This window comes from Streptomyces sp. NPDC055966, from assembly GCF_042269865.1.
Classification (GTDB): Bacteria; Actinomycetota; Actinomycetes; order Streptomycetales; family Streptomycetaceae; genus Streptomyces.
Genome location: NZ_JBHJYK010000009.1, coordinates 281,087 through 337,506, shown reverse-complemented (window position 1 = coordinate 337,506; position 56,420 = coordinate 281,087). Strand labels below are relative to the sequence as shown.

At 72.4% G+C, this 56,420-nt stretch carries 51 protein-coding genes and 1 pseudogene (1 of these 52 cut by a window edge); 29 read left to right on the top strand and 23 right to left on the bottom strand.

The genetic code is table 11. The features are described 5' to 3' along the window. Nucleotides 1-171 precede the first annotated feature (171 nt). The 6 genes from ACFC8N_RS21665 (at nt 172) to ACFC8N_RS21640 (ending at nt 5,510) form a co-directional block, all read left to right on the top strand. Nucleotides 172-1,305, top strand: a complete 1,134-nt coding sequence (locus ACFC8N_RS21665) for a ParA family protein (protein ID WP_356022633.1) — start codon at nt 172-174, stop codon at nt 1,303-1,305. Continuing rightward, a complete protein-coding gene (locus ACFC8N_RS21660) occupies nt 1,290-1,835 on the top strand; it encodes a hypothetical protein (RefSeq protein WP_356022631.1) in 546 nt (181 codons plus the stop codon). Before ACFC8N_RS21665 ends, ACFC8N_RS21660 begins: the two co-directional genes overlap by 16 nt. 18 nt (nt 1,836-1,853) lie before the next feature. After that, a complete protein-coding gene (locus ACFC8N_RS21655) occupies nt 1,854-2,882 on the top strand; it encodes a segregation/condensation protein A (protein WP_356022628.1) in 1,029 nt (342 codons plus the stop codon). Beyond that, entirely contained in the window at nt 2,879-3,529 is a 651-nt protein-coding gene (gene scpB / locus ACFC8N_RS21650) for an SMC-Scp complex subunit ScpB (RefSeq protein WP_356022626.1), read from the top strand. Before ACFC8N_RS21655 ends, scpB begins: the two co-directional genes overlap by 4 nt. Nucleotides 3,530-3,541: 12 nt before the next feature. Next, on the top strand, nt 3,542-4,615 hold the full coding sequence (locus ACFC8N_RS21645; RefSeq protein ID WP_356022623.1) for a pseudouridine synthase: 1,074 nt from the start codon (nt 3,542-3,544) through the stop codon (nt 4,613-4,615). Nucleotides 4,616-4,757: 142 nt separating this feature from the next. Continuing rightward, nucleotides 4,758-5,510 (top strand): DNA polymerase beta superfamily protein, encoded by a 753-nt coding sequence (locus ACFC8N_RS21640; RefSeq protein ID WP_356022620.1) that lies wholly within the window; start codon nt 4,758-4,760, stop codon nt 5,508-5,510. A gap of 9 nt (nt 5,511-5,519) precedes the next feature. Here ACFC8N_RS21640 and ACFC8N_RS21635 read toward each other — a convergent pair whose 3' ends face one another. Beyond that, a complete protein-coding gene (locus tag ACFC8N_RS21635; protein WP_376289110.1) occupies nt 5,520-6,212 on the bottom strand; it encodes a DNA polymerase beta superfamily protein in 693 nt (230 codons plus the stop codon). A gap of 22 nt (nt 6,213-6,234) precedes the next feature. Continuing rightward, on the bottom strand, nt 6,235-6,621 hold the full coding sequence (locus ACFC8N_RS21630) for a Rieske (2Fe-2S) protein (RefSeq protein ID WP_356022616.1): 387 nt from the start codon (nt 6,619-6,621) through the stop codon (nt 6,235-6,237). Nucleotides 6,622-6,766: 145 nt separating this feature from the next. On the opposite strand from ACFC8N_RS21630, the gene aroH reads away from it, so the two are divergent. The 5 genes from aroH (at nt 6,767) to der (ending at nt 11,234) form a co-directional block, all read left to right on the top strand. Next, entirely contained in the window at nt 6,767-7,135 is a 369-nt protein-coding gene (aroH, locus tag ACFC8N_RS21625; RefSeq protein ID WP_071375886.1) for a chorismate mutase, read from the top strand. Continuing rightward, nucleotides 7,132-8,217 (top strand): prephenate dehydrogenase, encoded by a 1,086-nt coding sequence (locus ACFC8N_RS21620; RefSeq protein WP_356022613.1) that lies wholly within the window; start codon nt 7,132-7,134, stop codon nt 8,215-8,217. The genes aroH and ACFC8N_RS21620 overlap by 4 nt, the downstream gene beginning before the upstream one ends. A 102-nt stretch (nt 8,218-8,319) precedes the next feature. Further along, nucleotides 8,320-9,015: a (d)CMP kinase gene (gene cmk, locus ACFC8N_RS21615; protein WP_356022611.1), complete on the top strand. Its 696-nt coding sequence runs from the start codon at nt 8,320-8,322 to the stop codon at nt 9,013-9,015. A 59-nt stretch (nt 9,016-9,074) separates the two neighbouring features. Then, nucleotides 9,075-9,662: a lysophospholipid acyltransferase family protein gene (locus tag ACFC8N_RS21610; RefSeq protein WP_376289138.1), complete on the top strand. Its 588-nt coding sequence runs from the start codon at nt 9,075-9,077 to the stop codon at nt 9,660-9,662. Between the two features lie 78 nt (nt 9,663-9,740). After that, entirely contained in the window at nt 9,741-11,234 is a 1,494-nt protein-coding gene (gene der / locus ACFC8N_RS21605; protein ID WP_356022608.1) for a ribosome biogenesis GTPase Der, read from the top strand. 61 nt (nt 11,235-11,295) lie between these two features. On the opposite strand, the gene ACFC8N_RS21600 is transcribed toward der, so the two are convergent. Both ACFC8N_RS21600 and ACFC8N_RS21595 read right to left on the bottom strand, forming a co-directional pair. Then, nucleotides 11,296-11,700: a hypothetical protein gene (locus ACFC8N_RS21600; protein ID WP_071382313.1), complete on the bottom strand. Its 405-nt coding sequence runs from the start codon at nt 11,698-11,700 to the stop codon at nt 11,296-11,298. Nucleotides 11,701-11,782: 82 nt separating this feature from the next. Beyond that, a complete protein-coding gene (locus ACFC8N_RS21595) occupies nt 11,783-12,568 on the bottom strand; it encodes a hypothetical protein (RefSeq protein WP_071375881.1) in 786 nt (261 codons plus the stop codon). Nucleotides 12,569-13,106: 538 nt separating this feature from the next. Here ACFC8N_RS21595 and ACFC8N_RS21590 point away from each other — a divergent pair. Together ACFC8N_RS21590 and ACFC8N_RS21585 are read left to right on the top strand one after the other, a co-directional pair. Further along, nucleotides 13,107-13,829 carry a transglycosylase family protein gene (locus tag ACFC8N_RS21590; protein WP_376289105.1) on the top strand — a complete coding sequence of 241 codons (723 nt, stop codon included), beginning with the start codon at nt 13,107-13,109 and terminating at the stop codon, nt 13,827-13,829. A 336-nt stretch (nt 13,830-14,165) separates the two neighbouring features. Further along, a complete protein-coding gene (locus ACFC8N_RS21585; protein WP_356022602.1) occupies nt 14,166-14,381 on the top strand; it encodes an I78 family peptidase inhibitor in 216 nt (71 codons plus the stop codon). Nucleotides 14,382-14,498: 117 nt separating this feature from the next. Here ACFC8N_RS21585 and ACFC8N_RS21580 read toward each other — a convergent pair whose 3' ends face one another. Continuing rightward, nucleotides 14,499-15,530 carry a phosphatase PAP2 family protein gene (locus ACFC8N_RS21580; protein ID WP_356022599.1) on the bottom strand — a complete coding sequence of 344 codons (1,032 nt, stop codon included), beginning with the start codon at nt 15,528-15,530 and terminating at the stop codon, nt 14,499-14,501. Nucleotides 15,531-15,767: 237 nt separating this feature from the next. Next, nucleotides 15,768-16,952, bottom strand: a complete 1,185-nt coding sequence (locus tag ACFC8N_RS21575; RefSeq protein ID WP_376289103.1) for a mannosyltransferase family protein — start codon at nt 16,950-16,952, stop codon at nt 15,768-15,770. A gap of 273 nt (nt 16,953-17,225) precedes the next feature. Between ACFC8N_RS21575 and ACFC8N_RS21570 the strand changes: the two genes are divergently transcribed. Then, nucleotides 17,226-18,836: an MFS transporter gene (locus ACFC8N_RS21570; protein ID WP_376289101.1), complete on the top strand. Its 1,611-nt coding sequence runs from the start codon at nt 17,226-17,228 to the stop codon at nt 18,834-18,836. 100 nt (nt 18,837-18,936) lie between these two features. Beyond that, the gene (locus ACFC8N_RS21565; protein WP_356022591.1) at nt 18,937-20,130 is read left to right on the top strand and encodes an acyl-CoA dehydrogenase family protein; all 1,194 of its coding nucleotides are present in this window, start codon (nt 18,937-18,939) and stop codon (nt 20,128-20,130) included. Between the two features lie 67 nt (nt 20,131-20,197). Here ACFC8N_RS21565 and ACFC8N_RS21560 read toward each other — a convergent pair whose 3' ends face one another. Next, nucleotides 20,198-20,635: a cell division protein SepF gene (locus ACFC8N_RS21560; protein WP_356022589.1), complete on the bottom strand. Its 438-nt coding sequence runs from the start codon at nt 20,633-20,635 to the stop codon at nt 20,198-20,200. A 268-nt stretch (nt 20,636-20,903) separates the two neighbouring features. On the opposite strand from ACFC8N_RS21560, the gene ACFC8N_RS21555 reads away from it, so the two are divergent. The 7 genes from ACFC8N_RS21555 to ACFC8N_RS21525 all read left to right on the top strand — a co-directional run bounded on the left by ACFC8N_RS21555 (nt 20,904) and on the right by ACFC8N_RS21525 (nt 32,236). Continuing rightward, nucleotides 20,904-22,016: a DUF5685 family protein gene (locus ACFC8N_RS21555; protein WP_356022586.1), complete on the top strand. Its 1,113-nt coding sequence runs from the start codon at nt 20,904-20,906 to the stop codon at nt 22,014-22,016. A 415-nt stretch (nt 22,017-22,431) separates the two neighbouring features. Continuing rightward, entirely contained in the window at nt 22,432-24,189 is a 1,758-nt protein-coding gene (locus tag ACFC8N_RS21550; protein ID WP_376289098.1) for an FAD/NAD(P)-binding protein, read from the top strand. Between the two features lie 53 nt (nt 24,190-24,242). Further along, the gene (locus tag ACFC8N_RS21545; RefSeq protein WP_376289096.1) at nt 24,243-25,187 is read left to right on the top strand and encodes an LLM class flavin-dependent oxidoreductase; all 945 of its coding nucleotides are present in this window, start codon (nt 24,243-24,245) and stop codon (nt 25,185-25,187) included. 154 nt (nt 25,188-25,341) lie between these two features. Further along, entirely contained in the window at nt 25,342-26,241 is a 900-nt protein-coding gene (locus tag ACFC8N_RS21540) for a S1 family peptidase (protein WP_376289094.1), read from the top strand. Nucleotides 26,242-26,551: 310 nt separating this feature from the next. Continuing rightward, on the top strand, nt 26,552-27,634 hold the full coding sequence (locus ACFC8N_RS21535; RefSeq protein ID WP_376289092.1) for a S1 family peptidase: 1,083 nt from the start codon (nt 26,552-26,554) through the stop codon (nt 27,632-27,634). 187 nt (nt 27,635-27,821) lie between these two features. Then, a complete protein-coding gene (locus ACFC8N_RS21530) occupies nt 27,822-31,265 on the top strand; it encodes a DNA polymerase III subunit alpha (RefSeq protein ID WP_376289136.1) in 3,444 nt (1,147 codons plus the stop codon). Then, nucleotides 31,262-32,236 (top strand): hypothetical protein, encoded by a 975-nt coding sequence (locus ACFC8N_RS21525; protein WP_356022575.1) that lies wholly within the window; start codon nt 31,262-31,264, stop codon nt 32,234-32,236. Before ACFC8N_RS21530 ends, ACFC8N_RS21525 begins: the two co-directional genes overlap by 4 nt. A 17-nt stretch (nt 32,237-32,253) precedes the next feature. Here ACFC8N_RS21525 and ACFC8N_RS21520 read toward each other — a convergent pair whose 3' ends face one another. Further along, nucleotides 32,254-32,628, bottom strand: coding sequence for a cupin domain-containing protein (locus ACFC8N_RS21520; protein WP_376289090.1), 375 nt, complete (start codon nt 32,626-32,628; stop codon nt 32,254-32,256). Nucleotides 32,629-32,718: 90 nt separating this feature from the next. Here ACFC8N_RS21520 and ACFC8N_RS21515 point away from each other — a divergent pair, with 90 nt between their 5' ends. Both ACFC8N_RS21515 and ACFC8N_RS21510 read left to right on the top strand, forming a co-directional pair. Continuing rightward, entirely contained in the window at nt 32,719-33,165 is a 447-nt protein-coding gene (locus tag ACFC8N_RS21515) for a MarR family transcriptional regulator (RefSeq protein WP_356022571.1), read from the top strand. A 168-nt stretch (nt 33,166-33,333) separates the two neighbouring features. Next, nucleotides 33,334-34,197: an alpha/beta fold hydrolase gene (locus tag ACFC8N_RS21510; protein WP_362819315.1), complete on the top strand. Its 864-nt coding sequence runs from the start codon at nt 33,334-33,336 to the stop codon at nt 34,195-34,197. A 50-nt stretch (nt 34,198-34,247) separates the two neighbouring features. Here ACFC8N_RS21510 and ACFC8N_RS21505 read toward each other — a convergent pair whose 3' ends face one another. Continuing rightward, nucleotides 34,248-35,195, bottom strand: a complete 948-nt coding sequence (locus ACFC8N_RS21505; RefSeq protein ID WP_376289087.1) for a lytic polysaccharide monooxygenase — start codon at nt 35,193-35,195, stop codon at nt 34,248-34,250. A 166-nt stretch (nt 35,196-35,361) separates the two neighbouring features. Between ACFC8N_RS21505 and ACFC8N_RS21500 the strand changes: the two genes are divergently transcribed. Then, nucleotides 35,362-35,811, top strand: coding sequence for a GNAT family N-acetyltransferase (locus tag ACFC8N_RS21500; RefSeq protein WP_376289086.1), 450 nt, complete (start codon nt 35,362-35,364; stop codon nt 35,809-35,811). Nucleotides 35,812-35,830: 19 nt separating this feature from the next. Here the strand turns inward: ACFC8N_RS21500 and ACFC8N_RS21495 are convergent, their stop codons facing one another. Then, entirely contained in the window at nt 35,831-35,965 is a 135-nt protein-coding gene (locus ACFC8N_RS21495) for a hypothetical protein (RefSeq protein WP_256464732.1), read from the bottom strand. Between the two features lie 111 nt (nt 35,966-36,076). On the opposite strand from ACFC8N_RS21495, the gene ACFC8N_RS21490 reads away from it, so the two are divergent. Beyond that, entirely contained in the window at nt 36,077-36,679 is a 603-nt protein-coding gene (locus tag ACFC8N_RS21490; protein ID WP_356022561.1) for a class I SAM-dependent methyltransferase, read from the top strand. Between the two features lie 50 nt (nt 36,680-36,729). Here the strand turns inward: ACFC8N_RS21490 and ACFC8N_RS21485 are convergent, their stop codons facing one another. Beyond that, the gene (locus ACFC8N_RS21485) at nt 36,730-37,230 is read right to left on the bottom strand and encodes a DUF402 domain-containing protein (RefSeq protein ID WP_376289083.1); all 501 of its coding nucleotides are present in this window, start codon (nt 37,228-37,230) and stop codon (nt 36,730-36,732) included. Beyond that, a complete protein-coding gene (locus tag ACFC8N_RS21480; RefSeq protein WP_356022556.1) occupies nt 37,211-38,140 on the bottom strand; it encodes a GNAT family N-acetyltransferase in 930 nt (309 codons plus the stop codon). Before ACFC8N_RS21480 ends, ACFC8N_RS21485 begins: the two co-directional genes overlap by 20 nt. Nucleotides 38,141-38,224: 84 nt before the next feature. Between ACFC8N_RS21480 and ACFC8N_RS21475 the strand changes: the two genes are divergently transcribed. Beyond that, nucleotides 38,225-38,593: a GntR family transcriptional regulator gene (locus tag ACFC8N_RS21475; protein WP_356022554.1), complete on the top strand. Its 369-nt coding sequence runs from the start codon at nt 38,225-38,227 to the stop codon at nt 38,591-38,593. A 17-nt stretch (nt 38,594-38,610) separates the two neighbouring features. On the opposite strand, the gene ACFC8N_RS21470 is transcribed toward ACFC8N_RS21475, so the two are convergent. Further along, nucleotides 38,611-39,381, bottom strand: coding sequence for a DUF72 domain-containing protein (locus ACFC8N_RS21470; RefSeq protein WP_376289080.1), 771 nt, complete (start codon nt 39,379-39,381; stop codon nt 38,611-38,613). A 15-nt stretch (nt 39,382-39,396) separates the two neighbouring features. Continuing rightward, on the bottom strand, nt 39,397-40,491 hold the full coding sequence (locus tag ACFC8N_RS21465; protein WP_362819310.1) for a DUF5925 domain-containing protein: 1,095 nt from the start codon (nt 40,489-40,491) through the stop codon (nt 39,397-39,399). Between the two features lie 132 nt (nt 40,492-40,623). On the opposite strand from ACFC8N_RS21465, the gene ACFC8N_RS21460 reads away from it, so the two are divergent. Further along, on the top strand, nt 40,624-42,042 hold the full coding sequence (locus tag ACFC8N_RS21460) for a xylan 1,4-beta-xylosidase (RefSeq protein WP_376289078.1): 1,419 nt from the start codon (nt 40,624-40,626) through the stop codon (nt 42,040-42,042). 15 nt (nt 42,043-42,057) lie between these two features. Here the strand turns inward: ACFC8N_RS21460 and ACFC8N_RS21455 are convergent, their stop codons facing one another. The 5 genes and pseudogenes from ACFC8N_RS21455 to ACFC8N_RS21435 all read right to left on the bottom strand — a co-directional run bounded on the left by ACFC8N_RS21455 (nt 42,058) and on the right by ACFC8N_RS21435 (nt 49,410). Next, nucleotides 42,058-45,744 carry a lipopolysaccharide biosynthesis protein gene (locus ACFC8N_RS21455; RefSeq protein ID WP_376289076.1) on the bottom strand — a complete coding sequence of 1,229 codons (3,687 nt, stop codon included), beginning with the start codon at nt 45,742-45,744 and terminating at the stop codon, nt 42,058-42,060. After that, nucleotides 45,737-46,546 (bottom strand): polysaccharide deacetylase family protein, encoded by an 810-nt coding sequence (locus tag ACFC8N_RS21450; protein WP_376289074.1) that lies wholly within the window; start codon nt 46,544-46,546, stop codon nt 45,737-45,739. Before ACFC8N_RS21450 ends, ACFC8N_RS21455 begins: the two co-directional genes overlap by 8 nt. Before the next feature lie 364 nt (nt 46,547-46,910). After that, a pseudogene (locus ACFC8N_RS21445) lies at nt 46,911-47,894 on the bottom strand (glycosyltransferase family 2 protein); the annotation flags it as partial. Then, nucleotides 47,891-48,712 (bottom strand): glycosyltransferase family 2 protein, encoded by an 822-nt coding sequence (locus ACFC8N_RS21440; RefSeq protein WP_071375857.1) that lies wholly within the window; start codon nt 48,710-48,712, stop codon nt 47,891-47,893. The pseudogene ACFC8N_RS21445 and the gene ACFC8N_RS21440, both read right to left, overlap by 4 nt. A gap of 386 nt (nt 48,713-49,098) precedes the next feature. Next, complete coding sequence (locus ACFC8N_RS21435; protein WP_376289072.1) at nt 49,099-49,410, bottom strand: hypothetical protein; 312 nt, start codon at nt 49,408-49,410, stop codon at nt 49,099-49,101. Nucleotides 49,411-49,774: 364 nt separating this feature from the next. On the opposite strand from ACFC8N_RS21435, the gene ACFC8N_RS21430 reads away from it, so the two are divergent. Next, entirely contained in the window at nt 49,775-50,578 is an 804-nt protein-coding gene (locus tag ACFC8N_RS21430) for an SGNH/GDSL hydrolase family protein (protein ID WP_356022539.1), read from the top strand. A gap of 59 nt (nt 50,579-50,637) precedes the next feature. On the opposite strand, the gene ACFC8N_RS21425 is transcribed toward ACFC8N_RS21430, so the two are convergent. The 4 genes from ACFC8N_RS21425 to ACFC8N_RS21410 all read right to left on the bottom strand — a co-directional run. Further along, nucleotides 50,638-52,272 carry a serine/threonine-protein kinase gene (locus ACFC8N_RS21425; protein ID WP_376289070.1) on the bottom strand — a complete coding sequence of 545 codons (1,635 nt, stop codon included), beginning with the start codon at nt 52,270-52,272 and terminating at the stop codon, nt 50,638-50,640. Nucleotides 52,273-52,315: 43 nt separating this feature from the next. Next, nucleotides 52,316-53,785 carry a nickel transporter gene (locus tag ACFC8N_RS21420; RefSeq protein WP_376289068.1) on the bottom strand — a complete coding sequence of 490 codons (1,470 nt, stop codon included), beginning with the start codon at nt 53,783-53,785 and terminating at the stop codon, nt 52,316-52,318. Then, entirely contained in the window at nt 53,782-55,161 is a 1,380-nt protein-coding gene (locus ACFC8N_RS21415) for a tetratricopeptide repeat protein (RefSeq protein ID WP_376289066.1), read from the bottom strand. Before ACFC8N_RS21415 ends, ACFC8N_RS21420 begins: the two co-directional genes overlap by 4 nt. 115 nt (nt 55,162-55,276) lie before the next feature. Further along, a protein-coding gene (locus tag ACFC8N_RS21410) for a DUF4331 domain-containing protein (RefSeq protein ID WP_376289064.1) crosses the window boundary here: on the bottom strand, nt 55,277-56,420 show its 3' portion. Its footprint extends 395 nt past the window's final position; 1,144 of the gene's 1,539 nt are visible here — the last part of the coding sequence; the start codon falls outside the window, past its right edge; its stop codon occupies nt 55,277-55,279.

Genomic DNA, 56,420 nt, shown 5'->3' with positions numbered 1-56,420 from the left:
CATCGTGCCGGGTCCGGCGGATTGTGTTGCTGCGGACCGCCGACACGCCATAGAGTCGCCAACCGTCGGCATGGTGCCACGCTGACCTTGTCTAGAAGTTCCCTGGTCACCAAGGAGGTAAGACGACTTGTGAATGAGTCGACATTTTCTCCCGGGGGTGGTCAACCAGGAATGCCGGCACAGGGCCAGGGGCCCACGGGATTCGAGGCTGTCGGCTCCGTCGCAGTGCGCACCTTCGCAGCCCACCAGAGTCCGGTTCCGCAGGTGACCCGGAGAGCACACCAGAGCATGGATGGCCATCACGTGAACGCCATGGCCGGCGACGGAAGTGGCGCGCCCCACAACCACCTCGCCGACTACGACGAAGTGCCCGAGGGGCACTTCTACGACCCCGACGCCGAGTACGAGCCCGATCCGGAGTACGCGGCCACGCTCGCGCCCGACGCGGCCCGCCAGCGCCGTGAGCGCGTCGGTCCGACCGGACGCCCGCTGCCGTACTTCCCGATCCCGGGCCCGCTGACCGACCACGGCCCCGCGAAGATCATCGCGATGTGCAACCAGAAGGGCGGCGTCGGCAAGACGACGTCGACCATCAACCTGGGTGCCGCGCTCGCGGAGTACGGCCGGCGCGTGCTGCTCGTGGACTTCGACCCGCAGGGCGCGCTGTCGGTGGGACTCGGCGTCAATCCGATGGAGCTGGACCTGACCGTCTACAACCTGCTCATGGAGCGGGGCATGTCGGCGGACGAGGTCCTGCTGAAGACGGCGGTCCCCAACATGGACCTGCTGCCCTCCAACATCGACCTGTCGGCCGCAGAGGTCCAGCTGGTCTCCGAGGTCGCCCGCGAGTCCACGCTCCAGCGCGCCCTGAAGCCGCTGATGGACGACTACGACTACATCGTGATCGACTGTCAGCCCTCGCTCGGCCTGCTCACCGTGAACGCCCTGACGGCCGCTCACAAGGTGATCGTGCCGCTGGAGTGCGAGTTCTTCGCCCTGCGCGGTGTGGCCCTGCTGACCGAGACCATCGAGAAGGTCCAGGAGCGGCTCAACCCCGACCTGGAGCTGGACGGCATCCTGGCCACGATGTACGACTCGCGCACGGTCCACAGCCGCGAGGTCCTGGCCCGGGTGGTCGAGGCGTTCGACGACCACGTCTACCACACGGTCATCGGCCGCACGGTCCGCTTCCCGGAGACCACGGTCGCCGGTGAGCCGATCACCACCTACGCCTCCAACTCCGTCGGTGCCGCCGCCTATCGCCAACTCGCCAGGGAGGTGCTCGCCCGGTGTCACGCCGAGTGAGTCTGCCCGGGGCCGACGAACTCTTCCGTACGACAGGGGGGACGGCGCTTCAGCCGTCGACTCCCCGCCGCCCAGCGAACGGTGAGGCCCGGGTGCCGTCCCCCGCGGCGGAGAGCGACGACGTCGCCGCCGAGGACGCACCGCAGTCGGTGCCGGTCCAGGGCGGTGACGGCGAGGGCGCGGAGCACGTCGCCGCGGAGGTCGAACGGGGCGAGTCCGGCGAGTCCCGCACCCGGCCGGCGCGACGGCAGGGCACGCAGGAAGGTTCTGCCGACGCCCAGCCGCGCAAGCGGGGGCGGGCGCCGAACCGGCGGCCCAGCGGACGCGAGCGGCACGACGAGAAGATCACGGTGTACGTGTCCGCCGAGGAACTGATGGACCTGGAGCACGCCCGCCTGGTGCTCCGCGGCGAGCACGGGCTGGCGGTGGACCGCGGGCGCATCGTCCGCGAGGCGGTGGCCGTGGTCCTGGCCGACCTGGAATCCCGCGGGGACGCGAGCATCCTCGTACGACGGCTGCGGGGACGGTAGGGGTAGCCTGCGGGGGCCATGACCTCGCCCGACGTTCCCGCCCCCGCGTCCGCCTCCGGCCCGGCCGCCGGACGGCGGCGTGTGCTGGGACGCGGGCCGGGTGCCGCACCGGCCGAGCACGCCGAGCCGATCGCGGCACCGCCGGAGGACCACCCGGACACTCACCCGGACGCGTCGGTGCAGGTCGCCCCGCCGCCGACCTCCCCGCCACCGGCGCCGGCACCCGAAGAAGCCCCTGACGGCGTCTTCAAGGTCCGCCTCGCCAACTTCGAGGGCCCCTTCGACCTCCTCCTCCAGCTCATCTCCAAGCACAAGCTGGACGTCACCGAGGTCGCCCTGTCGAAGGTCACCGACGAGTTCATGGCGCACATCCGCGCCATGGGGCCGGACTGGGACCTGGACCAGACGACCGAGTTCCTCGTCGTGGCGGCCACGCTGCTCGATCTGAAGGCGGCCCGGCTGCTGCCCGCCGCCGAGGTCGAGGACGAGGGCGACCTGGCGCTGCTGGAGGCCCGGGACCTGCTGTTCGCGCGGCTGCTCCAGTACCGCGCCTACAAGCGGATCGCGGACATCTTCAACGCGCGCCTCGACGAGGAGGCCCGCCGGTACCCCCGTACCGTCGGCCTGGAACCCCAGTACGCCGAGCTGCTGCCCGAGGTCGTCATCAGCATCGGCCCCGAGGGCTTCGCCAGGCTCGCGGTCAAGGCGATGCAGCCGAAGCCCAAGCCGCAGGTCTACGTCGACCACATCCACGCACCGCTGGTCAGCGTGCAGGAGCAGGCCCGGATCGTGGTCGCCCGGCTGCGGGAGCTGGGCGAGGCCGGCTTCCGGACCCTGGTCGAGGACACCGACGACACCCTCACCGTCGTCGCCCGCTTCCTCGCCCTGCTGGAGCTGTACCGCGAGAAGGCCGTCGCCCTGGAGCAGGAGACCGCGCTCGGGGAGCTGATCGTGCGCTGGACCGGCGGGGACACCGACACGGCGCCGATGGTCACCGACGAGTTCGACCGGCGGCCCGAGCCGCCCGAGGAGGAGAAGAAGGCATGAGCGAGGAGACCGCCGAGGTCCCGGCCGGGCTGCGGACCGTCGCCGACCTCGGCCTCAAACCCGCCCTGGAGGCCATGCTCATGGTCGTCGACGAGCCCGCGACCGAGGAGCACCTGGCGAAGCTGCTGGAGCGGCCGCGACGGCAGATCGCCGACGCGCTCCGGGAGCTGGCCGACGAGTACGACGTCCAGGGGCGCGGCTTCGAGCTGCGGTTCGTCGCGGGCGGCTGGCGCTTCTCCACGCGCGCGGAGTACGCGCCGGCCGTCGAGCGGCTCGTCCTGGACGGCCAGACCGCCCGGCTCACCCAGGCTGCGCTGGAGACCCTCGCGGTCGTCGCCTACCGCCAGCCGGTCAGCCGCAGCCGCGTCTCCGCCGTCCGCGGGGTCAACTGCGACGGTGTGATGCGCACCCTGCTCCAGCGCGGTCTGGTCGAGGAGGCGGGCGCGGAACCCGAAACAGGTGCGATCCTGTACAGGACGACGAACTACTTCCTGGAGCGGATGGGCCTGCGCGGCCTGGACGAGCTTCCGGAGCTCGCGCCCTTCCTCCCGGAGGCGGAGGCGATCGAGGCCGAGACCCAGGAGGGAGTCCCGTCGTTCGACCCGGACGCGCCCGACGCGCCCGGCGTAGAGGACGCAGACGACTAAGACGGAACTTTGATGCGAAGCAGCGGCAGCGGCAAGAGTGGCGGGCAGGGCGGGCGCGGTAACCACCGCGGCGCCGGCAACAACCGGGACGAGCGGCAGGGGCAGGGCCGTCCCCGCAAGCCCCGCCCCGAGGAGCGCCGCTACGACGTGGGCCCCGGCGCCTCCCAGGAGGGCCCCAAGTCCGGGCGCGGCGGCGCGGCCCGCGGCGGTGCCAAGGGCGGCCCGAAGAAGGCCCAGCCGCAGCGCGGCCGTACGGCGCCCGGCACCTCCCGTGAGTACGAGGCGCGGGCCGAGGAGCGCAACCGCGAGCGGTACGCGGGCAAGAAGGACGTCAAGCCGCCCAAGACCTTCCCGGGCGCCGAGCAGGAGGGCGAGCGGCTGCAGAAGGTCCTCGCGCGCGCGGGCTACGGCTCCCGGCGGGCCTGCGAGGAGCTGATCGAGCAGGCGCGCGTCGAGGTCAACGGCGAGATCGTGCTGGAGCAGGGCAAGCGGGTCGACCCCGAGAAGGACGAGGTCAGGGTCGACGGCCTGACGGTCGCGACGCAGTCGTACCAGTTCTTCTCGCTCAACAAGCCCGCCGGTGTCGTCTCCACCATGGAGGACCCGGAGGGACGCCAGTGCCTCGGCGACTACGTCACCAACCGTGAGACGCGGCTCTTCCACGTCGGCCGGCTGGACACCGAGACCGAGGGTGTCATCCTGCTCACCAACCACGGCGAGCTGGCGCACCGTCTCACGCACCCGAAGTACGGCGTGAAGAAGACCTACCTCGCCGCCATCGTGGGCCCGATCCCGCGCGACCTGGGCAAGCGCCTGAAGGACGGCATCCAGCTGGAGGATGGCTACGCGCGCGCGGACCACTTCCGGGTCGTGGAGCAGACCGGCAAGAACTACCTGGTCGAGGTCGTCCTGCACGAGGGCCGCAAGCACATCGTGCGCCGCATGCTGGCCGAGGCCGGCTTCCCGGTCGAGAAGCTCGTGCGCACCGCCTTCGGCCCGATCACCCTGGGCGACCAGAAGTCGGGCTGGCTGCGCCGGCTGTCCAACACCGAGGTCGGCATGCTGATGAAGGAAGTCGACCTCTAGGCCGACCCCGCAATCGCCCTGCCATGACCTGACCACCGCCCCCGTCCGCCGTCACAGTGACGGCGGACGGGGGCGGTGGTGGTCGTGGGTCCGAACCGAGGCGGCCTGTCGGAGCCGGGAGCGCTCTGGGACGCTTGAGTCCATGATCGAAGACCTCGACCTCGACCTCGCGCCCGTGGTCGCGGAACAGCCCGACCCGGTGCTGTTCGCGACCGTCTCCGGAGCCCATCTCTACGGCTTCCCCTCGCAGGACTCCGACGTGGACCTGCGCGGCGTCCATCTGCTCCCCGTCGCCGACCTCGTCGGCCTGCGCGAGCCGGCGGAGACCCGCTCGCGGGCCTGGGTGCGCTACGGCGTCGAGCTGGACCTCGTCACCCACGACCTGCGCAAGTTCGTACGGCTGATGCTCCGCCGCAACGGCTATGTGCTGGAGCAGCTGCTCTCGCCCCTGGTCGTGCACACCGGCGACCCGCACCGGGAGCTGGCCGCGCTGGCGCCCGCCGTCCTCACCAGCCACCACGCCCACCACTACCGGGGGTTCGCGGTGACCCAGTGGCGGCTGTTCGAGAAGACCGGCGAACTCAAGCCGCTGCTCTACACGTTCCGCGTGCTGCTCACCGGCATCCACCTCATGCGCAGCGGCCGGGTCCAGGCCCATCTGCCCACCCTGCTGGACGAGATCGACGCGCCCGGCTATCTGCCCGAGCTGATAGCCGCCAAGCGGGAACGGGAGCACGGGAAGGCCGAAGACATCGCGCACGCGCGCGTGGAGGCCGATGTGGAGCGGCTGCACGCCGTCCTCGACGAGGTCCAGGCCACCTCGGCCCTCCCCGACGCGCACGACGCCCACGACGCCCTGCACGACTTCGTGATCCGCGTGCGACTGGAGAGCTGACGGCACCCCCTAGGGCAGTCCGGTGAGTGCGGAGGCACGGCGGGTGCGGAAGAGGAAGTCGGACACCCGGGCGCCGTCCGGCTCCGCAGGCAGCGGCGTGCGGAGCAGGGCCTCTTCCGTCTCCGCCGCCAGCCGGGCCATCCGGGCCTCGACCTCCGGCCAGGGGACCTCGCCGCGCCTGACCGCGAGCAGCGCCTCGCGCCGCTCGCCGACGTCGATGCGCAGCTCGCCGGTGCGCAGCAGGTCCCGCGCGCTCGTCAGCAGCCGCAGCAGATGCATGGCGTGCTTCCAGCGCGGAGCGCCCGTCGTGCGCACGTCGGCGTCGAGCTTCCTGCGCTGGCCGAGGGCGTAGCGCGTGAAGGTGTCGTACGCCCGGCGGGAGAGGAAGGCGCCGCGCAGGGACAGCAGCTCCCGGCCGGTGTCGTCCACGTGCTCCACCAGCGGGGAGTGCAGGCACTCCAGGATGTTCGGGTTGCCGCGCAGCGCCAGCTCGCAGAACCGCTCCAGCTCCCAGGAGAACTGCTCCTCGCCCGGCCCCTCGACATGCGTCGGCGGCTTCTCGAACCGCCAGAACAGGGCAGTGGGGGCGAGGAACACCCCCCGCCGGTCGGTGTCGCTCGCGTCCGTGGCCAGGCCGAAGGCGCGGGAACCCATGACACAGGCGTAGATCGTGTGCTCGCGCACGAGGTCGGTCGGCCGCATGCCCGGAGCGTACGCGGGCCCCTCACGTCAGACGGATCGAATTTCCGCTCACCTTGATCGACTTCGGCGGCAGCGGCCTCTTCGCGGGGCCGTGGGCCACCGTGCCGTCGGCGATGTGGAACCTGCTGCCGTGGCACGGGCAGTCGATGGTGCCGTCGGCGACCCGGCTCACCGTGCAGCCCAGGTGCGTGCAGATCGCCGAGAAGGCCTTGAAGTCGCCCTTGGCCGGCTGTGTGACGACGACCTTCTGCTCCTTGAAGATCTTGCCGCCCCCCTCCGGGATCTCACCGGTGTCGCCCAGCGTCCGGCCACCGCTCCCGGAGCTCTTGCCGCCGCAGGCCACGAGGGGCACGGTCAGTACCGCCGCCCCCGTCACCAGAACCGTGCGCCGCTTCGCACCCTCGGCCATGCCGCCCTCCGTACCGACGTCGGAACCGGGATATCCCGGACGCTTCGCATCGTCTCAGTGATCGGGCGCCGCGCGCTGGGCCCGCACGGGCTGACTACGCTGGACGGACCAACAACAGATCCGCATGTCAGCAAGGAGCAGCGCCGTGGCGGTACGAGCGGTCCGTGGGGCCGTCCAACTGGAGCGGGACGAGGCCGCGCACATGGACGAGCAGGTCGCAGCCCTGCTCACCGCCATCCTGGAGCGCAACGAACTGACCGCCGACGACCTGATCAGCATCTGGTTCACGGCCACCCCCGACCTGCACAGCGACTTCCCGGCCGCCGCCGCCCGGGGGCTCGGCAGCCACTTCGCCGACGTACCCCTGATCTGCGCCCAGGAACTGGACGTCGCCGGTGCCATGCCCCGGGTCGTCCGGGTCCTCGCCCACGTCGAGTCCGACAAGCCGCGCGCCGCCATCGCGCACGTCTACCTCGGCGCCGCGGCCGCCCTGCGCAAGGACATCGCCCAGTGAGAAGCGCACTCGTCATCGGCACCGGCCTCATCGGCACCTCCGCCGCCCTGGCCCTCACCCAGCGCGGCGTCACCGTCCACCTCGCCGACCACGACCCCGGCCAGGCCCGCACGGCCGCCGCGCTGGGCGCCGGCACCGACGAGGCCCCCGACGGACCCGTCGACCTCGCGATCGTCGCCGCCCCGCCCGCCCACGTCGCCGCCGTGCTCGCCGACGCCATGCGCCGCGGCGTGGCCCGCGGCTACCTCGACGTGGCCAGCGTCAAGGGCGCCCCGCGCCGCGAGCTGGAGGCGCTCGGCCTGGACCTGTCGGCGTACATCGGCAGCCACCCCATGTCCGGCCGGGAGAAGTCGGGCCCGCTGGCCGCGACCCCCGACCTCTTCGAGGGCCGCCCCTGGGTGCTCACCCCGACCCGGGACACCGACACCGAGGTGCTGAACCTCGCCCTGGAACTGGTCTCGCACTGCCGGGCCGTGCCGGTCGTCATGGACGCCGTCGCCCACGACCGCGCCGTCGCCCTCGTCTCCCACATGCCCCAGCTGGTGTCCAGCATGGTCGCCGCCCGCCTGGAGCACGCCGAGGAGGCCGCCGTACGGCTGTGCGGGCAGGGCATCCGGGACGTGACCCGGATCGCGGCCTCCGACCCGGGCATGTGGATCGACATCCTGTCCGCCAACCCCGGACCGGTCGCCGACCTGCTCGCCGACGTCGCCGCCGACCTGGACGAGACCGTCGAGGCCCTGCGCGCCCTCCAGTCCTCCGACGACGCCAAGCGGCACGAGGGCACCGCCGGCATCGAGGACGTGCTGCGCCGCGGCAACGCCGGCCGGGTGCGGGTGCCCGGCAAGCACGGGTCCGCGCCGCGGGTCTACGAGGTCGTGGCGGTCCTGATCGACGACCAGCCGGGACAGCTGGCCCGGATCTTCGCGGACGCGGGAGCGGCCCGGGTCAACATCGAGGACGTCCGCATCGAGCACGCGACGGGACAGCAGGCCGGTCTGGTGCAGCTGATGGTGGAGCCCAAGGCGGTACCGGTGCTGAGCGCCGCGCTGCGGGAGCGCGGCTGGGCGCTGCGGCAGTAGCGGGCGCGCGCGTCCGGACGAGTGACCCGCACCCAGTAACCTTGTGCAGGGCGCACTCGCTCCCCGCACCCCGCCCGCACCGCACCAGGAAGGTGTCCCTCCGTGGAAAACGGCGCCGCCCCGACCGCCAAGCCCGTGATCGTCGCGATCGACGGCCCCTCCGGCACGGGCAAGTCGAGCACGTCGAAGGCCGTGGCCGCCCAGCTCGGCCTGAGCTACCTGGACACCGGCGCCCAGTACCGGGCGATCACCTGGTGGATGGTGACCAACGGCATCGACCTGGAGGACCCGACCGCCGTCGCCGCCGTGGCCGGCAAGCCGGAGATCGTCTCCGGCACCGACCCGGACAAGCCGACCATCACGGTCGACGGCGTGGACGTGGCCGGCCCGATCCGCACCCAGGAGGTCACCTCCAAGGTCAGCGCGGTCAGCGCGGTGCCCGAGGTGCGCACCCTGATCACCGAGCTCCAGCGCTCGATCGCCGGCGGCGCGGAGCGGGGCATCGTGGTCGAGGGCCGGGACATCGGTACGACCGTCCTGCCCGACGCCGACCTGAAGATCTTCCTCACCGCCTCCCCGGAGGCCCGCGCGGCCCGCCGCAGCGGCGAGCTGAAGGGCTCCGACGTCCACGCCACCCGTGAGGCGCTGATCAAGCGGGACGCGGCCGACTCCTCCCGCAAGACCTCGCCGCTCGCCAAGGCGGACGACGCGGTCGAGGTGGACACCACCGAGCTGACCCTCGCCCAGGTCGTCGAGTGCGTCGTCACCCTGGTCGAGGAGAAGCGGGCGGGGAAGTGAGCGAGCCGGTTCCCTCCGTAAGGGGCGCCGAGGTCGGGCGGCGCATCGGCGTCGGCCTGATGTACGGGCTGTGGAAGCCGCGAGTGCTCGGCGCCTGGAAGGTGCCGGCCACCGGCCCGGTGATCTTCGCGGTGAACCACTCCCACAACGTCGACGGCCCGATGGTCATGGGCGTGGCACCCAGGCCGACGCACTTCCTGATCAAGCAGGAGGCGTTCGTCGGCCCGCTGGGCTCCTTCCTGACCGGCATCGGCCAGCTGAAGGTGGACCGCACCACCGCCGACCGCACCGCCATCACCCGCGCGCTCGGCGTGCTGGAGGCCGGCGGCGTGCTGGGCATCTTCCCGGAGGGCACCCGGGGCGAGGGCGACTTCGCCTCGCTGCGCGCCGGGCTCGCCTACTTCGCCGTACGCAGCGGGGCGCCGATCGTGCCCATCGCCGTACTGGGAAGCGCAAAGACGCCCGGCCGGCTGATAAAGGCGCTGCCCCCGCTGCGCTCCCGTGTCGACGTCGTCTTCGGCGACCCGTTCGACGCGGGCGACGGCAGTGGGCGGCGCACGCGCAAGGCGCTGGACGAGGCGACCGAGCGCATCCAGAAGCAGCTCACCAGCCACCTGGAAAACGCCAGGCGCCTGACCGGGCGCTAGGTGACACTTGAGTAGTGGATCAGCCCAGGCTGGGCCGGTCCACCGATCACCACGAATGAACGACGAGGTACGGACTTCATGAACGACGACATCCAGCCCGACGGCTCGGCCGCGTACGAGGACGCGCACGAGTACGACCACGGGGCTCTCGGCGACGCCGAGTACGCGGAGTTCATGGAGCTCGCCGCGGAAGAGGGCTTCGACATCGAGGACGTCGAGGGCGCCATCGAGGCGGCGGGCCACGGCCCGCTGCCCGTGCTCGCCGTCGTCGGCCGCCCCAATGTCGGCAAGTCGACCCTGGTGAACCGGATCATCGGCCGCCGCGAGGCCGTCGTCGAGGACAAGCCCGGTGTCACCCGCGACCGCGTCACCTACGAGGCCGAGTGGGCCGGGCGCCGCTTCAAGGTCGTCGACACCGGCGGCTGGGAGCAGGACGTCCTCGGCATCGACGCCTCCGTCGCCGCCCAGGCCGAGTACGCGATCGAGGCGGCCGACGCGGTCGTCTTCGTCGTGGACGCCAAGGTCGGCGCGACCGACACCGACGAGGCGGTCGTCCGGCTGCTGCGCAAGGCCGGCAAGCCGGTCGTGCTGTGCGCCAACAAGGTCGACGGCCCGAGCGGCGAGGCCGACGCGGCCTACCTGTGGAACCTCGGCCTCGGCGAGCCGCACCCCGTCTCCGCGCTGCACGGCCGCGGCACCGGCGACATGCTGGACGCCGTCCTGGAGGCGCTGCCCGAGGCGCCCGCGCAGAGCTTCGGCACCGCGATCGGCGGCCCCCGACGCATCGCGCTCATCGGCCGCCCGAACGTCGGCAAGTCCTCCCTGCTGAACAAGGTCGCCGGCGAGGAGCGCGTCGTCGTCAACGAACTGGCGGGCACCACCCGCGACCCGGTCGACGAGCTGATCGAACTCGGCGGCGTCACCTGGAAGTTCGTGGACACCGCCGGCATCCGCAAGCGCGTCCACCTCCAGCAGGGCGCCGACTACTACGCCTCGCTGCGCACGGCGGCCGCCGTGGAGAAGGCCGAGGTCGCGGTCATCCTGATCGACGCCTCCGAGAACATCTCCGTGCAGGACCAGCGGATCGTCACCATGGCCGTCGAGGCGGGCCGCGCGGTCGTCCTCGCCTTCAACAAGTGGGACACCCTCGACGAGGAGCGCCGCTACTACCTGGAGCGCGAGATCGAGACCGAGCTGGGCCAGGTCGCCTGGGCCCCGCGGGTGAACGTCTCGGCGCGCACCGGCCGGCACATGGAGAAGCTGGTCCCGGCGATCGAGACCGCCCTCGCCGGCTGGGAGACCCGCGTCCCCACGGGCCGGCTGAACGCCTTCCTCGGCGAACTGGTCTCGGCCCACCCGCACCCGGTCCGCGGCGGCAAGCAGCCCCGCATCCTGTTCGGCACCCAGGCCGGCACCAAGCCCCCCCGCTTCGTCCTCTTCGCCTCCGGCTTCATCGAGGCGGGCTACCGCCGCTTCATCGAGCGCCGGCTGCGCGAGGAGTTCGGCTTCGAGGGCACCCCGATCCACATCTCGGTGCGGGTGCGCGAGAAGCGCGGCCAGAAGAAGAAGTAACCGCCGTACGGCAAGGGCGGCCCCCCGACCGAGAAGGCCGGGGGGCCGCCCTTGCCGTACCTCACGCGCCCTGGCGCGGTCCCGGCGGCAGGGCCGGGGCGACGTAGTGCATCCCGGTGTCGTGCGGGTGGGGCCGCCCGATCGTGCCGATCCGCTGCCACTGCGACTGCTGCCGCGCGCTGTAGGCCCCGGCGCTGTAGGCGCTGTACGAGCTGCTGAACGACCCCGCCCGTGGACCCCCGTACGAGCCTGTCACGCCTGGGAGTTCACCGAAGGGACTGAACCTCAGCCCCTCCTCCCCGCTGCGGTCCCCCGGCAGCGTGCGGAAGGACTTGACCCATTCCGCGTAGAGCATGTCGTAGATGGGCGTGGCCGAACCCCCCACGGCCCCGTCCTGCGCCAGCCGGGCTGACGGAACGGAGACGAAGGAGGTTCGGCGAGGGGGTGGAGTGTCGTATGCGTGCACGTATGTCCAAACGACCGGGACCCTGAAGAGATGCGGTTCTGTGATCTCCCGAGGTGCGCGGGGCTGCCCCCTGGGGAGAACGTCACGTACCGGCGAGAGGCAGAGCGGCAGCGACCAGCTTGCCCACCGCCGCCGCCTTGTCGAGGGACTCCCGCAGCAGGTCCTCCCGCGGCTGCCGCCCGATCGACCCCACCGGCGCCGCGAACATGAGCACCTGCTGGTGCTTGTTGGCCGCGGCCCGCCAGCTGTCGGTCACCTGGAGCGGCTGGTGCGCCTGCCACCAGGCCACCGGCTGCCCGCCGTTGGCCGAGGGCTGGAGCACCGCGTGCAGCTGGCCCATGGCGAGCAGCACCGACCAGCCGTGCAGCACCGGCGGCACGGACGTCAGCTCGGTCACCGGCGTGAACCCCTGCTCGATGAGCAGCGGGAGGAAGTCGTCGCCGGGCCCGGTGGTGCCCGGGCGCACGATCGGTGTCGTCGGCTCGACGACGAGCGCGGGGTGCAACTCGCCCTCGATCAGCACGAGTCCGCTGGTCACGCCGAGCACCGCCTGCTCGGGCACGGCCTTCGGCGGCTCGCCCGCGCCGGGGGCGACCCCGCCGATGGACCGGACGGCGCCCTGGAGCTGCTCCTCGGTGACCTGGACGACCTGCGAGGGCAGGCAGCTGGCGTGGGCGAAGGCGAGGACGGCGGTCTCGTCCCCGACGAACAGAACGGTGCTGGTGCGCTCCTGTCCGGAGTCGCCCGGGGTGCGGCAGGAGGTGCAGTCGTAACTGCCCGGGGTGTTCTCGTCGGCGAGCAGCCGGTCGGCTTCTTCGTCGCCGATCTCGGCGCGTACCTCGTCACTGACGTCGAGCATGCGCGGCACGGGGGCTCCCTCGGGATGCGTGCTGGGTCGGCCGGGTGGCTCCCGGCCGATGAGCCCCGGGGTTCCGGGCTCATGAAGAAGACAACGGGCGTCCTGTGGTGGGAGTCACGCCCCGGCAGGAACCGGTTCGCATCAACCACCGCACACGGTCACGAGACGTGCGGAATCGGCCACTCACCGTCAACTCCCCGCCCAGTCAAGGAGCTTGAACGGGTGAAGTGAATCACGTTTGACTTCGGTTACTGGTCGAAAAATCAGGAAATCCAGGGATGTAGTGGGTGGCCTGAATTCGCCGCTACCTGCGGTAACAGCCAACTGGCCTGGAAGGACAGGGAGTTGGTTGATTTCAGCAGGTCACCCTCCATACATTCCTCCGCCGTGTGCAACGAGCACCGCTCGGGAACGTCCACCGCCCGGCACCGGCAGCAGCACCGCCGGTACCGGTCCGGGGCGGACGGGGCGGACACGAGGAACCGCGTTCATGCGCGGCGAGACGTGCTCCGCCGGGGGGACCCCGGGTTCGTGGAGAGGGAATTACATGTCCGAGTGTGCCGATACCACCCGCAACGCCGCCCGTCACGACGGCACCCGCAAGGGCCGTACGACGGCCGCGCTCGCCGGAGCCGCGCTGCTCGCCCCGCTGGGGCTGCTGGCCGCGACCGGCAACGCCGCGGCGGCGGACAGCGGGGTGTGGGACCGCATCGCCCAGTGCGAGAGCGGCGGCAACTGGCACATCAACACCGGCAACGGCTACTACGGCGGGCTCCAGTTCTCCGCCTCGACCTGGCGCGCGTACGGCGGCTCCGCCTACGCCGCGACGGCCGACCAGGCCTCCAGGAGCGCGCAGATCGCCGTCGCCGCCAAGGTCCAGCAGGCCCAGGGCTGGGGTGCCTGGCCGGTCTGCTCGGCCCGCGCCGGCGCCTTCGGCGCGGTCCCCGCGGCCGACCGCACCGGTTCCTCCGGTTCGGCCTCCGGTTCGGCCTCCGGCTCGGCCGGCTCCAAGGGCGTGACGACGAAGTCCGCCCCGACCAGGTCCACTCCGGCACCGTCCGCTCCGGCGCGGACGGCGGAGCGTCCGGCGGCCCAGACGGGCCGCAGCGGCTCCCCGGAGGGTCGCGACTACCTCGTCCGCGAGGGTGACACCCTGAGCGCGATCGCCGTCGCGCACGGGACCGACTGGCAGCGGATCTACGCCGCCAACAAGAAGGTCATCGGCGACGACCCGAACCTGATCGTGCCCGGCCAGCGCCTGGCGCTCTGAGCGCCGAGCACCGCGCGGGACAGCCGCCCACCGAGGGCGGCGGCTGTCCCGCATCCGTGCCGTGGCCCGCCGCGTGTGCTGGTTCCGTGAAATTCCTATGCGGCGTCAGCTGCCCGGGTATCGCACGGGATTGCCCGGGGAATGCCGTTCGTGCACCGTTCCCGTTCCCCACCACGGGCCTTTCCGTGGCTAATTCGAAGCGGTCCGGCGGAGGGTGTGAATTCTGTTCGATTGACCGGGCGAGCCGGGCGGAAACCCTCGTACGTGTGACCCGGGAAGCTGTGACAGAAGTGTGACCCGGGGCAGATCTTCCTCTTACCTTGCTAGCTTGGTGGTATGGCACCGATTCCCACTCCGCCCGCGGAGCCCCAGGACAGTCCGGACGGGTACGTCGGCCTCGACGCCGCCGACGCCGAGCGGCTCGCTCGGCAGCGCGGCTGGGCGACGGTGCGGCCGCTGCCGCCGGGCGCGATCATCACGATGGAGTACCGGGTGGGGCGGCTGAACTTCGAGGTGCGCGACGGCCGGGTGGCCCGCGCCTGGAAGGGCTGACCGCCCCGTCGGCGGCGCGTACGTACGGCAAAGGCCCCGCTCCCGATGAGGGAGGCGGGGCCTTTCTCGTGCGTGGCGGCGGGGGTGTGCGTACCGGACCGCCGCCGGACGGGGCCGTCAGCCGCCGGTGAGGGGGCGGGCCGGCTGGGTCGTGCCGCGCGGGACGCGGTGGTCGGTGTGCGGCGGGCGGCGACTGCCCGCCGGGGTGACCGGAGTGCGCTCCGAGCGGGTCGTGTGCGGCCCCGGGGCCAGGTGGGCGAGCCCCCGGGAGGCACGGGTCGAGGCGACCGGCTCGCGGGCCGGCGACGGCTGCTCGGACCGCGGGGCGCTGCGCGGCTTGAGCACCACCGGGGTGACCGGGACGGCCGGTTCGGCCACCGGGCGGCCGCGGCGGGCCCGCCAGCGGTCGCGCAGGTCGAACAGCCAGTCCTCGGTGCGCGCGATCGGCGGCTCGAACCACGGCAGCGCGAGCAGGATCAGCAGGCCCGCGGCCCAGCCCAGCAGCACATCGCTCAGCCAGTGCGTACCGAGGTAGACGGTGGTCATGCCGACGCCGAGCGAGGTGATCGCGGACAGTGCCGACAGCCAGCGGCGCGCCCGTGGAGTGGAGGCCAGATACGCCAGGATTCCCCATGTCACGACCGCGTTGGCGGTGTGGCCGCTGGGAAATATATCGCCGCCCCGCATCATCTCGTTCGAGCCGATCACGGTCGCGTAGTGCGGACCGAGGCGCCCCATCCCGTACTTGGCGGCGCCGACCGTGATGTTCAGCAGCAGCAGCGAGGTGGCCAGGGTCAGCAGCGGGCGCAGGGTGTGCTGCCGCCAGGAGCGCCAGCCGAGCCAGGCCGCGACCATCACGGCGGTGGGGCCGCGCTGGCCGAGCACCACGTAGTAGTCGAGGAAGGCGTGGATCTGCGGCCACTGCTGGTACGGCCGGAAGAACATGACCTGCCAGTCGAGCCGGACCAGCCAGGACGTGATCACCACGGCCCACACGATCGCCAGGTAGAAAGCCAGGGTCGCCGTGAACAGCACGACCCGGTGCCGGCTCATCCTCGGCACATCGATGTGGGCCGGTCGTTCCGGCTCACGGTCGAGTCTGGCGAACACCCGGTCCAGACGCCGAGTGAGGTTTCGTTCGGTACGCACCCAATCGACGTTACAGCGAGTGAGGTGTGAACCCCGTCGAAACTGCGGCTTTGTGATGACGATGTGATGTGGCAAACCTCTCAAGCGTGGCTCGAATTCCGGGGATTCCGGAATCCGGTGAGATCGCCGTCTTCAATTCCTTTGATCGTTCCGGGTGTTGTTTATATGGCGCTTATAAATGCGTTAACCGGGTCCTGGTGCGGAATTCTCCGGAGCGTCACCGCCCGAAGAAGTCGATCATGGTGGACCGGAGCCGTTCAGCCAGAACGCCCCGTAGATCGCCGAAACGACCGCCAAACCCACGGTGACCAGCGCGGACTTGGCGGTGCGCGGCCGGGCGAGGGCTCGGGCGAGCGGCAGCAGCAGCGGGAACGCGGGCAGCAGCAGCCGGGGCTTGGAGCCGAAGTAGCTCGACGCGCACAGGGCGAGTGCGAGCACGACACTCGTGTACACCAGCAGGGCGACGGGCTGGCGCTGCCGGACGCCGACGACGTGGAGCCACAGCAGCAGGGCGACGCCGACGATCAGGCCGACACCGGCGAGCGCGGACGGAAATGACGTGAACTTGTCGGCCACGAAACACGCGAAGGCGTAGCCGCCGTCGAACCCGTTGCGCCAGCCGGCCTGCACGTCCAGATACCCGAGCGGGCCCTTGCCGGTGCGGTGCCCCACCCAGAGGACGTAACCGGCGGCGCCGAGCGGGGCCAGCAGCATGCCGAGGGCGCGGCGCCGGGCGGGGACCTGCGGGCCCGGCCCGCCGTGCTCTCCCGCGCGCTCACGGCGGTCCCGCACGAACGACAGCACCCCCACGACCCACACCGCCGCGACCACCGCCGCCCCGACCGGCCGGGTCAGCCCCGCCAGCGACGCGAGCAGCCCGGCGCTCACCCAGCGCCCGGCGAGCAGCGCGTACAGCGACCAGGCCGCCAGCGCCGTGAACAGCGACTCGCTGTACGCCATGGACTGCACGATCCCCACGGGCAACACCGCCCACAGCAGTACCGCGCAGACCCCCACCCGGGCGTCGTACACCCGCTCCGCGACCGCGAAGATCCCCGCCGCGGCGGCCAGTGAGGCGAGCAGGCTCACCGCGAAACCCGCGTCCGCGTACGACAGCGGCGAGAGCGCGTGCAGCAGCCGCTCCAGCCAGGGCAGCAGCGGGAAGAAGGCCAGGTTGGAGTGGACGTCGCCGTTCGGCAGCCGCACCTCGTAGCCGTAGCCCAGCTCGGCGACGCGGGTGTACCAGAGGGAGTCCCAGCGCGCGGTCAGGAGGCCGTACGCGCTCTTGCCGCGCGCGGCGCTCCACACCGCCAGCGCCACCAGCCCCAGGGCGCGCACCGCCGCATAGCCCAGCAGGGCGGGCACGGCCCGGCGCAGGAGGGGGGCGCGGGTGCCGCCCGCGCGTATGTCAAGAACGGTCACGGGCTCGATTATCGGACGACCGCGGAACCGGTCCCGCCCCCTGGGGGCATAGGGGATGTTTCGGTTAAGAGGGGGTGAAGTGGCATACGCCACACGGGTCCGGTCGGGCGTGTGAGAGGTCCGCCACGTGTGCCCGAGACGGACTCGCGTACGCTGACGAGTCACCCGCGTGGGTTCGAGCGGGCCGGAGACACCGCTCCTCTCCGGTTCAGCGACAGGGAGTCCCCACCCGTCGGTCCGCCGCACGCGAGGGATCAGCTGGGAGGTACACGCATGTCCGGTACGACCTCGGCTGCCGTGCGGCCGCGCCGCCGGGCAGCCGGAGCCGGTGCCAACCGCTGGGTCGTGCTCGTCGTCCTCTGCGTCAGCCTGCTGCTCGTCGCCCTCGACGCGACCGTGCTGCACGTGGCGGTCCCCGCCGTCACCGAGGACCTCAGGCCCGGCGCCGTGGAACTGCTCTGGATCGTCGACGTCTATCCGCTGGTCTGCGCCTCGCTGCTGATCCTCTTCGGCACGCTCGGCGACCGGATCGGCCGCCGACGCGTCCTGCTCCTCGGCTACGGCCTCTTCGGCGTCGCCTCCGCCATGGCCGCCTTCGCGCCCACCGCCGAGACCCTGATCCTCGCCCGCGCGCTGCTCGGCGTCGGCGGCGCCATGATCATGCCCGCGACCCTGTCGATCCTGCGCCAGGTCTTCCCCGACCGGCGCGAGCGCGCGCTCGCCATCGGCATCTGGAGCGCGGTCGCCGCCGTCGGCGCGGCGGTCGGCCCGCTGCTCGGCGGCTTTCTGCTGGAGCACTTCTGGTGGGGCGCGGTCTTCCTCGTCAACATCCCGCTGATGCTGGTCAGTCTGCCGGTCGGCCGCATCCTGCTGCCCGAGTCCCGCGGCGACCGCAGCGGCCCCTGGGACGTCGGCGGTGCCCTGATGGCGGCCGGCGGCCTGTTCGGTGTCGTCCTCGGGGTGAAACGGCTGGGCGGGGGAGAGGCCCCGGCGAGCCCCTTCACCGTGCTGCCGCTGCTGATCGGCGCGGCGCTCCTCGTCCTCTTCGTACGGCGCCAGCGGCGGCGGCTCCATCCGCTGGTGGACCTGCGGATGTTCCGCCGACCGGCGTTCAGCACCTCGGTGGGCTGCATCGTGCTGGCGATGCTCGCGCTGGTCGGCCTGGAGCTGATCGCCGCGCAGTATCTGCAACTGGTCCTCGGGCTGTCGCCGCTGCAGACCGGCCTGCGGCTGCTGCCGCTCACCGTCGCGGCGATGGCGGCGGGCCTGGCGGGCGCGCGGCTGCTGCGCCGCTTCGGGCCGCGCCGCATGGTCTGCGCCGGCTTCCTGCTGACCGCCGCCGCCGTCCTCACGCTCACGGCGATGAGCGCCGACGACAACGCGCCGCTGCTGCTGTCCGGGTTCGTGCTGCTCGGCTTCGGCCTGGAGACCACGCTCTTCGGGGCGTACGAGTCGATGCTCAGCGAGGCCCCGGCGGACCAGGCCGGCGGCGCGGCGGCGGTCGGCGAGACGTCGTACCAGCTCGGCGCCGGCATCGGCATCGCCCTGCTCGGCAGCGTGATGAACGCCGCCTACGCGCCGGGGCTGCGGTCGGTGCCGGGTGTGCCGCGGCACACCTCGCGCGCGGCCGGGCACTCGCTCGGCGAGGCCTACGACCTGGCCGACCGGCTCGGCGGCGACGCCGGGGCCGCGCTGCGGCAGGCCGCGCGGGACTCCTTCGTGCACGGGCTGCATGTGACGCTGCTGGTGAGCGCGGGGCTGTTGCTGCTGGGCGCGGCGATGGCGCTGCGGCTGCCGCGGGTCATGCACTGCGCAGCCGAGGCGGTGACGACGGTGGAGCTGCCCGCGCCGAGGGAAGTGGCCGAGTCCCGGGTCTCGGCCTGACGTCCTGCCCGACGTACTGGACGTGCGGGACACCGCACCGTAACGTCAGCGGCAAAATGTGACTAGCAGCGCTAGTTTTCTGTGTGCCGGAGGGTTTCCCATGTCCGCGTCCTCGAAGTTGCCCCCCTTCGATCCCGCCGACCCGCTCGGGATCGACGACCTGCTGGAACCCGAAGACCTCGCCGTGCGGGACACCGTGCGGGCCTGGGCGGCGGACCGCGTGCTGCCGTACGTCGCCGAGTGGTACGAGAACGGGGAACTGCCCGGGATCAGGGAACTCGCCCGCGAACTCGGCACGATCGGCGCCCTCGGCATGTCCCTGACCGGATACGGCTGTGCGGGCGCGACGGCCGTGCAGTACGGCCTGGCCTGTCTGGAGCTGGAGGCGGCCGACTCCGGCATCCGCTCCCTGGTCTCCGTGCAGGGCTCGCTCGCCATGTACGCGATCCACCGGTTCGGCAGCGAGGAGCAGAAGCTCCGGTGGCTGCCCAGCATGGCGGCCGGCGAGGTGATCGGCTGCTTCGGACTCACCGAACCCGACCACGGCTCCGACCCCGCCTCGATGCGCACCCACGCCAAGCGTGAGGGCGGGGGAGACTGGGTGCTGAACGGCCGCAAGATGTGGATCACCAACGGCTCGGTCGCCGGGGTGGCCGTCGTCTGGGCGCAGACCGAGAACGGCATCCGCGGCTTCGTCGTCCCGACCGACACCCCCGGCTTCTCGGCCCCCGAGATCAAGCACAAGTGGTCCCTGCGCGCCTCGGTCACCAGCGAACTCGTCCTGGACGACGTACGGCTGCCCGCCGACGCCGTACTCCCGGAGGTCACCGGACTGCGCGGCCCGCTCAGCTGTCTGTCCCACGCCCGCTACGGCATCGTCTGGGGTGCGATGGGCGCGGCGCGCAGCAGCTTCGAGGCGGCCGTCGACTACGCGAAGTCGCGCGAGCAGTTCGGGCGGCCCATCGGCGGCTTCCAGCTCACCCAGGCCAAACTCGCCGACATGGCGGTCGAACTGCACAAGGGAATCCTGCTCGCCCACCATCTGGGGCGGCGGATGGACGCCGGCCGCCTGCGTCCCGAGCAGGTCAGCTTCGGCAAGCTCAACAACGTCCGCGAGGCCATCGAGATCTGCCGTACGGCGCGGACGATCCTCGGTGCCAACGGGATCTCCCTCGAATACCCCGTGATGCGGCACGCGACCAACCTGGAGTCGGTGCTCACCTACGAGGGAACCGTGGAGATGCACCAGCTCGTGCTGGGCAAGGCGCTCACCGGGCTCGACGCCTTTCGGTGAGCCCGCCGTCCGGTGAGCCCCTGCCGGAGGCGGGGCTCGGGAGGCAGGGCCGGTGAGCGGCCCTGCCTCAGCTCTGGTTGAAGAACCCGTCCTCGCGGCGTGCCGCCGGCTCACCGCTGATGATCTCCGTGTTCGACGGCGTCAACAGGAACACCCGCGTCGCCACCCGTTCGATCGTGCCGTGCAGACCGAAGGTCAGCCCCGCCGCGAAGTCCACCACGCGCTTGGCGTCGGCCGGCTCCATCGCCGTGAGGTTCATGATGACCGGGACGCCCTCCCGGAACAGCTCGCCGATCGCCCGGGCGTCCCGGAAGCTGTCCGGGGTGACCGTGCCGATCCGGTGGCCCTTCTCCTCGGCCGTGTCCGTGGCCACCTTCACCCGGGGGTCCGTGACCCAGGCGTCCCCGGACTCGGTGCCCTCGGAGTACTCGTCGTCGTAGTAACGCTCGTCATCGTTGTCGTCGACGAGGCCGAGCCACGCACTCGCCTTGCGTACCGATCCCATGGACGCCTCCTCTCACAGCAGGCTTTCTCGCTTTCCGCACCCCTATGGTCATCCATGATGCGGACGGTGCGCCAAGTGGATAGACGCCGCGCGGGGGGTTTGTGACGGTACTGGTGCACAGCCGATCCGTCGAGAGCCCTTGTGCCCCAAGGCTCCAGCCACATATGGCTGCTGACTGTGAGTGAAATATGATCGTCGGCGGCGGATGGGTGAGCGTCACTGCGTACGGGTGAACACCAACGCCGCACCACAAAACGGGGGATCGGCAGTGTTCGGAATCGTCAGACCGTGCTCGCACCGGCTCGGTGAACGCCTCAAAGCCGAGTGGATGGCGCACTTGTGCGGGCTGTGCCTCGCGCTGCGCCGCGACCACGGCCAGTTCGCGCGCATCGTGACGAACTACGACGGGCTGCTCATATCGGTTCTGACGGATGCTCAGGCCGGTCCGGCCGAGGGTTCCCGGCGCACGGCCGGACCGTGCGCGCTGCGCGGGATGCGGACCGCGTCCGTCGCCCGGGGCGAGGGCGCGCGGCTCGCCGCAGCCGTCTCGCTGGTGCTCGCCGCGGCGAAGGTCCGCGACCATGTCGCCGACCGGGACGGGCTGCTGGCCCGCAGACCGGTGGCCGCCGCGGCCCGCCGGGTCGCCGCGGGCTGGGGCCGGGCCGGTGCGCGCGGCGGCGGTGCCGTCGGCTTCGACACCGGCGTCCTCGTCGAGGCCGTCGACCGGCAGCTCGGCCTGGAGACCCTCGCCGGGTACGGCACTCCGATCCTGACGGTCACCGAGCCGACCGAGACCGCGACGGCGGCGGCCTTCGCGCACACCGCGGTGCTGGCCGGCCGCCCGGACAACGCGCGGCCCCTGGCGGAGGCCGGGCGCCTCTTCGGCCGGCTCGCGCATCTGCTGGACGCCGTGGAGGACCAGGAATCCGACGCCCTGTCGGGCGCCTGGAACCCGCTCACCGCCACGGGCACGTCCCGTGCGGAGGCCCGCCGGCTCGCCGACGACGCCCTGCACGGCATCCGGCTCGCCCTGCGCGACGCCGAGTTCGCCGACGGCGAGCTGGTGCATCTGCTGCTCGTGCACGAGTTGCGGCGGTCGGTGGACCGGGCGTTCGGCCCGCATGACCCGCGACAGCCCCCTCGCCCGCATCCGCACCAGCCCAAGGCGCCGCGGGGGTTCCTGCCCGGCTGCGGGGCGTTTCTCCTGGTGTGCTGCACCTGCCAGATGTGCTGCGCGGACGAGTACGAGGGTCCCTGGTCGCGGAAGAAGCGGGAGGGGTGCTGTTCGGACTGTGACTGCGACTGCCCGTGCGACGGATGCGACGGGTGTGACGGCTGCTGCGACGGATGCGACTGCTGCTGCCCCTGTGACGGGTGCTAGCAGCGAGAGGCGCGAGGGGAGGGGGGTGCGTGAAGGCGTGGAGAGAGTGCGGAGAGAAGAGAGGACGCGAGTACGCCCGTTCGCGGCGGGCGCGCGCAGGGGGTCAGCTCAACAGGAACAGGACCACACGCGACCGAAGTCGATGTGGGAGCGGGTGACCAGCCACTGCTGTGGATGCATGGGGCAAGTGGAACAGGCATCCGGTTCCGCGTCAACTGACGTGAGACGTACGGCTCACAGTACGGACAGCCTTGACAGAGTGTGGAAACGCCCACGTACTCTCGACGGACGGCCCTGCTGAGGGGCTCGGCCGTGTGAAGGCACCGACCTGACTCTTCGCGTCACGGAGCCTTCGCATGCCATTCGACATCCTCGCCACCGTCCAGCACGACGAACTCGGCGCGGAGCGTGCCCGATGAGGCCGCAGCTGGTGATCGTGGGAGCCGGCCCGCGCGGGACCGGCCTCCTGGAGCGCATCGCCGCCAACGCCCCCGAGCTGTACGCCGACACGGGCCTGGACATCCATCTGGTCGACCCCCACCCGCCGGGCGGCGGCCGCATCTGGCGCCAGGCGCAGTCGCCGCTGCTGTGGATGAACTCGCACGCCGAGGACGTCACCATGTTCACCGACGACACCGTGGCCATGGACGGCCCGGTGCGCGAGGGCCCCACCCTGCACGAATGGGCCGGACTCGACGGCGGCACCTTCGCCGACCGGCAGCTCCAGGGCCGCTATCTGCGCCACGTGTACGAGCGCGCGCTGGCCGAACTGCCCGAGGGCATCACCGTCCACCACCACCCCCGGCGCGCCCTGCGGGTCAGCGGCCCGCGCGACGGGCGCCAGCAGGTGTGGCTGGCGGGCCGGTCCCGCCCCCTCCTCGCCGACCTGGTGATCCTCACCCTCGGCCACCTCGACGCCGAACTCGACGACGAGCAGGCCGCGTTGGCGGCGCACGCCCGCGAGCACGGCCTGGTGCACCTGCCGCCCGACTTCACCGCCGACACGGACCTGTCCCCGCTGCGCCCCGGCGAGCCCGTGCTCGTGCGCGGCTTCGGTCTCGCCTTCGTCGACCTGATGGTCCTGCTCACCGAGGGCCGCGGCGGCCGGTACGAGGGCGACACCTATCTCCCCTCGGGACAGGAGCCGGTGCTGTACGTCGGTTCGCGGCGCGGAGTGCCGTACCACTCGAAGATCGGCTACGAGTGGACCGGCGACCGGCCCCCGCTGCCCCGCTTCTTCGGCCCCGCCGAGGTCGAGGAACTGCTCGCCCGGCCGACCGGCCTCGACTTCCGGCGCGACGTGTGGCCGCTCGTGGAGAAGGAGCTGGGCTTCGCCCACTACCACCGGCTGTTCACCGCCCACGCCGGACGTACGGCGATGGCCTGGGCCGACTTCGAGGAGAAGTACGCGGCCGCCGCGGGCCCCGCCGAGATGCGGGCGCTGGTCGCCGCCGCCGTACCGGACCCGGCCGACCGGCTCGACCTCGGCGCGCTCGACCGTCCGCTGGAGGGAGTGCGGTACGCGTCGCACGAGGCGTTCCAGGAGGGGCTGCGCGGGTACGTGGAGAATGACCTGATACGACGTCATGATCTCTCGCACAGCGCGGACTTGGGGGTGTTTCTCGGTCTGCTGTCCGTCTACGGACAGATGGTGCGGCTCGGGAGCACCGGGTCCTGGTGGCACGGGTTCTTCAGCTATCTGGCGTCCGGCCCGCCCGGACCCCGGCTGCGGCAGATGCTCGCGCTGTCCCGGGCGGGACTGCTCCGCTTCGTCGGCGCCGACATGACCGTGCGGGCCGAGGACGGGGTGTTCCGGGCCGCCAGTCCCACCGTGCCGGGCTTCTCCGTCGAGGCGCGGGCGCTGGTCGAGGCCCGGCTCCCCGACCCCACCGTCGGACGGGCCCGCGACAGTCTGCTGCGCGAACTGCACGCCGACGGCGCCGCCGAGAACCCCGAGGGACTGCTCCGGGTCGACCGCGGGGACGGCCGCGTCCTCGACACGGCCGGGCGCCCGCATCCCCGGCGCTTCGCGCTCGGCCCGTACACCGACGCCCGTACCTCCGGCGCCTTCACCCGGCCGCGCACCGGCGGGCCCGCGTTCCGGCAGAACGACGCCACCGTCCGGGCGGCGCTGGGAATGCTGCGGAGCCTGGCCGGGCGGGCCGCCGCCTGAGCCGGCTGCCCCGACCCGGTAACGACCGTCAACGACCAGTAAGGGAACCCTTCATGAGTGTCATGGCCGCGGGCCGGTACCGGCCGGGGCTGCTGCACCTCGCCGCCGGCATCGATCTGCCGGGCTCCTTCGACGCCGGGGCCTACCTCGAACTGGCCCTGCTCGCCGAGCGGGGCGGGCTGGACTTCGTGACGCTGGACGACCCCCTCGGCCGGCCCGGGCCCGACGCGCTGGACGTGCTGTGCCGGGTGGCGCCCGCGACCCGCCGGATCGGCCTGGTCCCGACGGTTCCCGCCGCCCGCGCCGAGCCCGTCCGGGTGCGGGACGCCGTGGTGACGCTGGACTGGGTCAGCGGCGGGCGGGCCGGCTGGAGGGGCGATGTGTCCGGGAAGCAGGGGGAGGCGGAGGAAGGGGAGTCGTTGCGGGGGTGTTGCGTGCGGGTGGTCGACGCCACCGAGCGGCACGGCCGCGCCGTCGCCGCCCGGTGCGCGGACGTGGCCCTGGTGCGGGTCTCCCGTCCGCAGGAGGCCGCCGTCGTCCGTGCCGAACTGCGGGAGCTGGCCGCCGAGTCGGGGCGCGCGCCGGACGCGCTGCGGGTGCTGGTGAGCCTGCTGATCGACCTCGGCGACGGGGAGTACGCCGCCGAGCCCGGATCCGGCGGCGGAGGCCCCCGGCCGACCGTGCGCGGCCCGCTGTACCGGGGCGGACCGGTCGACCTCGCGGAACTGGTCGCCGGCTGGCACGCCGACGGTGCCGCCGACGGCTTCCACCTCGTGCCCGTCGAGCCGCGCCGTGACCTGGAGCGGCTCGTCAACGGCACGGTGGGGCTGCTCCAGCACCGCGGCCTGTTCCGCACCTTCTATCCGGGCAGCACGCTGCGCGACCACCTCGGGCTCGCCCGGTCCGCTCGGCAGTACGTCATGACCGGGGGAACGCCGGACGGCGCACCGGAGGGGCGGAGCGCTTCGTGTAAAAGCGGTTTAAATTTCTACGGCTGAAAGGCGCCCTTGTGGCGACCGGTCGTTCGGCCGAATACTCCCCCTCAGCGCTTGTCGGGGGCATGTGTGTTCGGAATCCCGGGCCTGTCCCTGGCTGCGCCTCACGGGCCCCGACCCCACGCGGGCCCCCGACTTCCCTTGGAGGGAACGAAAAGTGAGGATCAAGCGCACCACTCCCCGCAGCGGTACGGCGAGACGGACCCGGCTGATCGCCGTGGCGACCGGTTTCCTGGCCGCAGCGGCGTTCGCCGCCCCCACCGCGAACGCCAGCGACGTCCACACGTTCAGCGCGACCCAGCTCACCAGGGCGAGCGACTCCGTCCGCCAGGCCGACGTAGCCGGTACGGCCTGGGCGGTCGACAGCAGGACCGGACATGTCGTGGTCACCGTCGACAGCACCGTGTCCCAGGCCGAGATCGCCAGGATCAAGCGGCAGGCCGGTGCCGAGTCGGACGCGCTCACCATCAAGCACACCCCGGGCAAGTTCAACAAGCTGATCACCGGTGGCGACGCCATCTACGGTGGTGCCTACCGCTGCTCGCTCGGGTTCAACGTGCACAGCGGCAGCACGTACTACTTCCTCACGGCCGGCCACTGCGGCCAGGTCGCCTCCACCTGGTACAGCAACTCCAGCCACAGCACGGTGCTCGGCACCAATGTCGGCTACAGCTTCCCGGGCAATGACTTCGCGCTGGTCCGGTACACCAACTCGGCCGTCGCGCACCCCAGTTCGGTGGGCAGCCAGTCCATCACGAGCGCGGCCACGCCGTCCGTGGGCACGACCGTCTACCGCCGGGGTTCCACCACCGGTACGCACAGCGGGCGGGTCACCGCGCTGAACGCCACCGTCAACTACGGCAGCGGGGACATCGTCTCCGGGCTCATCCAGACCACCGTCTGCGCCGAGGGCGGCGACAGCGGCGGTCCGCTGTACGGCGGGTCCGTGGCGTACGGGCTGACGTCCGGTGGCAGCGGTGACTGCACCTCCGGCGGTACGACGTTCTTCCAGCCGGTGACCGAGGCGTTGAGCTACTACGGGGTCACGCTGCCGTAGCGTCCCTGGTTCCGGTTCCGGCTTCGGCTTCGGTCTCCAGAGCCCCTGCGGGCGTCCCGCCTGCGGGGGCTCTGTTTCGGCCATCACGCTCCGAGCAGTGCTACTCGCTCGTAGTGTTTGCAGTGCGAACCTCCTGGCGTGACGGTGGACGGTCGAAGCGGTGGGGTGCGCGGGGCTTCTCCGTGCGCGTCCTGAAGTCAACCTTGTGTGCTCCCTGTGCCGTTCGGAAGAGTGGGCGCTCGTCAACCAGCCTTCCGGCCCGTCCAGGTCCCCACAGCCCGCGGGCCGTCCCCCCACAGGAGGACGTGAGTTGAAGCACCGACGCATATCCGGGCGGCGGGCCGCCGTGGCCGGCGCGGGAATCGCCGCGCTGGTCGCCGCGGGTGTCACCTTGCAGAATGCGAACGCCAGCGAACCGGTGAAGTCCGCTCCGGAGGCGCGAGTTCTCTCCGCTCCCGCGGCTGGAAATCTCGCCTCCACGCTGCTGAGCCATCTGGGCTCCGATGCCGCCGGGAGTTACTACGACGCCCGGGCGAAGAGCCTCGTCGTCAACGTGCTCGACCAGGGGGCCGCCCGGACGGTCGAGGCGGCGGGCGCCAGGGCGAGACTCGTCGGCAACTCGCTCGCCGCACTCGACGGCGCGCGGACCACGCTGAAGAAGGACGCGACCATCGCCGGTACGTCCTGGGCGACGGACCCGGTCAGCAACAAGGTCGTCGTCACCGCGGACAAGACGGTGTCCGGGGCGCAGTGGGCCAAGCTGGGCAAGGTGGTCGACGGGCTCGGCGCAAAGGCCGAACTGAAGCGGTCGAAGGGGGAGTTCAAACCCTTCATCGCCGGCGGTGACGCGATCAGCGGGTCGGGCGGGCGCTGCTCGCTCGGGTTCAACGTGGTCAAGGGCGGGCAGCCGTACTTCCTGACCGCCGGGCACTGCACGGCGGACATCTCCGCCTGGTCGGACGCCGGCGGCAAGGAGATCGGGCAGAACGCCGAGTCGCACTTCCCGGGCACCGACTTCGGGCTCGTCAAGTACACGGCGGACGTCGCGCACCCGAGCGAGGTCGACCTGTACGACGGGTCCACCCAGAAGATCACCGGGGCCGCCGAGGCGACGGTGGGGATGAAGGTCACCCGCAGCGGGTCCACCACCCATGTGCACGACGGGACGGTCACCGGGCTGAACGCCACCGTGAACTACCAGGAGGGGACCGTCAGCGGGCTCATCCAGACCGATGTGTGCGCCGAGCCCGGTGACAGCGGCGGGTCGCTGTTCTCCGGGAGCAACGCCATCGGGCTGACCTCGGGAGGCAGCGGCGACTGCACCTCCGGTGGTGAGACGTTCTTCCAGCCGGTCACGGCGGCCCTGTCGGCCACCGGGGCGCAGATCGGCTGATTCGTACTTCTCGCGGAGCCCCGTCCCCCGGGTGGTGGGTGGCGGGGCTCCGGCATGCCCCGCGGTCCTGGCGGGCGGGCGTTTGTGCAGGTGGGAGGCGATCGAACGGATGTCGTACACACGTTCGAGAATGGAGGTATGGTGGGGGTGGAAGTAGGGAACTGATGTTCGAGTGCGGGAGGTGCGTGTGCCGGGCTTCGCGCATCTGCACACCGTCTCCGGGTTCTCCCTGAGGTACGGGGCCTCCCATCCGGAGCGGCTGGCCGAGCGTGCCTCGGAGCGGGGCATGGACGTGCTCGCACTGACGGACCGGGACACCGTCGCGGGGGCCGTGCGCTTCGCCAAGGCCTGCGCGGGGGCGGGCGTGCGGCCGGTTTTCGGGGTGAACCTCGCGGTGGCTCCGGCGCGGGCGCCGCGAGGCGAGCGGCGCCGTGTCCCGGTCCGTGGCGGCGCCTTTGTCGATGAGTCGATGCCCCGGATCACCTATCTCGCCCGGGCCGGCGCCCAGGGGTGGGCCGACCTGTGCCGGCTCGTCACGGCCGCGCACAAGAGCGCGGACACCCCTCGGCTGACCTGGCCCGACAACCACGGCGACGGGCTGACCGTGCTGCTCGGGCCCGGCTCCGACGTGGGGCGCGCGCTGGCCGCGGGGCGGCCGGACCGTGCGGCCGGGCTGCTCGCCGCCTGGCGTGAGGTCTACGGGGACGCGCTGCGGCTGGAGGCCGTCTGGCACGGGCGTACGGGGACGGGGACCGGCTCGCTGCGGCTCGCCGCCCGTACCGTCGGCTTCGCCGCCGAGCAGGGGGTGCGGCCGGTGCTGACCAACGCGGTCCGGTACGCCGACCCCGGCCAGGGCCCGGTCGCCGACGTGCTGGACGCCGCCCGGCGGCTGGTGCCGATCGACCCGACGAAGGAGCTGGACTCCGGGGAGGCCTGGCTCAAGGGGGCGGGGGACATGCTGCGGGCGGCCGAGCGGATCGTGGAGGCCGCGGGCTACCGGCGCGACCTCGCCCACCGGCTGCTGGAGCAGACCCGGACGACGGCCGCCGAGTGCCTGGTCGACCCCGAGGACGACCTCGGGATCGGTACGGTCCACTTCCCCGAGGCCCACCTCGTGGGTGCCGGGCGGCGGACCGCCCGGCGGGCCCTCGCCTCGCGGGCGGCGGCGGGGATGCTGCGGCTCGGGTACGGCGGGCGGCGTGCGTACTGGGAGCGGATGCACGACGAGCTGGACATCATCGACCACCATGGTTTCGCTTCCTATTTCCTGACGGTCGCCCAAGTCGTGGACGACGTACGGGAGATGGGCATCCGGGTCGCCGCCCGTGGCTCCGGCGCGGGGTCGTTGGTGAATCACCTCCTGGGCATCGCGAACGCCGACCCGGTCGAGCACGGGCTGCTGATGGAGCGCTTCCTGTCGAAGGAGCGCGTCGTGCTGCCCGACATCGACATCGACGTGGAGTCGGCGCGCCGGATCGAGGTGTACCGCGCGATCATCGGGCGTTTCGGCGAGGAGCGGGTCGCGACGGTCGCGATGCCGGAGACCTACCGGGTCCGGCATGCCGTCCGGGACGTGGGTGCCGCCCTGTCGATGGACCCGGAGGAGATCGACCGGGTCGCCAAGTCCTTTCCGCACATTCGGGCCCGGGACGCGCGGGCCGCCCTGGAGGAGCTGCCCGAACTGCGGCAACTGGCGGGCGAGAAGGAGCGGTTCGGGCGGTTGTGGGAGCTGGTCGAGGCGCTCGACGCCCTGCCGCGCGGGGTCGCCATGCATCCGTGCGGGGTGCTGCTGTCCGACGCCTCGCTGCGCGCCCGTACGCCGGTGGTGCCGACCAGTGGCGAGGGACTGCCGATGTCGCAGTTCGACAAGGAGGACGTGGAGGATCTCGGGCTGCTCAAGCTCGATGTGCTGGGGGTGCGGATGCAGTCGGCCATGGCGCACGCCCTGGCCGAGGTGGAGCGGGCCACCGGGCAGCGGGTCGACCTGGACGCGGTGCCGGCGGGGGACGCGGCGACGTACGAGCTGATCCGGTCCGCCGAGACGCTGGGGTGCTTCCAGATCGAGTCGCCGGGGCAGCGCGATCTGGTGGGGCGGCTGCAGCCGAGCACCTTCCATGACCTGGTCGTCGACATCTCGCTGTTCCGGCCCGGGCCCGTCGCCGCCGACATGGTGCGGCCGTTCATCGAGGCACGGCACGGGCGGGCGCCCGTGCGGTATCCGCATCCGGATCTGGAAGAACCGTTGCGGGGGACGTACGGCGTCGTCGTCTTCCACGAGCAGATCATCGACATCGTCGCCATCCTGACCGGGTGCGGGCGGGGCGAGGCCGACCGGGTGCGGCGGGGGCTGTCCGACCCGGAGTCGCAGGGGCGGATCCGGGTGTGGTTCGCGCAGCGTGCGGCGGCGAACGGGTACGACCTGGAGACGATCCGGCGGACCTGGGAGATCGTGGCGGCCTTCGGGTCGTACGGCTTCTGCAAGGCGCATGCCGTGGCTTTTGCCGTGCCGACGTATCAGTCGGCCTGGTTGAAGGCCCATCACCCGGCGGCCTTCTATGCCGGGCTGCTCACGCACGACCCGGGGATGTACCCGAAGCGGCTGCTGCTGGCCGACGCGCGGCGGCGGGGGGTGCCGATCCTGCCGTTGGACGTGAACGTGTCCGGGGTCGCTCATCGGATCGAACTGGTGTCCGAATCGGGGGTGTGGGGGGTGCGGCTCGCCCTGTGCGATGTGCACGGGATCAGCGAGGCGGAGGCGAAGAGGATCGAGGACGGGCAGCCGTATGCCTCCCTGGTGGACTTCTGGGAGCGGGGGCGGCCCAGCCGGCCGCTGGCCGGGCGGCTCGCCCAGGTCGGGGCGCTGGACGCGTTCGGCGCCAACCGGCGTGATCTGCAACTGCACTTGACCGAGCTGCAGCGGGGGGCGCGAAGCGGTGGCGGTGGTCAACTGCCCCTGGCCGGTGGGCGCGGGACCGCCCCGGCCGGACTGCCGGATCTGTCGGATGCCGAGCGGCTCAGCGCCGAGCTCGGGGTGCTGTCCATGGACGCCTCGCGGAATCTCATGGACGACCACCGGGAGTTCCTCGGGGAGCTGGGCGTGGTCTCCGCACGCCGGCTGCGTGCGGCGCGGCACGGGGAGGCCGTGCTGGTCGCGGGCGCCAAGGCGGCCACCCAGACCCCGCCGATCCGGTCCGGCAAACGGGTCATCTTCTCCACGCTGGACGACGGCACGGGGCTGGTCGATCTCGCGTTCTTCGACGACTCGCACGACGCCTGCGCCCACACCGTCTTCCATTCGTGGCTGCTGCTGGTCCGGGGCGTGGTGCAGCGGCGCGGGCCGCGCAGTCTGAGCGTGGTGGGTTCCGCCGCCTGGAACCTCGCCGAACTGGTCGAACTGCGTGCCGAGGGCGGGCTGGACGTGGTGGCCGCGCGGCTCGCGGAGCCGGTGACCGGGGGCGGTGACGGAGCCGGCGACGGGGACGGCGACGGCACGGGCGGGCGGCGGATCCATCTGCCCACCGGATACGAGATGCATCCGTGGGCCGACCTGCGCCCCGCCGGGCAGGAGGCCGCGCAAGGGCCCGCGGCGATACGGAAGTTGTGGCACCAGAGTCCGGGGAGTGCGGGATGACCATCCTCTGCGTACGTTTCCAGCTGCCGCCGATGTACGAGGCGGCCCTGCCGGGGCTGCTCGGACTGCTGGAGGACTTCACCCCCGTCGTCGAGGCGCTGCCCCCGGACGGGGCGCTGGCCGATCTGCGCGGTGCCCAGCGGTACTTCGGGCGCGGTGCCGTGGAACTGGCCTCGGTGATCCGGGTGCGGGCCCTCGCGCGGTACGGCGTCGACTGCGCGATCGGCGCGGGGCCGGGGCCGATGCTGGCCCGCGTGGCGCTGCGCGACGCCCGGCCCGGGGTGACGTGTGCCGTGCCGGAGGACCCGGACGCCGTCGCGGACTTCCTCGCCGGGCTGCCGGTGTCCGCGCTGCCCGGCGTCGGCGCGGCGACCGCCCGCACCCTGTGCGAGTACGGCCTGGACACCCTGGGACTGGTCGCCGCCGCCCCGCTGTCCACGCTCCAGCGGCTGATCGGCGCGCGGGCGGGCCGGGAGCTGCGGGAGAAGGCGAACGGCGTCGATCGCGGGCGCGTCGTACCGAACGGCGTCTCGCGGTCGCTCGTCGCCGAACGGCCCTTCGAACGCGATGAGGTGGACCCCGACCGGCATCACAGGGCGCTGCTGTCGGCCGCCGGGGAACTGGGTGCCCGGCTGCGCGCGCTGGAGAAGGTCTGCCGCACCCTGACGCTCACCGTGCGCTACGCCGACCGGTCCTCGACCGCCCGCAGCCGCACCCTGAAGGAGCCCACCGCGCACTCGGCGGCCCTGACGCGGACGGCCTGTGGCATGTACGAGGCGCTCGGCCTCCAGCGCGCCCGGGTCCGCGCGATCGCCCTGCGCGCCGAGGGCCTGACCTGCGCCGACCAGGCCTCCTACCAGCTCACCTTCGACCCCGTGGACGAAAAGGTCCGCCGCATCGAGGAGGTCGCGGACCGCGCACGCGCGAAGTTCGGCCCCAGGGCGGTGATCCCGGGGTCACTGGCGGCGTGACTCCGTTCGGCCGGGTGTCAGTTGGCCCAGGGCGGAGCGATGCGGGTGCCGTCGGCGAGCTCCGCCTCCAGACCGACGGAGGTGGTGACCCAGGAGATCGCCGTGTGGCCGGACGGATTCTCCACGGCGAGGGTCGCGCCGGCGTTGACGATCACGGTGTCCCCCGCGCCGATGCGGTCGGTCCGGCCGTCGAGGGTGATCAGCAGGTCGCCGACGAGCAGATGGAAGATCTCCTCCCGGGTGACGGTGTGCGCCGGGGCCTTGGTCCCCGGAGGAATCTCGCCGCGCCAGGCGCACAGTTCTCTGCTTCCGGTGAGCGGGGTCGCGTACGAGACGAAGCGGGCGCCGTGGATCTCGTGGGACACGGCCTGGGCGGAACGGACGACGGGCATGGCTGTGCTCTCCGTTCGGAAAGTGGTCAAGCTGCTTGACTATATGGTCAAGCGGCTTGATCGATCCGTCAAGGGTGTTTCAATGCCCCCGTGCAGAACTCCGACGCCATGGCCCTGTCCGCCGCACTGCTCGCCGCCGCGGGCGACCTCACGCAACGCATTCACGAGGGGGTCCTGGCCCGGGGGTTCGCCGATCTGCGGCCCGCCCACGGCTTCGCCTTCGCGCGGCTCTCTCCGGACGGGGCCACCGTCAGCGACCTCGCCGCCCATCTCGGCGTGACCAAGCAGGCCGCGAGTCAGCTGGTCGACGAGATCGTGCGCAAGGGGTACGCCGAGCGCCGGTCGCATCCGCGGGATGCGCGTGCCCGGTTGGTCGTGCTGACCGAGCGTGGCCGGGACTGCACCCGGGCGGCGGAGCAGGCGGCCGCCGAGGTGGTGGGCGGATGGGCCGAGGTGCTCGGGGAGCGGGAAGTGCGCCTGCTGGGGGACCGGTTGGCGCGCGTCGCGCCGGGCGGGCCGATCAGGCCGGCCTGGTGACGGAGTGTCGGTTCCAGTGATGTTCCACCGGTGCTGGAAGGTTTTTACTGGCGCGTAACTTCACACTTGCGCTACTCGCCCGTAACTTGACGAGTGAACAGCGTCCTCGTGATCCGGATCACAGGGTAAGGCCGTCGCACCTCCCTTGAGCCGCAAGGAGATCACTCGATGCTGCCCTGGAAGCGAGCCCTCAGACCCCTCGCCGCACTGCTGCTCACCACCGCCGTCGCCGTCGTGCCGGCCGCCACCGCGCACGCGGCCGACTCCGCCCCGAGCACCGGCTGGAACGACTTCAGCTGCAAGCCCTCCGCCGACCATCCCCGGCCGGTCGTCCTGGTGCACGGCACCCTGGGCAACTCGGTCGACAACTGGCTCTCCCTCGCCCCCTACCTGGAGGCCCGCGGATACTGCGTCTTCTCCGTCGACTACGGCCAACTGACCGGCGTCCCCGTCTTCTACGGCCTCGGCCCCATCGACAAGTCGGCCGGCCAGCTGTCCGCCTTCGTCGACAAGGTGCTCGCCGCGACCGGCGCCGCCAAGGCCGACCTCGTCGGCCACTCCCAGGGCGGCATGATGCCCCGCTACTACCTGAAGTTCCTCGGCGGCGCCGCCAAGGTGAACGCCCTCGTCGGCCTCGCCCCCGACAACCACGGCGCCACCCTCAGCGGCCTCACCAACCTGCTGCCGTACTTCCCCGGCGCCTCGGACCTGATCAAGGCCACCACCCCCGGCCTCGCCGACCAGATCCCCGGCTCGGACTTCCTCACCAGGCTCAACGCGGGCGGCGACACCGTCCCCGGAGTGCACTACACCGTCATCGCGACCAAGTACGACGAGGTGGCCACGCCCTGGCAGAGCCAGTACCTGAGCGGCTCGGACGTCCACAACGTCCTGCTCCAGGACCTGTGCCCGCTCGACCTCACCGAGCACGTCGCGATCGGCCTGTTCGACCGCATCGCCTTCCACGAGGTGGCGAACGCGCTGGATCCGGCCCACGCGAGCGCCACCACCTGCGCGTCGGCCCTCAGTTGACGCGCGCCGGAGCCTGTCCGACCTGAGCCGCCGGACAGGCCCCGGAACCCTCAGCGGCGGCCCGTCGCCCGGCGCCGCACCGACAGGAACAGCGCGGCCGAGCCGAGCGCCAGTGCCGCCGCGCCACCGAGCGCCAGGTAGGTGGTGCCGGTGGACGCACCGGTCTCCGCGAGGTTCCGCGAAGTGCCCGCGGCCTCGGGCGCGTTGGCGGTGCGGGGCGGGGCGGCCGCGTCGCCGCCGTGGCCGTGGTGGCTCATCGTCGACTTGCCGGCACCCGCCGCGATCTGCCGGTCGGTGGGGGCGGAGGCGGCCGGGGCGGGGGCGGTGCCCGTACCGCCCGCACTGCTCGTGCTGCCCGTGTTCTCCGTGGCGCCGCCGAAGTCGACGTCCGAGCAGGAGTAGAACGCCTCCGGGCTGTCCGAGCGCTGCCAGACCGCGTACAGCAGCTGCCTGCCCGAGCGCTCGGGGAGCGTGCCGGAGAACGTGTAGAAGCCGCCCGAGGCGACCGGGTCGGTGACCGTCGCCACCGGGTGCGCCAGATCCAGTTCGGACCAGGCCAGCGGCTTCGCCGGGTCGTAGCCGGGCTTGGTGGAATAGACCGTGAAGGTGCCCTTGTGCGGGGCCGTCACCCGGTACTTGAAGGTGTACGACCCGCTGTGCACGCGCGTCGCCGGCCAGTCGGCGCGGGCCAGGTCCAGGCCCTTGAACTCCTCGTTGTCCGCACTGCACAGCCTGCCGTCCGGGATCAGCTGCCGGTGCCGGCCGGCCGCGTCGCCGATCCGGATGCCGTTCCAGTCGTACAGCGCCTGGGTGCCGCCCGCCGCCACGGCCGCCCTGCACGCGGCCGACCTCGGGCTCTCCGGCCCCTCGGCGTAGCACTGAGAGACCCGGCTGACCGGATCGCCCATCGAACCGTGCGCGGACGCGGGCGCGGCGGCGAGTGCCAGCGCGGTGCTGCCGAGGGCGGCGACGACGGCGACCTTGCGGCGTGCGGGCATGGGGAACTCCTCGAACGGTCCTCGGGGGCGGGCTGGATCCCGTGGGGGCGATCCGACGCTAGCCCCAAGAATCCGAAAAATCGCCTGCTGGGGGCGGGCGGGGGAGATCCTTATGGCGGCGTTAAGGGAGTGCTCAGACTGCGCTGAGGCAGATAGCGTCCACGCCATGACGAACGACGAGATCAGGCCCGCCCGGGCCGCCGACGCACCGGCCGTGAAGGCTGTGACCGACGCGGCCTACCGTCACTACATCGAACGCATCGGGGTGGTGCCGCAGCCCATGGAGGCGGACCACGTGGCGGACGTGGCCGCGGGCCGGGTGTTCGTCCTCGGGGAGCCGGTGACCGGGCTCGTCGTCATCGACGCCCACGACGACCACCTGTTCCTCGACAGCATCGCCGTTCACCCCGACGCGCACGGCAACGGGGTGGGACGGCGCCTGCTGGAATTCGTGGACGCACGCGCGCGTGCGCTCGGTCTGCCCGAGGTCAGGCTCTACACGAACGCGATGATGTGGGAGAACCAGGAGATCTATCCGAAGTTCGGCTACGACGCGGTGGAACGGCGCGCGGACGGGCCGTACGACCGCATCCACTACCGCAAACGGCTGGGCTGACCACGCGCGGCCGGTCCGGTCAGCCGTCCGGCCACCAGGTGCGGGCGATGTCCTTGCGCACCTCCGGACGCCCCGCGGGGCGCTCCTCCGCCTCTTCGCGGATGCGGCGGCTGTCCGTCCTCTTCAGGGGCTTCTGCACGGTCGCGCGGCGCATGGCTGCCTCCTTCAGCACCTACCCGGTTCCGTGATGTCACGGAGGCAGACGCTTTCGGGGAGGGTTCCTCATCGGAGCCGGATTGTCAGTGGCGGGTGTCACTCTGTGGGCATGAGCGCTGTGGGCACGAACGAGATCGACTGGGACGCCGAGGCCGCAGGCTTCGACGACGAACCGGACCACGGGCTGCGCGACCCCGAGGTCCGCGCGGCCTGGGCGGCCAGAGTCCGCGGCTGGCTGCCCGGACACCCCGCCGACGTCCTCGACCTGGGCTGCGGCACCGGCAGCCTCGCGCTCCTCGCCGCCGAGCGGGGACACCGGGTGACGGGTGTCGACGCGTCCCCGGCGATGGTCGAGCGGGCCCGCGCCAAGCTCGCCGGGCGGGACGCGGCGGTCCTGTGCGGGGACGCCGCGGCCCCGCCGGTGGGCGAGCAGCGCTTCGACGTCGTCCTCGTCCGGCATGTGCTGTGGGCCCTGCCCGCGCCCGACCGGGTGCTGCGGCACTGGCGCGAGCTGCTGCGGCCCGGAGGCCGTTTCGTGCTGGTCGAGGGGGTCTGGGGGACCGCGCACCCCGTCGGCATCCCCGCCGGGCGCCTCACCGCCCTGCTCGCGCCGCTGAGCGCGGACGTACGCGTGGAGCGACTGTCCGGCGACCCGCTGCTGTGGGGCAGAGCCGTCGAGGACGAGCGGTACGCGGTGGTGGCGACCGTGTGAGCCGATCCGGGCCGGGCGCGTCTGCCTGCGCCCGGCTCCGGCTCAGCGGGTCAGGCCAGCAGGTCCGCGAAGCCGCCGGCGCGGGCCAGCGCCTCCAGCGTGTCCAGGGCCGCCACGGCGGCGGACGCGGCCCCGGGGTCCGCCTCCGTCAGTCCGCTCGCGGCGAACTCGTCCTCGTCCAGCCGTCGTACGTCGCTGCCGTCGGCGGAGCGCCACAGGTCCAGGTCGAGGTCCTCCACCACCAGCTCGGCGCCGGTGCGCACCGCCGGGCGGGTGATGTCGCAGTACCACCCCTTCACCGTGCCGTCCCCGGCCCGGACCTCCTTGACCGCGTACCAGCGGTCCCGCCAGAAGTACTCGGTGAAGACGTCGCCCGGCTCGAAGCGGACGAAGCCGAAGTCCCGGACCCCGGCGCCCGCCCAGGGGGCCCGTACGGCGATGCGCGTGCCGTCGTCGTGGAGCACCTCGGCCGGGTAACGGATCTTCGTACGGCCGCCCTTGACCAGTACGACCGTCAACCCGGCCGTCGGCTCAGACGAGTTCGCGGACATGGCGGACCTCCGTCGCACAGATCTCGTACCCCAGCGACGTGTTGATCGCCAGCATCGGGGCGTTTGCGGTGTCGTTGCCCGTCAGCGCGTCGGTCAGGCCGGCGGCGCGGGCGCGGTGCAGCGAGTCGGTCTTGGCCAGCTTGGCCAGGCCGCGCCGGCGGAAGGCGCGCGCGGTGCCCGTCATCGCGGTGACATAGCGACTGCCCCCGTCGGTGTACGCCACGCTGAAGGCGACCGGGCGGCCCCCGGCCACCACGACCGTGGTCAGCTCGCGGTCGAGCAGCGGATGCTCCCAGGATCCCGTGAGCCAGGCCTCGTAGTCGGTGAACTCGACGTCGACGTCGCCCGGTTCGTCGGACATCGTCTCCGCGTCCAGCCGGAACAGCGGCCGCGGGTCGTCCGCGAAGTCCGCGGCGGTGCGCAGTTCGACGCCCGGCGGGGGAGCGGGCAGGGGCGGCAGCGAGGCGTGGGCCAGGTCCAGCCGGAGGAAGTGGGCGGAGCGGCTGGCACGGTAGCCGCGCCTCTCGGCGAAGGCGCGGTTGGCCGGCTCGTCCAGCACCCACGCGAACAGCTTCGTCGCCCCGTGCGCCGCCAGATGCTCCTCGGCGGCCCGCACCAGCAGGTCGCCCGCGCCGCGCCGGGTCCGCTCCGGGTGGACATAGATGTTGAGCATGCCCTGGCCGGGTTCGGGGCTGTCGTGCGCCAGCATCACCTGGGCGGTGCCGATCACCTCGCCGTCCTCCTCCGCCACGAGGGACCGGGCCCAGGCCTCGGGAGGGGTGCGGGTGAGCGTGTGCAGGACGGACGCGGGGGTCCACAGGATGTACGGGAGGGCCTGATGCCGTACCCGGGTGAAGTCCTCGACGTCGGGCGGGTCACCAGGGCGCAGATCGCGCACGGTCACAGTCATGACAGGGGACCGTACGGACACACGTTCCGGTACGCCTCTCATTTTCCGGCGGGTGGGCCACGCCGGGTGCGGGACAATCGGGTCGTGAGCCTGAAGATCCGCATCGATGACAGCGCGCCCCCGTACGAGCAGGTGCGGGCGCAGATTTCCGAGCAGGCGCGGTCCGGGGTGCTGCCGGTGGGGTACCGGCTGCCGACCGTGCGCGGGCTGGCCGAGTCGCTGGGGCTCGCCGTGAACACCGTGGCCAAGGCGTACCGGGCGCTGGAGACCGACGGGGTGATCGAGACCCGGGGACGCAACGGCACCTTCGTGGCGGCCGCCGGCTCGGCCGCGGAGCGGGGGGCCGCCGCCGCGGCGCAGACGTATGTCGAGCACGTCCGGAGGCTGGGGCTGGACGAGCCGGAGGCGCTGGCCGCCGTGCGGGACGCCCTGCGGGCCGGTTACGGGAAGTAACGCGAAGGCGGGAAGCCTCAGTGGAGCCGGGCCGGCTCCGGTACGCGCGTCACCGTGAGACCCGCCCGCTGCGCCGCCCTCCCGAACGTCACCGCGTCCGCCACCGCCGCCCCGCCGGGGTCGTTGTTGAAGTAGGCGTACACATCACGCGCGTCGGACCAGGTCGTCGCGACGCGGTCCACCCAGGTCTCCAGGCAGCGGCGGCCGTAGCGGGGCCAGGGGTGGGCGCGGCCCTCGTGGAAGCGGACGTAGCCCCAGTCGGCGGTGCGCCACAGCGGGGTCGTCGGGTGGGCCTGCACGTCCGCCCAGCACAGCGCCGCGCCCCGGGCCGACAGGACCTGGCGCACCTCGGACGTCCACCAGGAGGCGTGACGGGGCTCGACCGCCACCCTCGTACCGGACGGGAAGCGGGCCAGACAGGCGTCCAGCAGCGCGGGGTCCGCGCGCAGGGTCGGCGGGAGCTGGAGGAGGACCGGCCCCAGGCGGTCACCGAGGCCCGCCGCGTGGGACATCAGCCGGTCGACCGGCTCGGCGGGGTCCTTCAGGCGCTTGATGTGGGTGAGATAGCGGCTGGCCTTGACCGCGACGACGAAGTCCGGCGGCACGCGCTCGCGCCAGGTCTCGAAGTTCTCCCGGGTCGGCAGCCGGTAGAAGGCGTTGTTGAGCTCCACCGTCGCGAAGAGCCGGGTGTACTCCTCCAGCCACAGCCGCGCCGGGACCCCGGCCGGATACACGAGGTCCCGCCAGTCCTTGTACTGCCAGCCGGAGGTGCCGACGAACAAGGTCACACCACCATCAAAGCACTACAGGTACAGCCCCGCGTCCGCACCGTCCCGCGCCCCCGGCACCGAGGTCGGGGCCGTGCCCCGGCGCAGCGCGTACAGCTCGGCCAGGGTGGCGCCCTCGCGGCCGACGCCCTCCTCGGTGCCGAGCCAGTTCACCGCCTCACGGCGGCTGAGCGGGCCCACCTCGATACGGGCCAGACAGCGGCCGGGGCGGACCACCGCCGGGTGCAGCCGCTCCAGGTCCTCGTTGGTGGTGACGCCGACCAGGACGTTGCGGCCCTGGCCGAGGAGGCCGTCGGTCAGGTTCAGCAGCCGGGACAGGGCCTGGCCCGCCGTGTGCTTGGCCTCGCCGCGGATCAGCTCGTCGCAGTCCTCCAGGAGCAGCAGGCGCCAGCGGCCCTTGCCCGCGCTGTCCTCCTCGCCGATCGCGATGTCCATCAGATAGCCGACGTCGGAGAAGAGGCGCTCGGGGTCCAGGACGCAGTCGACCTGGCACCAGTCCCGCCAGGAGCGGGCGAGCGTGCGCAGCGCGGAGGTCTTGCCGGTGCCCGGCGGGCCGTGCAGCAGCAGGAGGCGGCCGGCGATGTCCTGCGGGGTCGTCTTCATCAGGCGGTCCATCGCGTCCGCCACCGGGGCCGTGTAGTTGGGCCGGATCTCGTCCCAGGTGCCCGCGGAGATCTGCCGGGTGGTGCGATGCGGGCCGCGCCGCGGGGAGACGTACCAGAAGCCCATCGTCACGTTCTCGGGCTGCGGCTCGGGCTCGTCGGCCGCGCCGTCCGTGGCCTGGTCGAGGACCCGCTCGGCGAGGTCCGCGCTGGTCGCGGTGACCGTGACGTCCGCGCCGCGGTTCCAGCGCGAGACCAGCAGGGTCCAGCCGTCGCCCTCGGCGAGCGTGGCGCTGCGGTCGTCGTCGCGCGCGGCGCGCAGCACGCGGGCGCCGTCGGGCAGCAGGGTCGCGCCGGAGCGGACGCGGTCGATGTTCACGGCGTGCGAGTACGGCTGCTCGCCCGTCGCGAAGCGGCCGAGGAACAGCGCGTCGACGACGTCGGACGGCGAGTCGGAGTCGTCGACGTGGAGCCGGATCGGCAGAGCGTCGTGTGGGTTAGCAGACATGCCGCCATGATCCGCCACCGATGACCTCCGCGCACGGCATTTCCTCCCCTTGTGCCGGGTGTTCCGAAGAGCCGTCGCGGGTGTCGCGAACTCCCGCCGGACGGATGCCCTCCGCCGTTACTGTTGTCCTTGATGGGACGTCATGGGTGGGATTCGGATACTCGGCGGTGGCGGCTCACCGCCCTGCTCGGCGTCGGAGCGGTCGCGCTGGCCCTGGTGGTGACCCTCGTCAGCACGCTGTCCGGCGGTCCCGGCACGACCGGCACCACCCGCGACGGCGCCACGGTGCACGGCACTCCGGCCCGGCCGAGCGCGGCACCGGAGCCGTACGTCGGCTGGGGCTTCACACACACCCAGTACAGCGCCGACCAGGGCGCCGGCGCGGCCACCACGCGCGTGGAGCAACTGCTCACGCAGAACCGCGGACTGGCGCAGAACCAGGCCGTCATGGGCTGGGGCGCGGACAACCCCGAACCGGTCCAGGGGCACTACGACTTCGGCGCCCTGGACCGGCGGATCGACTTCATGCGGGCCTCCGGCGGCACCCCGGTGATCACCCTGTGCTGCGCCCCGGACTGGATGAAGGGCGGGCGGGCCGGGGTCGGCAACACGAACTGGAGCCAGTCCGCCCTGGAGACCGCCCCCACCCCCGACCACTACCAGGACTACGCCGACCTCGCCGCGACCGTCGCCCGGCGCTACCCGGACGTGAAGCACTTCATCGTCTGGAACGAGTTCAAGGGCTTCTGGAACGACGCCAAGTCCCGCTGGGACTACGAGGGTTACACCACGCTGTACAACCTCGTGTACACGGCGCTGAAGAAGGTCGACAAGGACATCATGGTCGGCGGGCCGTACCTCGTCATGGACAGCGTCGACCCCAGGGACCAGAACGCCTCCGCCGCGGTGAGGGGTCCATGGGGCGCCATGGACCAGCGGGTGCTGGACGCCTTCACCTACTGGAACGCCCACAAGGAGGGCGCCGACTTCACCGTGGTCGACGGCTCCAGCTACACCCGCGACGACGACCTGCTGCCGGACGAGTTCGCGGCCACCGGCAAGTTCACCGCGGTCGGCGAGTGGATCCGGCGGCAGACCCACGACCTGTCGCTGTGGTGGGCCGAGTACTACGTCGAGCCCGGCGACGGCAACGGCAACCGCACCGGCTGGACCGAACCGCACCGCGTCGCCGCGCAGGCCACCGGCATGATCGCCCTGGTGCGGGGCGGCGCCGACTCCGGCTTCTACTGGAACCCGGAGGACAAGTCCGGCAGCGGCTGCGCCGGCTGCCTGTGGACGCCGACCGACAGCGCCGCCGGCGGCCGCGAACTGCCCATGTACGACCTGGTGTCCCGGTTCGCCAGGGCCTTCCCGCCGGGCACGCGGTACGAGGACGTGCCGGTCGCCGCGGACGACGTGCCGAACGTCCGTGTCCTGGCGAGCGACAGGACCGTCCTCGTGGTCAACACGCAGAACCGGCCGATCAGCGCGCAGATCGACGGCAAACGGTTCGGCATGGGGCCGTACGAGGTGAAGTGGCTCGACCGCTGAACGGCCGAGCCGCCCTCACTTCATGGTCAGGAACCGCTGCACCAGCGCGGCCAGCACCACCGCCAGCAGCGGCAACGAGAACCAGAACGAGCCCTGGAGCAGGCGCAGTTGTCGTACGCCCGGACGCATCGCGACGCGTGCGACCTCGCGTGCGGCCAGCAGCAGGACCAGCAGGACGGCGGCCAGCGCGCCGACCACCGACCACGGGGTCCAGGTCACGATCGGCCCGGTCGGCCCCGGGTCCGGCTTCGGCACCGCGCCCGCCGGCCGCTGCCGCATCGCGTACACGGTGACGTCGTCGTTGGCGTAGGCCTTCGTCAGCTCCTGCCGGTCGTCCAGGTTCTCGACCAGCCGCCGCTCCCAGGAGACGGGGTAGCCCGCGTCCAGCTGGAGATAGGTGACCTGACTGCGGTTGATCATCAGATACGAGTTCGGGCCCGCGTCCTTCAACGACTTGACCAGGCCCGACACCAGGACCGGGTCGGTCGGGGCCAGCGCGGGCACGTAGTTCACGCGCTCCATGTCCTTGGCGCCCCACGGCAGCGCCGGGGTCACGTCGTTGACCGTGTCCTGCGTCAGCCACAGCAGGCGGACCGTCGGCCTGTCGTGGGCGTACACCCAGTTCATCGCCGCGACCTCGCCGGGCCGGGTCCGCTCGAACGTCTCGTTGCCCCAGCGGGCCACCAGGAAGCCGCCCATCAGCAGCAGCCCGGCGAGCAGCGCGGCCAGCGGGGCGAGGCTCACCCGGTCCTTCGCGCGCTCCTTCGCGGTGACGCCGGTGCGCGGGAAGAGGGCGAGGGCGCCGAGCAGGGCCGCGCCCGGCACCGCGAACATGAAGACGCGCAGCGCCATCTCGCCGCCGTACGACTGCATGCCGAAGCCGAGGAACGGCACGAAGGTGAGGACCAGCAGGGAGCGTTCGCGGTAGCGGTGGAAGCGCCGGCGCCACCAGCCCCAGCAGGCGAACGCCAGCACCGAGCCGGCCAGCAGCACGCGGACGTACAGCACCAGCTTGTGGCTCGAACTGCCGCCCTGGATACGGCCGGAGACGGACGTCGACACATTGCTGCCGACCCCGCCGACCCCGCCGAACAGATCGTTGAAGTGCCCGGACCAGTACGGTTCGGCCATGAAGCCGAGCCATACCGCGGCCAGCACCCCGAACAGCAGGGGCAGGCCGCGCAGTTCGGACCGGCGGAGCAGGACCAGGGCCGCGAGCACGCCGAGCATGACGAACGGGGTGAGCTGGTGCGCGGGCACGCTCGCCGCGTACAGGCCGATCAGCACCAGGAGCAGGACGGACCGCTGCTGCCGGTCGGCCGGTGCCGGCTCGGCCTCGCCGGGCCGGTACGTCGTCCAGATCACGCGCGGCGACCGGAACCAGACCAGCAGGATCGCCACGAACATCAGGTACAGCAGATAGGTGAAGCCCTGCGGGGAGAAGTAGTCCTGGCCGACCCAGCCGCACAGCACGAACAGCCAGACGCCGGTCCACTTCGCCCGCCAGCTCGCCCGCATCGACCGGGTGAGCAGGAACATCGGTGCCAGATAGGCGAGTTGGACGGCGGTCGGCCACCAGCGGATGACCTCGGTGAAGTCCGTGACCCCGCAGGCCCGGCCGACGAACGCGGCGGCCGCGAAGAACCCGGGCCAGCTCCAGCGGGCGTCCAGGTCGGGTACGGCGGAGCCGGTGCGGTCGATGTAGTCGAGGAAGCCGAGGTGCTGCCACGCCGTGGGGAAGCGCGGCTCGGTTTCGAGCACGGCGGGCAGGGCGTGCAGTGACACGACCGTCGCCAGCAGGGTGAGCAGCAGCAGCGCCCGGTGTTCGCGGCGCAGCCACAGCAGCGCGGCGAACACCGTGACCAGCAGAGCGGCCCCGGCCAGGGTCGGCAGCGGCAGCACCGAGACCAGCCCGAGCCCGCCCATCCGGTCCAGGTCCGCCTCGCCGAGCCGCAGCGCGGGCACCCAGTACAGCAGCAGGGCGGCGATCAGCAGACAGCCGAGGACGACTCCGGAGCGGGTGGGCAACAGCCGTTGCGTGAGCGGCCCGTGCGCCGCGTGCTCCTCAGGGGCCTCTTCCTCGTCCGGTACGGCGCGGTCGGCGGCCAGGGACGCGTCCGGTCCCCCCGCCGTGAACGGCGCGTCGACCTCCGCCGCCCCCGCCTCCCGCGGCAGCGGCGTGCCCGTGGGCGGGGTGCCCGGGCCCGGGCGGACGTCGGGACGGCGCTCGGCGTGGTCGAAGTCGACGTGGATGCCGAGGGCGAGGGTGTCCGAGTCCAGCGCCCAGGCCGGACCGGGCCGGCGCGTCGTGACGCCGGCGGCCGGGACCTCGCGCGGGCCCAGGTCGGCGAGGTCCCCGTCGGGTGCGGCCGCGTCGGCGGCGGCGTCGGGGGCGCTCCGGATCGTCCGCCACAGCCGCGGCGCGGCGAGCGCGGCGATCACCGCGAGACTGCCGGCCTCGGCGACGCCCGCGCCGGTCAGCCCCATCCGGGGCAGGAGCAGCAGGGTCGCCCCCAGCACCAGAACGCACAACAGGCCCTGGAACAGGGCGAGTCCGCCGGTGTGGCTGCGCGCGCGCAGCACCGCGAAGTACGTCTCGATCACGACCCGCAGCACCGAGCCGACCGCGAGCCAGCGCAGCAGCGGGGTCGCCGCGTCCGCGTAGCCCGCGCCGAACACACCGAGGATCCAGGGCGCGCCGACGATCAGGACGGCGGCGACCGGCAGCATGATCCGGGCCATCCGCCGCAGCGCCGCCCGGGTGTGGGCGGCCAGCCGGTCCGGGTCGTGCGAGCCCTCGACGGTGAGGGAGGCGCCCATGTTGATGGCGAGGAGGTCGGTCGTGCCGCCGATGGTGGTGGCGATGTAGAAGTACGCGTTCTGCGCCGAGCTGACCTGCGAGGCGACGATCACCGGGACGAGGTAGATCACCGCGAGCGAGAACAGCGAGCCGGTGTAGTCCCCGGCCAGGAACCGGCCGACCTGCCGCAGCGTGGGCGGTTCGGTGTGGCCTTCGGTCGCCCTGACGTGCCGGGGCACCAGCCGCCGGAACACCAGCCAGCCCAGCGGCACGACCGAGGTGGCGATGGCGGCCACCCAGGAGACGAAGACACCGGTGGCGGGTATGGCGACGGCGAACGCGGCGAGCAGGGCCAGCTTCACGGCCGAGAACACGGTGTTGCCCACCGGCACCCAGGTCGCGCTGCGCAGCCCGGTCAGCACACCGTCCTGGAGCGTGAGCAGGTTCCAGGCCATGACGGCCACGACGAAGCCGAGCCCGTGCAGCGTGCCGTGCAGGAACCGGTAGGACGGTCCCCAGGAGTCCAGGGTCAGCAGGAAGACGCCGGCCGCGACCGCCACCACCAGCGAACTGCCCGCGTACGTGCGGAAGATGAGCGTGCCGGTGCGCTTCCCGGACACCGGGATGAAGCGGGCGAGGGCACCGGTCAGGGTGACCGCGGTCAGTCCGGCGAGGAACTTCATCGCGGCGATGGCGGCCGAGCCCTGCCCGACCGCCGACTCGGAGTAGTAGCGCGCCGCGGCCAGCCAGAAGCCCAGCCCGAGGACGGCGCTGATGCCGGTGTTGAGCATCAGCGCGTAGGCGTTGCGGAACAGCGGGCTGCCGTCGCGCGGGGACCGGCCCGCCCCGGGCGCCTCGTCGGCGCCGGTCGTGGCCTCGGTGGTGGTCGTCGTGTCAGACACGGGAACGCATGGCCTTCCGGCGGACCTGGCGGATCTGGCGGGCTCTGCGGACGAGGGCGTACCCCTTGGTGAGGGCGCGGTCCCCGGCGAAGGTGCGGGCGATCGCACGGCCCTGGAGCAGCCGCTCGAACTCCTCGACCGTGGTGCCGCGCCGGACCGTGACCCGTTCGAGTGCGTACGGCCCCTGGCGGCGGCGGGCGAGCGCGTTGCCGACGGCGAGGGCCTGGGCGTAGCCGCTCGCCCGCACCGCCCGGCGCACCCGGCGGCTGGAGTAGCCGTACGGGTAGGCGAACGACAGCGGGCGGGCGCCGAGTTCGCCCTCGACGATCTCGGTGCAGCGGTCCAGCTCGGCACGCAGCTCGTCGTCGCCGAGCTGGTCGAGCTGCGGGTGGGTGTGGCTGTGGCCGCCGATCTCGACGCCGGCGGCGGCCAGTTCGCGTACCTGGGGCCAGTCGAGCATGGTGTCCAGGCCGCCTCCGGTGTCGTGCCTGCCCCGGAGCCAGCCGGTGGAGACGAACAGCGTGGCCGGGAAGCCGTGCTTGGCGAGCACGGGCAGCGCGTGCCGGTGCACGCCCTCGTAGCCGTCGTCGAAGGTGATCAGCACCGGCCGGGCGGGCAGCGGGCGGCCGGTGCGCCAGCGCTCCGCGAGGCCGGCGGTGGTCAGCGGGGCCAGGCCCAGATCACCGATCAGCGCCATCTGCTCGGCGAACGCCTCCGGTGCGACCGACAGGGCCCGGGTGGCGTCGTTGGGGGCGGTGGCGACGGAGTGGTACATGAGGATGGGCACGGTCGACTCATCCATCGGTGCCCCCCGCCGAACCGGCGCGCGCCCGACCGCCTTCTCCGGAAGCACCGCGCGCCCGAGCGCCGTCGCGGGCCGGCGGCGCGGGTGCCTGCCGGGCCGGTGGCGCGGGTGGCGTCTCCTGGGCCGGTGGTGCCGGTGGCGTCCCGTGGACTGGCGGTGCGGGCGGCGTCCCTTGGGCTGGTGGTGCGGACGGCGTCCCTTGGGCCGGCGGCGCGGAGCGCGTCTGCTGTGCCGGTGGTGCCGGCGGTGTTCCCGGGACCGGGGGCGTGGGCAGCGTCCCCCGGACCGGTGGGGTGGACGGTGTTGCCCTGTCCGGTGGTGTGGAGGGTGTCCGTGGGGTTGCAGGCGCGGACGGTGTCGCCTGGATCGGGGCTGCCGAGAACGTCGTACCGTTGCGCCGCGCCCGTAGGCTGCCCACCGCGTAGCCGCCGGCGGCGCTCAGCACGCCCGCGACGATGGCGCCCGCGCGGCCCGCGCCGCCCGGGCGGGCCAGCAGGGCGTCCCGCAGGCCACGAGCGACCCCGGCGGGCAACACCCGGGTGGTGTACCGGCGTTCGGACTCCAGCCCCTTGTCCGCGCCGACGCTGCGGGCGACCAGTGCCTTGGACAGGCCCTCGGCGTAGGTGCGGGTGCGGAAGTAGGCGAAGTGCTCGCGGGGTGCGGGCACCCGGTGGTGGATCACCGCCCGGTCGTCGATGAGCAGGACGGCGTCGGGGCGGGCGCGGGTGAGGCGGATGCACAGCTCCGTCTCCTCGCAGCCGAGCGGGCGGCGGTCGCCGTCGCGGCCGATGCCGGTGGCGAAGCCGCCCGCCGCGTCGAAGGCCGTACGCCGGAACGAGGCGTTTCCGCCGAGCACGTTGCGGACCCGCACCCGGCCGGCAGGCAGGCCCTTGTAGGTGCAGCCCACCACCCAGTCGAACTCCTCCGGGAACCAGTCCGGGCGCCGGCCCGACGCCCAGACCGGCACCGTACGGCCGCCGACCGCCATGACGCGCGGGTCGGCGTACCCGGCGGCGAAGTGGCGCAGCCAGTCCCGCTCGGCCACGGCGTCGTCGTCGAGGAAGGCGATCACGTCACCCCGGGCGGCCGCGATGCCGGTGTTGCGGCCGGCGGACAGGCCGCGCGGGCCCGCGTTGGCCAGCACGCGGACGCTCCCGGTCGGCTCGCACTCCTCCTTGTACTCGCGCTCCAGCCGGTCCTTGAGGGCCGGGTTGTGGTCCACGACCAGGAGCGTCTCCAGCGCCGGACGCGACTGCGCGCGCACCGAGGAGACCGCCGCGAGGATGTCCTCCCAGCGGTCCTCGGTGTACACGCAGATCACGACGGAGATGTCGGGATCTCTCAAGACACCTCTCCCCGGACCGCGTCGAGCATCGGCGAGTGGCGTTCCTGGCGACGCAGCTCACGCCGGTTGGAGCGCTCCTTCAGGATGACCTGGAGCACCCGGAACCCGTCGCGTACGGCGCGCAGGTTGCTGGTGCCGTGGATGCGGAGGTACTCGTGGCTCGGTATCTCCTGGACCTTGAGCCCCGCCTTGACCACTCTGATGTTCATCAACGTCTCGACCTCGAAGCCGGTGCAGTCGAGGTCGATCTTGTCGAGGCAGTGCCGCCAGAAGGCGTTGTAGCCGTAGCACAGGTCGGTGTAGCGCGCCCCGAACTTGCGGTTGACCACGGCGCACAGCGCACGGTTGCCGAGCTTGCGGATGAAGGTCATGTCGTCGGTGCCGCCGCCGTTGGCGAAGCGGGAGCCCTTGGCGAAGTCGGCGCCGGAGACGAGCGCGGAGACGTACGACACGATCTCGCCGCCGTCCGCCGAGCCGTCCGCGTCGACCATCACGATGATGTCGCCCCGGCAGGCCTCGAACCCGGTGATCAGGGCATCCCCTTTGCCCTTGCCACTCTGTTCGACGACCCTGACGCCGGGCCACAGGGACCGGGCCACCTCGACCGTGTCGTCGGTGGAATTGCCGTCCACCAGAACGACTTCGTGTATCCAGTCCGGAAGGGTCTTGAAGACGTAGGGCAGATTCTCCGCCTCATTCATGGCGGGAATCACCACGCTCACCGGCGGAGTGATCGCGAGGTGAGAGGAGATGGGCCGGTAGTTCGCGGCGATTAACGGATCTTGCCCCGAAGCCGGCGGGCGCAGAACGGAACTCATGGGTCTTTTCCCTCTCGTCCGGTGGACCACCCACCCCCGGGTGGCCCGGTTGTCTGTCCGGTTCGAAAGGGGGGTTACTCATCTTCGGCACGGCGAAATGATCTCCGGGCACGTTGATGAGCTGGCAAAGCTGGCCGGTCTGCCCGGGAAATACGGCAGCCGGTCGCGCGGCACGACTCGGTCACAGCTGTGGTCACCGAGCACGGCACCCCCCTACCGCGCCCCGCGCCGGAACGTCACGGCCCTGAGCCCTCCCCTGAACCGTGTGCTGACGGACCGATGCGGGTGAGACGTATGACGGTATTGACGATTGAACCAGAATGGCAAGACCTGGATATCAGTCTCACGTTTCTATTGGTTTGGCCGTTGCATAACTTTGGCCGGAGTTACTCACTTTTACGTAGAAGAACCCACAGGAGCAGCAGCAGACTCGGTGCGGTCACGGCGATCACCCCGCCGTGGACGGACCAGCGGTGCACGGCCAGCATGCCCTGGGCCACCAGCATGTTGAGGACGACCGAGCCCACAAGGGCGGCGAGCGTCCGGGGATACGGATCCAGCCCGCGCAGCGCCGCCGCGATGGCCGCGGCCGGCGCGGCGAGCAGGAAGAACAGCGTGCACGGACCGCGCAGCGGTGAGCCGGAGTCGGTCAGGGCGAGCAGTGCGCCGACCGCCGCGACGGCGGTCGCGGCCCCCATGAGCAGCGGCGACAGGACCCTCCCCGGTCCTGGCCGTGCCCCTTCGGGCTGCTCGGTGGCGCCGTCCGATGGACGTGACTTGATGCGTAAGGTCTGCATTGGCGACCGTGCCCCCCGATTTGACCCCGACGCGCGGGATGTCGGGCTTCAATGTGGCGCAGGCCGGGGCGGGGCGTCAAGACGGGATCCGGGGCCGAATTGACTCGTGGTCAACACATTTGGCATGCACACACAAGGTGCGGTGCGGTGAACTTCTTCGGCTGATCTTGTTCAGACTTCAAAAGTTCTTGGCATGAACACTTCCGGTCAACACGCGTAGGAGTTACCACAGTTGTAGGCAGAGATCCTGCTATAGGGAGGCACCATGAGTCGTTCCAGACTTTTCGGATTCGTGACCTCGCTCCTCCTCGCCGCCGGACTCGGACTCGGCGGAGCCGCGGCGGCCCAGGCCTCGACAGCGGCAACCGGCGGCTATGTGGCGCTCGGTGACTCCTACTCCTCCGGAGTGGGAGCGGGCAGCTACATCAGCTCCAGCGGCAGCTGTGACCGCAGCACCAACGCGTACCCGTACCTGTGGAACGCGGCCCACTCCCCGTCGTCGTTCGCCTTCAACGCCTGCTCCGGCGCCACCACGGACGACGTCCTCGGCAACCAGCTCGGCTCGCTGAACTCCGGCACCTCGCTGGTCTCCATCACCATCGGCGGCAACGACGCCGGGTTCTCCGACGTCATGACGACCTGCGTGCTCCAGTCCGACAGCAGCTGCATCAGCCGCATCAACACCGCCAAGGCGTACGTCGACTCCACGCTCCCCGGCAAGCTCGACAACGTCTACAACCAGATCAGCGCCAAGGCCCCGAACGCCAAGGTGGTCGTGCTCAGTTACCCCCGCTTCTACCTGCTCGGCCAGACCTGCCTCGGGCTGTCCGACACCAAGCGCTCCGCGATCAACGGCGCTGCCGACTACATGGACACCGCCATCCAGGCGCGTGCCGCGGCGCACGGCTTCGTCTTCGCCGACGTCCGCCCGGCCTTCTCCAGCCACGAGATCTGCTCCGGCGACTCGTGGCTGCACAGCGTGAACTGGCTCGACATCACCGAGTCGTACCACCCCACCGCGGCCGGCCACTCCGGCGGCTATCTGCCGGCGTTCACCAATAACGCGTAACCGACCGCACGCGGTACGGGTGATCTGCGCGTCAACACGTCACCCGTGCTGTTCGCTCGTCAGGGTGAAGTTCCGGACGAGTCCGAAGCGGAAGCGGAGGCCCCGCCCGACGGGGTCTCCGTCGCCGTCGCACAGCTCACCGAGAACGGCACCGCGTTCGACGTGGCCCGCACCGGGGCCCGTACCTCGACGCTGACCGCGTTGTCGGCCGAGCCGGTCTGGGAGTACGTCGTCAGGGTCACCCGCACCTTCTGGCTCGTCCCGTCACCGGCCCCGAACGACAGCGTCTGCCAGCCGGGATCCGCGACCGACCCGTGCGCGAGCACCCACCGGTACGCCACCTGCGCCGGCACCCGTCCCACCGTGAACGTCGCCGTGAACGCCGGAGCCTGTCCGCTCGGCGGCGGACAGGGGCCGGAGTACGCCGTGTGCGCGCCGGCCAGCGTGACCCGAACCGACTGAGCGGGCCGGGCCGACGACGAGGTGCTGCTGCGCGGGGCCGACGGCGTGCCCGTGGCAGCGTCCGTGCCACTGTGCGTGGGCGCCTGGGCGCTGCCGCTCACCAGGGGACCGCCCGTGCCGCTCGCGCCGTCGCTCCCGTGCCCGCCGCCATCGCGGTTGAGCAGGGCGTACGCCAGCCCCGCCAGCGCGACCACGATCACGAGCAGCCCCGCCACCAGTGCGACCACCGCCCCGCGACGGCGCCCGGGTTCCGGCTCGTCGGGCGGTAACTGCGTGGTGGCGGGCGGTGGTTGGGGCGCCCAGGACTGCTGCCCCGACCACGGCTCCCGGGCCACGACGGTCCGGGCGTACGCGGACGGATCCGGTGGCGGCTCCGGGCGGGGCGCCCCACCTCCGGAGGGGGTACCCCCGGCCGCCACGAGCCGCAGCTCCCGCTCCGCCCGCTCGGCACCGGGCCGCTGGGCCGGGTCCTTGCGCAGCAGCCCCGCGACGACCGGCGCGAGCGGACCCGCCCGCAGCGGCGGCGGCAACTCCTCGTCCACCACGGCCCGCAGGGTGCTCAGCGGGGTGTCGTAGCGGAACGGGGAGACGCCCTCGACGGCCGCGTACAGCAGCACGCCCAGCGACCACAGGTCCGACTCGGGGCCGGGGGTGCGGCCGAGCGCCCGCTCCGGAGCCAGGAACTCGGGCGAGCCGACGACCTCGCCGGTCATGGTGATCGCCGAGCTGCCCTCGACCGAGGCGATCCCGAAGTCGGTCAGCACCACCCGGCCGTCGTTCGCGAGCAGCACGTTGGCCGGCTTCACGTCCCGGTGCAGCACCCCGGCCGCGTGCGCGGCGCGCAGCGCGGACAGCACCTCGGCGCCGATGTGCGCGGCCTCCTGCGGCGCCAGCGGGCCATCCGCCTCCAGCCGGTCGGCGAGCGACAGCCCGCGCACCAGCTCCATCACGATCCAGGGACGGCCGCCCTCCATCGCCACGTCGTACACCGTGACCACGTTGCGGTTCGCGACCCGGGCCGCGGCCCACGCCTCCCGCTCCAGGCGGGCGTACATCCGCTCGACGTCGGAGGCGGGCAGCCCGGCCGGGGCGCGCACCTCCTTGACGGCCACCTCCCGGTGCAGCACCTCGTCCCGGGCCCGCCACACGGTGCCCATGCCGCCCTCGCCCAGCGGGGACAGCAGACGGTAGCGGCCCGCGATCACACGGTCGCGGCCCGGATCTTCGGACACGAGCGCCCCCAGGCATGTCGCGTGATTTCTCCACAAACGTAGCTCAACCGAGGGCTGTTGCGGCCCCCTTGAGCACCAATCCGGCGCCCAGGGCCAGGACGGTGAGCGCGGAGGCGAGCGGCAGGCTCCGGCGCACGAGCGCGCTCAGGGGGTGCGCGGTCCACCGCGGGCGCCGTTCGAGCACCCGGGACGCCCCCGAGCCCAGCCGCACCACGGCGACCCCGGCCGCGGTGAGCGTCAGCGCGAGCCCGGCGCCGTAGGCGACGACGAGCAGCAGCCCGAACCAGGCCTTGCCGAGTGCGGCGGCGCCGACGAGCACGACCACGGCCGACGGACTGGGCACGAGCCCCCCGGCGAAGCCGAGCAGGATCGTGCCGCGCAGGGTGGGCACGGTGGGGTGGGTGTGGGTGTGACCGCCGTGGGTGTGGGTGTGGGTGTGCTCACCGTGGGCGTGGCCGTCATGGGGGTGCGTGTGGGCGTGCGCGTGGCCGTGTGTCCGGTTCCGCAGTGCCCGGCGTACGAGGTTCACCCCCGCCGCCAGGACCAGGGCCCCGCTCGCCAGGCCGAGCCAGGCGATCACCGAGGGCGTGGCGGCGGACCCGGCGGTGACGAGCAGGCCCAGGGCGACGACGCCGAGGGTGTGGGTGACGGTGACCGACGCGGCCAGCGGCAGCACGTCCCGGAGCCCGGCCCGGCCGCCGCGCGCGGCCGCGGTGGCCGCCATCAGGGTCTTGCCGTGCCCCGGCGCGAGGGCGTGCAGGGCGCCGAGGACGACCGCGACGAGCAGCGCGAGGGCGGCGAAGCCGACGGTGAGGTCATGGCGGGCCACCAGGCCGTCGAGGGCCCGCGTCCAGCGGTCGGCGCCCCGGGGCAGCACGGAGGCGGCCGGGGCGTCCGGCCGCTCCTCGGCGAGGGCGGGACCGCCGGGACGCACGCGCAGCGACGCGGTGGAGACGTCGGCCGGGGACGACAGCAAGTCCTTGGGATACGTGGTCAGTTCGTGCGAGACGGACGTCCTCGGCACGTCCGAGCCGGTGAGCGTCGTCCGGTCGCCGCGCGCGGTGATCTCCCGCCAGCCGGGCCCGGACCAGTTCGTGTCGGCGCGGAAACCGAGGGCGAGCGACCCGGCGCGGGGGAGCGGGGCGGTCCAACGGCATTCCACCCGCAGGGTGTTGAGCCCCGCCTGGCCGGGCCGTGGCGTGGCCCGGCTGTCCCGCACGGTGAGGGGGACCCGGCGCCCGGCCACGGTCACCTCGCTGCCCCGGGCGTCCCGCTCGCAGCGCTGCCGGGCCCACCGAGCCGTCCCCAGCCGCTCGATGTCGGGCTTCGCCTGGGTCGCCGGAATCTCGGCCAGGTCCTCGACGTGCTCCACCCGGAGCTGCCCCGGCGCCGGGACGAGTCCGTCGTACCGGTTGACGGTGAAGTTGCCGAGCGGATGCGCGCTCGCGGCGGCGGCCGGCAGGAACACGAGCGCACACCCGGCGGCGAGGACGAACGGCAGACGCGGTCTCACTTCGCGGCCTCCAGGGCTGTGCGGGCCGCGGCCGCGCCCACGGGGGAGAAACCGGGGTTCAGCTTCAGGGCCGAGGCCAGCACGGCGCGGCCGGCCGCACGGTCGCCGGTGGCCAGCTCGATCACGCCGCGGTGGTAGAGGAAGACGGCGTTGCGGTAGCCGGTGGCGGTGGCCTGACGGGCGTAGGAAAGGGCCTCCGTGTCCCGGCCGTTGACGTGCAGCGCCCAGGCGAGCGCGTCCGCCGTGTGCACGGTGTGCCGGCGGGCCCACTCGGCGCGGGCGGCGCGCAGGGCGGCCGCCTTGTCGCCGTGGTCGGCGGCGGCCAGCGCGGTGTCGAGGTCGGCGTCGACGCCGTTGGCGCGGGCCAGCGCGACCCAGGTGTCCACGAGCGCGTACTGCTGCCGCGCCCTGGCCAGGTCCCCGGCCGCGCCCCGCGCCTCGTACAGCTCGCCCAGCTCGACGAGCGGAGCGGGCAGCGGATACCGGGACACCACCGACTCCATGCCCGTGATCGCCGCGGCCCGGTCACCGCTCGCGGCCTGCGCCCGAGCCCGGCCCTCCAGTGCGGGGAGGTAGGTCTCGTCGGCGGCGAGGGCGCGCGCGTACTCCGCGAGCGCGGTCCCGTACTCGCCCTGGTTCCACGCGAGTTGGCCGAGCTGGGTGGCCACGTAGGCGATGTCGCCGGGCGAGGTGGCGAAGGACAGCGCCTGCTGGAGGACCCGGCGTGCGCTCGGCACGTCCCCGCGCAGCTCGTGCACGTACGCGTACCGCGTGAAGACCGGCACGCCCGGCCTGCGCGCGTCGGCGGTGTCGGCCGCCCGCGCCGCCTCGTCGTACCGGCCGAGCTCCACCAGGGCGTCGATACGGGAGCACAACGCGCGTTCGCTGTACGGGTTCTGCCGCAGCGCCCGGTCCGCGTAGGTCAGCGCGCCCGCGAAGTCGTGCCGCGCGGCGGCGAGCGCGGCGCGTCCGGCCAGCGTCTGGTCGCTGTCCGGCGCCAGTGCCAGGGAGCGGCGCAGCGCCTGGTCCGCCTGCGGGTACCGCGACGGGTCGCCCTTGGTCCGCGCCTGCTCGACATAGGCCAGGGCGAGCGTGGCCCAACTCCCGGCGTCCTTGGGCTGGGTGCGCAGGTGCGCCTGGAGCGAGGCGATGCTCGCGTCCAGGTTCCCGGTGCCGAGGAGGCCGGGATCCACGGCACGGGACGCGGCAGGCGCGGCCGCGGGCGCCCGGCCGGCGCCGACGGCCACCGCACCGCCGGTCAGCGCCGTCGCCAACAGTACGGCAGCACACCCGAGTTGAAGGGTCCGCCACCGCCGCCCGGCGGTGCCCCGCTCGGCGGCGGCCGTGTCGTTCTCGTTCTTCGCGCGCGGGCCCATGGCCTCTCCGCCTCTCCTCTGCTCCGTCTGCTCCCCGTCTGCTCCGTCGACGGGGTGGGAGGCGCGGCCCGCCGTGGGGGGATACGGGCCGCGCCGGTCTGGGGTGGGGACGGGGTCAGTACGGGCGCTGCAGGCGGCGGCGCCACCAGGCGAAGGCCGCGCCGAGCAGCAGGATCCCGGCCGCGCCCGACGCCGCCGACGCGGCGATCAGCATCGTGCCGCCGGAGCCGCCGGAGGAGCCCGCCGGCTGGAGCGCGTCGCCCAGCTGGCTGCGGACGTCCGTGCCCGCGCTCGTGCCCTTGGCGAGCGGGCCGCGCGAGCCGGAGGTGGGCTCGGCGACGTACGGGAAGGACTTCTCGAAGGTCTGGTCGTTCGCGTTCACCCCGTCGCCCAAGTCGTTCTTCATGCCGACCAGTTCGCCCTCCATCACCTGGAGCGCCTCGTCGACCACGTCGTCGCCGAGGCGACGGCCGTTCGGGAAGCCCGCGTTGTCGCCGTCCAGGACGCCGAGCCGCTTGGGGTGCGCGCTCGGCTTGATCGACGTGTTCAGGCGCAGCTCCTCCGAAGGCCGCACGTTCGGCGGCTGGTTGAGGCCCTTGACCCCCTTGAGGAACACGTCGACCAGGTCGCCCCGCGGCTCGCTCGGCGCCTTGATCTTGTAGATCGACTCGATGAGCTTCGGCAGCTCGGGGTGGGTGACGTTGTTCAGGAACCGGCCGTCGTCGGCGGGCTGGGAGGCGTTGAACCTGTCTTTGTCCTTCTGCGGGTTCACGACCTCGTTCACCAGCGGGTTGCCCAGACGGGAGACCTGGCTGTAGTAGCCCTGCGCGTTACGGCGCTGGGTGGTGGACCAGATGCCGACCACCGGCTGGCCCGCGGACTCGCGGATCAGGGCGGTGGGCACCTGGAGGGCGATGCTGTTCACGTTGTAGCCCTTGAGCGTGTCGTTGCCGACCTCGCTGAGGTTGCCGCCGTACAGCAGGTCGAAGACGCGCAGGTCGGCGAAGAACGGGTCGTCCGCCTGCCCGGCGAACGTCGTGCCGCCGCCCTTCGTCCGGTGGATCGCCTGGGCGCGCAGTTTGGCGTAGTCCGGCATGGACGCCTTGCCGACGTCGGAGGGCGCCACCGGCACGTCGTTCGCGAGCTTCGCGCGCGAGACCACCCGCCCGTGCCTGAACTGGAGCAGATCGATGTCGTAGGTCTGCGTGATGTTGAGGTTCGGGTCGTCGAGGCTCTTCACGACACCGGTGTTGTAGAGG

Bases quoted from the DNA above. Each gene is read 5' to 3' on its own strand.
- ACFC8N_RS21665 (WP_356022633.1), top strand. From the start codon at position 172: ATGCCGGCACAGGGCCAGGGGCCCACGGGATTCGAGGCTGTCGGCTCC.
- ACFC8N_RS21655 (WP_356022628.1), top strand. From the start codon at position 1,854: ATGACCTCGCCCGACGTTCCCGCCCCCGCGTCCGCCTCCGGCCCGGCC.
- scpB (WP_356022626.1), top strand. From the start codon at position 2,879: ATGAGCGAGGAGACCGCCGAGGTCCCGGCCGGGCTGCGGACCGTCGCC.
- ACFC8N_RS21645 (WP_356022623.1), top strand. From the start codon at position 3,542: ATGCGAAGCAGCGGCAGCGGCAAGAGTGGCGGGCAGGGCGGGCGCGGT.
- ACFC8N_RS21640 (WP_356022620.1), top strand. From the start codon at position 4,758: ATGATCGAAGACCTCGACCTCGACCTCGCGCCCGTGGTCGCGGAACAG.
- ACFC8N_RS21635 (WP_376289110.1), bottom strand. From the start codon at position 6,212: ATGCGGCCGACCGACCTCGTGCGCGAGCACACGATCTACGCCTGTGTC.
- ACFC8N_RS21630 (WP_356022616.1), bottom strand. From the start codon at position 6,621: ATGGCCGAGGGTGCGAAGCGGCGCACGGTTCTGGTGACGGGGGCGGCG.
- ACFC8N_RS21610 (WP_376289138.1), top strand. From the start codon at position 9,075: ATGTACGGGCTGTGGAAGCCGCGAGTGCTCGGCGCCTGGAAGGTGCCG.
- der (WP_356022608.1), top strand. From the start codon at position 9,741: ATGAACGACGACATCCAGCCCGACGGCTCGGCCGCGTACGAGGACGCG.
- ACFC8N_RS21590 (WP_376289105.1), top strand. From the start codon at position 13,107: ATGTCCGAGTGTGCCGATACCACCCGCAACGCCGCCCGTCACGACGGC.
- ACFC8N_RS21585 (WP_356022602.1), top strand. From the start codon at position 14,166: ATGGCACCGATTCCCACTCCGCCCGCGGAGCCCCAGGACAGTCCGGAC.
- ACFC8N_RS21570 (WP_376289101.1), top strand. From the start codon at position 17,226: ATGTCCGGTACGACCTCGGCTGCCGTGCGGCCGCGCCGCCGGGCAGCC.
- ACFC8N_RS21565 (WP_356022591.1), top strand. From the start codon at position 18,937: ATGTCCGCGTCCTCGAAGTTGCCCCCCTTCGATCCCGCCGACCCGCTC.
- ACFC8N_RS21560 (WP_356022589.1), bottom strand. From the start codon at position 20,635: ATGGGATCGGTACGCAAGGCGAGTGCGTGGCTCGGCCTCGTCGACGAC.
- ACFC8N_RS21550 (WP_376289098.1), top strand. From the start codon at position 22,432: ATGAGGCCGCAGCTGGTGATCGTGGGAGCCGGCCCGCGCGGGACCGGC.
- ACFC8N_RS21545 (WP_376289096.1), top strand. From the start codon at position 24,243: ATGAGTGTCATGGCCGCGGGCCGGTACCGGCCGGGGCTGCTGCACCTC.
- ACFC8N_RS21525 (WP_356022575.1), top strand. From the start codon at position 31,262: ATGACCATCCTCTGCGTACGTTTCCAGCTGCCGCCGATGTACGAGGCG.
- ACFC8N_RS21520 (WP_376289090.1), bottom strand. From the start codon at position 32,628: ATGCCCGTCGTCCGTTCCGCCCAGGCCGTGTCCCACGAGATCCACGGC.
- ACFC8N_RS21510 (WP_362819315.1), top strand. From the start codon at position 33,334: ATGCTGCCCTGGAAGCGAGCCCTCAGACCCCTCGCCGCACTGCTGCTC.
- ACFC8N_RS21505 (WP_376289087.1), bottom strand. From the start codon at position 35,195: ATGCCCGCACGCCGCAAGGTCGCCGTCGTCGCCGCCCTCGGCAGCACC.
- ACFC8N_RS21500 (WP_376289086.1), top strand. From the start codon at position 35,362: ATGACGAACGACGAGATCAGGCCCGCCCGGGCCGCCGACGCACCGGCC.
- ACFC8N_RS21495 (WP_256464732.1), bottom strand. From the start codon at position 35,965: ATGCGCCGCGCGACCGTGCAGAAGCCCCTGAAGAGGACGGACAGCCGC.
- ACFC8N_RS21490 (WP_356022561.1), top strand. From the start codon at position 36,077: ATGAGCGCTGTGGGCACGAACGAGATCGACTGGGACGCCGAGGCCGCA.
- ACFC8N_RS21485 (WP_376289083.1), bottom strand. From the start codon at position 37,230: ATGTCCGCGAACTCGTCTGAGCCGACGGCCGGGTTGACGGTCGTACTG.
- ACFC8N_RS21480 (WP_356022556.1), bottom strand. From the start codon at position 38,140: ATGACTGTGACCGTGCGCGATCTGCGCCCTGGTGACCCGCCCGACGTC.
- ACFC8N_RS21465 (WP_362819310.1), bottom strand. From the start codon at position 40,491: ATGTCTGCTAACCCACACGACGCTCTGCCGATCCGGCTCCACGTCGAC.
- ACFC8N_RS21460 (WP_376289078.1), top strand. From the start codon at position 40,624: ATGGGACGTCATGGGTGGGATTCGGATACTCGGCGGTGGCGGCTCACC.
- ACFC8N_RS21450 (WP_376289074.1), bottom strand. From the start codon at position 46,546: ATGGATGAGTCGACCGTGCCCATCCTCATGTACCACTCCGTCGCCACC.
- ACFC8N_RS21440 (WP_071375857.1), bottom strand. From the start codon at position 48,712: ATGAGTTCCGTTCTGCGCCCGCCGGCTTCGGGGCAAGATCCGTTAATC.
- ACFC8N_RS21435 (WP_376289072.1), bottom strand. From the start codon at position 49,410: ATGGGGGCCGCGACCGCCGTCGCGGCGGTCGGCGCACTGCTCGCCCTG.
- ACFC8N_RS21430 (WP_356022539.1), top strand. From the start codon at position 49,775: ATGAGTCGTTCCAGACTTTTCGGATTCGTGACCTCGCTCCTCCTCGCC.
- ACFC8N_RS21415 (WP_376289066.1), bottom strand. From the start codon at position 55,161: ATGGGCCCGCGCGCGAAGAACGAGAACGACACGGCCGCCGCCGAGCGG.